56 protein-coding genes and 1 tRNA gene (2 of these 57 cut by a window edge) are annotated in these 55919 nt (G+C 65.0%); 22 read left to right on the top strand and 35 right to left on the bottom strand.

Annotation, left to right across the window (positions count from 1 at the left end):
* The 4 genes from G404_RS0103305 to G404_RS0103290 all read right to left on the bottom strand — a co-directional run.
* A protein-coding gene (locus G404_RS0103305; RefSeq protein ID WP_028639831.1) for a cytochrome c oxidase subunit 3 crosses the window boundary here: on the bottom strand, positions 1-629 show its 5' portion. The gene continues 196 nt to the left of window position 1, outside the view; the window shows 629 of its 825 coding nt (coding positions 1-629); it begins with the start codon at positions 627-629; its stop codon lies beyond the left edge, outside the window.
* Positions 630-759: 130 nt separating this feature from the next.
* A complete protein-coding gene (locus tag G404_RS0103300; RefSeq protein ID WP_028639830.1) occupies positions 760-1323 on the bottom strand; it encodes a cytochrome c oxidase assembly protein in 564 nt (187 codons plus the stop codon).
* A gap of 2 nt (positions 1324-1325) precedes the next feature.
* Positions 1326-1520, bottom strand: a complete 195-nt coding sequence (locus G404_RS0103295; protein ID WP_028639829.1) for a hypothetical protein — start codon at positions 1518-1520, stop codon at positions 1326-1328.
* A gap of 4 nt (positions 1521-1524) precedes the next feature.
* Positions 1525-2451 (bottom strand): heme o synthase, encoded by a 927-nt coding sequence (locus tag G404_RS0103290; protein ID WP_028639828.1) that lies wholly within the window; start codon positions 2449-2451, stop codon positions 1525-1527.
* Positions 2452-2604: 153 nt separating this feature from the next.
* On the opposite strand from G404_RS0103290, the gene G404_RS0103285 reads away from it, so the two are divergent.
* Complete coding sequence (locus G404_RS0103285) at positions 2605-3108, top strand: thioredoxin family protein (RefSeq protein WP_051280154.1); 504 nt, start codon at positions 2605-2607, stop codon at positions 3106-3108.
* A gap of 16 nt (positions 3109-3124) precedes the next feature.
* Here the strand turns inward: G404_RS0103285 and G404_RS0103280 are convergent, their stop codons facing one another.
* The 3 genes from G404_RS0103280 to coxB all read right to left on the bottom strand — a co-directional run bounded on the left by G404_RS0103280 (position 3125) and on the right by coxB (position 6955).
* Positions 3125-4090 (bottom strand): alpha/beta fold hydrolase, encoded by a 966-nt coding sequence (locus G404_RS0103280; RefSeq protein WP_028639826.1) that lies wholly within the window; start codon positions 4088-4090, stop codon positions 3125-3127.
* Between the two features lie 120 nt (positions 4091-4210).
* A complete protein-coding gene (gene ctaD / locus G404_RS0103275; RefSeq protein WP_028639825.1) occupies positions 4211-5896 on the bottom strand; it encodes a cytochrome c oxidase subunit I in 1686 nt (561 codons plus the stop codon).
* A gap of 45 nt (positions 5897-5941) precedes the next feature.
* Entirely contained in the window at positions 5942-6955 is a 1014-nt protein-coding gene (coxB, locus tag G404_RS0103270; RefSeq protein WP_051280093.1) for a cytochrome c oxidase subunit II, read from the bottom strand.
* Between the two features lie 302 nt (positions 6956-7257).
* Here coxB and pyrE point away from each other — a divergent pair, with 302 nt between their 5' ends.
* Genes pyrE through G404_RS0103225 form a run of 9 tightly spaced genes read left to right on the top strand, consistent with a single transcriptional unit; the run spans position 7258 to position 13478 of the window.
* The gene (pyrE, locus tag G404_RS0103265) at positions 7258-7845 is read left to right on the top strand and encodes an orotate phosphoribosyltransferase (RefSeq protein WP_028639823.1); all 588 of its coding nucleotides are present in this window, start codon (positions 7258-7260) and stop codon (positions 7843-7845) included.
* A complete protein-coding gene (locus G404_RS0103260; RefSeq protein ID WP_028639822.1) occupies positions 7842-8588 on the top strand; it encodes a pyridoxine 5'-phosphate synthase in 747 nt (248 codons plus the stop codon). Before pyrE ends, G404_RS0103260 begins: the two co-directional genes overlap by 4 nt.
* Positions 8585-8998, top strand: a complete 414-nt coding sequence (gene acpS, locus G404_RS0103255) for a holo-ACP synthase (protein WP_028639821.1) — start codon at positions 8585-8587, stop codon at positions 8996-8998. The genes G404_RS0103260 and acpS overlap by 4 nt, the downstream gene beginning before the upstream one ends.
* The gene (gene lepB, locus G404_RS17880) at positions 8995-9870 is read left to right on the top strand and encodes a signal peptidase I (RefSeq protein ID WP_084600982.1); all 876 of its coding nucleotides are present in this window, start codon (positions 8995-8997) and stop codon (positions 9868-9870) included. The genes acpS and lepB overlap by 4 nt, the downstream gene beginning before the upstream one ends.
* On the top strand, positions 9828-10967 hold the full coding sequence (locus G404_RS0103245) for an AI-2E family transporter (RefSeq protein WP_051280091.1): 1140 nt from the start codon (positions 9828-9830) through the stop codon (positions 10965-10967). The genes lepB and G404_RS0103245 overlap by 43 nt, the downstream gene beginning before the upstream one ends.
* A complete protein-coding gene (locus tag G404_RS0103240) occupies positions 10964-12091 on the top strand; it encodes a DUF3089 domain-containing protein (RefSeq protein WP_245584370.1) in 1128 nt (375 codons plus the stop codon). The genes G404_RS0103245 and G404_RS0103240 overlap by 4 nt, the downstream gene beginning before the upstream one ends.
* Positions 12088-12555, top strand: coding sequence for a Holliday junction resolvase RuvX (gene ruvX / locus G404_RS0103235; protein WP_028639818.1), 468 nt, complete (start codon positions 12088-12090; stop codon positions 12553-12555). Before G404_RS0103240 ends, ruvX begins: the two co-directional genes overlap by 4 nt.
* Positions 12556-12594: 39 nt before the next feature.
* Positions 12595-13080, top strand: coding sequence for a PaaI family thioesterase (locus tag G404_RS0103230; RefSeq protein ID WP_028639817.1), 486 nt, complete (start codon positions 12595-12597; stop codon positions 13078-13080).
* Positions 13077-13478, top strand: coding sequence for a PaaI family thioesterase (locus G404_RS0103225; RefSeq protein WP_245584368.1), 402 nt, complete (start codon positions 13077-13079; stop codon positions 13476-13478). The genes G404_RS0103230 and G404_RS0103225 overlap by 4 nt, the downstream gene beginning before the upstream one ends.
* A 46-nt stretch (positions 13479-13524) precedes the next feature.
* On the opposite strand, the gene G404_RS0103220 is transcribed toward G404_RS0103225, so the two are convergent.
* From G404_RS0103220 to argH, 4 genes are read right to left on the bottom strand one after another with little or no spacing between them, the layout of a single operon-like run.
* Positions 13525-14298: a precorrin-2 dehydrogenase/sirohydrochlorin ferrochelatase family protein gene (locus G404_RS0103220; RefSeq protein WP_028639815.1), complete on the bottom strand. Its 774-nt coding sequence runs from the start codon at positions 14296-14298 to the stop codon at positions 13525-13527.
* Positions 14295-15554 carry a diaminopimelate decarboxylase gene (lysA, locus tag G404_RS0103215; RefSeq protein ID WP_028639814.1) on the bottom strand — a complete coding sequence of 420 codons (1260 nt, stop codon included), beginning with the start codon at positions 15552-15554 and terminating at the stop codon, positions 14295-14297. Before lysA ends, G404_RS0103220 begins: the two co-directional genes overlap by 4 nt.
* A 21-nt stretch (positions 15555-15575) precedes the next feature.
* On the bottom strand, positions 15576-15827 hold the full coding sequence (locus G404_RS0103210) for a hypothetical protein (RefSeq protein ID WP_028639813.1): 252 nt from the start codon (positions 15825-15827) through the stop codon (positions 15576-15578).
* Between the two features lie 2 nt (positions 15828-15829).
* Positions 15830-17206, bottom strand: coding sequence for an argininosuccinate lyase (gene argH, locus G404_RS0103205; RefSeq protein ID WP_051280089.1), 1377 nt, complete (start codon positions 17204-17206; stop codon positions 15830-15832).
* Between the two features lie 46 nt (positions 17207-17252).
* On the opposite strand from argH, the gene G404_RS0103200 reads away from it, so the two are divergent.
* The 6 genes from G404_RS0103200 to G404_RS0103175 all read left to right on the top strand — a co-directional run bounded on the left by G404_RS0103200 (position 17253) and on the right by G404_RS0103175 (position 24073).
* Complete coding sequence (locus G404_RS0103200) at positions 17253-17810, top strand: TlpA family protein disulfide reductase (RefSeq protein ID WP_245584367.1); 558 nt, start codon at positions 17253-17255, stop codon at positions 17808-17810.
* 102 nt (positions 17811-17912) lie between these two features.
* Positions 17913-18740, top strand: a complete 828-nt coding sequence (locus G404_RS0103195; RefSeq protein WP_245584366.1) for a thioesterase family protein — start codon at positions 17913-17915, stop codon at positions 18738-18740.
* A gap of 24 nt (positions 18741-18764) precedes the next feature.
* The gene (locus G404_RS0103190; protein ID WP_028639809.1) at positions 18765-20012 is read left to right on the top strand and encodes a serine hydrolase domain-containing protein; all 1248 of its coding nucleotides are present in this window, start codon (positions 18765-18767) and stop codon (positions 20010-20012) included.
* A gap of 19 nt (positions 20013-20031) precedes the next feature.
* A complete protein-coding gene (locus G404_RS0103185; protein WP_028639808.1) occupies positions 20032-21288 on the top strand; it encodes a 3-hydroxyacyl-CoA dehydrogenase in 1257 nt (418 codons plus the stop codon).
* Between the two features lies 1 nt (position 21289).
* Positions 21290-22870: a class I adenylate-forming enzyme family protein gene (locus tag G404_RS0103180; RefSeq protein WP_245584365.1), complete on the top strand. Its 1581-nt coding sequence runs from the start codon at positions 21290-21292 to the stop codon at positions 22868-22870.
* 27 nt (positions 22871-22897) lie between these two features.
* Positions 22898-24073: an acetyl-CoA C-acyltransferase gene (locus tag G404_RS0103175; RefSeq protein ID WP_028639806.1), complete on the top strand. Its 1176-nt coding sequence runs from the start codon at positions 22898-22900 to the stop codon at positions 24071-24073.
* Positions 24074-24151: 78 nt separating this feature from the next.
* Here the strand turns inward: G404_RS0103175 and G404_RS0103170 are convergent, their stop codons facing one another.
* Together G404_RS0103170 and der are read right to left on the bottom strand one after the other, a co-directional pair.
* Positions 24152-24550 carry a DUF983 domain-containing protein gene (locus G404_RS0103170; protein ID WP_036520202.1) on the bottom strand — a complete coding sequence of 133 codons (399 nt, stop codon included), beginning with the start codon at positions 24548-24550 and terminating at the stop codon, positions 24152-24154.
* Positions 24550-25941 carry a ribosome biogenesis GTPase Der gene (gene der, locus G404_RS0103165; protein WP_028639804.1) on the bottom strand — a complete coding sequence of 464 codons (1392 nt, stop codon included), beginning with the start codon at positions 25939-25941 and terminating at the stop codon, positions 24550-24552. The genes G404_RS0103170 and der overlap by 1 nt, the downstream gene beginning before the upstream one ends.
* A gap of 195 nt (positions 25942-26136) precedes the next feature.
* Between der and G404_RS0103160 the strand changes: the two genes are divergently transcribed.
* Positions 26137-26943 (top strand): CHAP domain-containing protein, encoded by an 807-nt coding sequence (locus tag G404_RS0103160; RefSeq protein WP_028639803.1) that lies wholly within the window; start codon positions 26137-26139, stop codon positions 26941-26943.
* Here the strand turns inward: G404_RS0103160 and G404_RS0103155 are convergent, their stop codons facing one another.
* The 13 genes from G404_RS0103155 to G404_RS17875 all read right to left on the bottom strand — a co-directional run bounded on the left by G404_RS0103155 (position 26944) and on the right by G404_RS17875 (position 41012).
* Entirely contained in the window at positions 26944-29193 is a 2250-nt protein-coding gene (locus G404_RS0103155) for a xanthine dehydrogenase family protein molybdopterin-binding subunit (RefSeq protein WP_028639802.1), read from the bottom strand.
* Positions 29190-29654 (bottom strand): (2Fe-2S)-binding protein, encoded by a 465-nt coding sequence (locus G404_RS0103150; protein ID WP_156906172.1) that lies wholly within the window; start codon positions 29652-29654, stop codon positions 29190-29192. Before G404_RS0103150 ends, G404_RS0103155 begins: the two co-directional genes overlap by 4 nt.
* 57 nt (positions 29655-29711) lie before the next feature.
* Complete coding sequence (locus G404_RS0103145; protein WP_028639800.1) at positions 29712-30260, bottom strand: pseudouridine synthase; 549 nt, start codon at positions 30258-30260, stop codon at positions 29712-29714.
* Positions 30248-30625, bottom strand: coding sequence for a reverse transcriptase-like protein (locus G404_RS0103140; RefSeq protein ID WP_028639799.1), 378 nt, complete (start codon positions 30623-30625; stop codon positions 30248-30250). Before G404_RS0103140 ends, G404_RS0103145 begins: the two co-directional genes overlap by 13 nt.
* 21 nt (positions 30626-30646) lie before the next feature.
* Entirely contained in the window at positions 30647-31528 is an 882-nt protein-coding gene (gene mmsB, locus G404_RS0103135; RefSeq protein ID WP_028639798.1) for a 3-hydroxyisobutyrate dehydrogenase, read from the bottom strand.
* A 51-nt stretch (positions 31529-31579) separates the two neighbouring features.
* Positions 31580-32362 (bottom strand): enoyl-CoA hydratase-related protein, encoded by a 783-nt coding sequence (locus G404_RS0103130; protein WP_028639797.1) that lies wholly within the window; start codon positions 32360-32362, stop codon positions 31580-31582.
* Entirely contained in the window at positions 32359-33405 is a 1047-nt protein-coding gene (locus G404_RS0103125; protein ID WP_028639796.1) for an enoyl-CoA hydratase/isomerase family protein, read from the bottom strand. Before G404_RS0103125 ends, G404_RS0103130 begins: the two co-directional genes overlap by 4 nt.
* Positions 33402-34544, bottom strand: coding sequence for an acyl-CoA dehydrogenase family protein (locus G404_RS0103120; RefSeq protein WP_028639795.1), 1143 nt, complete (start codon positions 34542-34544; stop codon positions 33402-33404). The genes G404_RS0103125 and G404_RS0103120 overlap by 4 nt, the downstream gene beginning before the upstream one ends.
* 69 nt (positions 34545-34613) lie before the next feature.
* Positions 34614-36107, bottom strand: coding sequence for an L-piperidine-6-carboxylate dehydrogenase (amaB, locus tag G404_RS0103115; protein ID WP_028639794.1), 1494 nt, complete (start codon positions 36105-36107; stop codon positions 34614-34616).
* A 21-nt stretch (positions 36108-36128) separates the two neighbouring features.
* Positions 36129-37085, bottom strand: a complete 957-nt coding sequence (locus G404_RS0103110; protein WP_028639793.1) for an acyl-CoA dehydrogenase family protein — start codon at positions 37083-37085, stop codon at positions 36129-36131.
* Between the two features lie 10 nt (positions 37086-37095).
* Positions 37096-38241 carry an acyl-CoA dehydrogenase family protein gene (locus G404_RS0103105; protein WP_028639792.1) on the bottom strand — a complete coding sequence of 382 codons (1146 nt, stop codon included), beginning with the start codon at positions 38239-38241 and terminating at the stop codon, positions 37096-37098.
* Between the two features lie 78 nt (positions 38242-38319).
* On the bottom strand, positions 38320-39777 hold the full coding sequence (locus tag G404_RS0103100) for a patatin-like phospholipase family protein (RefSeq protein WP_245584364.1): 1458 nt from the start codon (positions 39775-39777) through the stop codon (positions 38320-38322).
* Positions 39774-41012 carry a hypothetical protein gene (locus tag G404_RS17875; RefSeq protein WP_156906171.1) on the bottom strand — a complete coding sequence of 413 codons (1239 nt, stop codon included), beginning with the start codon at positions 41010-41012 and terminating at the stop codon, positions 39774-39776. The genes G404_RS0103100 and G404_RS17875 overlap by 4 nt, the downstream gene beginning before the upstream one ends.
* Positions 41013-41339: 327 nt before the next feature.
* Here G404_RS17875 and G404_RS0103090 point away from each other — a divergent pair, with 327 nt between their 5' ends.
* The 4 genes from G404_RS0103090 to G404_RS17870 all read left to right on the top strand — a co-directional run bounded on the left by G404_RS0103090 (position 41340) and on the right by G404_RS17870 (position 43144).
* Positions 41340-41804: a nuclear transport factor 2 family protein gene (locus G404_RS0103090; protein WP_028639790.1), complete on the top strand. Its 465-nt coding sequence runs from the start codon at positions 41340-41342 to the stop codon at positions 41802-41804.
* Positions 41805-41920: 116 nt separating this feature from the next.
* Positions 41921-41997, top strand: a tRNA-Pro gene (locus tag G404_RS0103085).
* Positions 41998-42109: 112 nt separating this feature from the next.
* The gene (locus G404_RS0103080; RefSeq protein WP_051280087.1) at positions 42110-42502 is read left to right on the top strand and encodes a hypothetical protein; all 393 of its coding nucleotides are present in this window, start codon (positions 42110-42112) and stop codon (positions 42500-42502) included.
* Positions 42503-42661: 159 nt separating this feature from the next.
* The gene (locus tag G404_RS17870; RefSeq protein ID WP_051280084.1) at positions 42662-43144 is read left to right on the top strand and encodes a DUF4402 domain-containing protein; all 483 of its coding nucleotides are present in this window, start codon (positions 42662-42664) and stop codon (positions 43142-43144) included.
* An 86-nt stretch (positions 43145-43230) separates the two neighbouring features.
* Here G404_RS17870 and G404_RS0103070 read toward each other — a convergent pair whose 3' ends face one another.
* From G404_RS0103070 to G404_RS0103045, 6 genes are all read right to left on the bottom strand, one after another.
* The gene (locus G404_RS0103070; protein WP_028639788.1) at positions 43231-44853 is read right to left on the bottom strand and encodes an L-lactate permease; all 1623 of its coding nucleotides are present in this window, start codon (positions 44851-44853) and stop codon (positions 43231-43233) included.
* A gap of 65 nt (positions 44854-44918) precedes the next feature.
* On the bottom strand, positions 44919-47084 hold the full coding sequence (locus G404_RS0103065) for a malate synthase G (protein ID WP_028639787.1): 2166 nt from the start codon (positions 47082-47084) through the stop codon (positions 44919-44921).
* A gap of 11 nt (positions 47085-47095) precedes the next feature.
* Positions 47096-47518 (bottom strand): GlcG/HbpS family heme-binding protein, encoded by a 423-nt coding sequence (locus G404_RS0103060; RefSeq protein ID WP_028639786.1) that lies wholly within the window; start codon positions 47516-47518, stop codon positions 47096-47098.
* Between the two features lie 25 nt (positions 47519-47543).
* Positions 47544-48830 (bottom strand): glycolate oxidase subunit GlcF, encoded by a 1287-nt coding sequence (gene glcF / locus G404_RS0103055; RefSeq protein WP_028639785.1) that lies wholly within the window; start codon positions 48828-48830, stop codon positions 47544-47546.
* Position 48831: 1 nt separating this feature from the next.
* A complete protein-coding gene (locus tag G404_RS0103050; RefSeq protein ID WP_051280082.1) occupies positions 48832-49992 on the bottom strand; it encodes an FAD-binding protein in 1161 nt (386 codons plus the stop codon).
* On the bottom strand, positions 49992-51479 hold the full coding sequence (locus G404_RS0103045) for an FAD-linked oxidase C-terminal domain-containing protein (RefSeq protein ID WP_036520192.1): 1488 nt from the start codon (positions 51477-51479) through the stop codon (positions 49992-49994). Before G404_RS0103045 ends, G404_RS0103050 begins: the two co-directional genes overlap by 1 nt.
* Positions 51480-51589: 110 nt before the next feature.
* On the opposite strand from G404_RS0103045, the gene G404_RS0103040 reads away from it, so the two are divergent.
* Complete coding sequence (locus G404_RS0103040) at positions 51590-52504, top strand: LysR family transcriptional regulator (RefSeq protein WP_028639782.1); 915 nt, start codon at positions 51590-51592, stop codon at positions 52502-52504.
* A gap of 1064 nt (positions 52505-53568) precedes the next feature.
* Here G404_RS0103040 and G404_RS0103030 read toward each other — a convergent pair.
* The 3 genes from G404_RS0103030 to G404_RS0103020 form a co-directional block, all read right to left on the bottom strand.
* Positions 53569-54201 carry a tyrosine-type recombinase/integrase gene (locus tag G404_RS0103030; RefSeq protein WP_028639780.1) on the bottom strand — a complete coding sequence of 211 codons (633 nt, stop codon included), beginning with the start codon at positions 54199-54201 and terminating at the stop codon, positions 53569-53571.
* Between the two features lie 380 nt (positions 54202-54581).
* Complete coding sequence (gene cynS / locus G404_RS0103025; protein ID WP_245584363.1) at positions 54582-55037, bottom strand: cyanase; 456 nt, start codon at positions 55035-55037, stop codon at positions 54582-54584.
* A gap of 10 nt (positions 55038-55047) precedes the next feature.
* On the bottom strand, positions 55048-55919 hold the 3' portion of the coding sequence (locus G404_RS0103020) for an SAM-dependent methyltransferase (RefSeq protein ID WP_036520189.1). 166 nt of this gene lie beyond the right edge of the window; 872 of the gene's 1038 nt are visible here — the last part of the coding sequence; its start codon lies off the right edge, out of view; the stop codon is at positions 55048-55050.

Raw genomic sequence — 55919 nt, 5'->3', positions numbered from 1 at the left:
AACCCGGTCGCCATGTAGAACACCGAACCATAGGTGTTCTTGCCAAAGCCGAACGGTGCATGGGCGTATTCATACGCCTGGATCGAGGTGAACAGCAGGCCCAGCAGGATCGTCGCCCACAGGCCCCGCTTCATGTCGGTGCGGTTGCCGTGGATCAGCGCATGGTGCGCCCAGGTCAGCGTCGTTCCCGAACACAGCAGGATCAGCGTGTTCAGCAACGGCAGATCGAACGCGTTCATCACCGATTCGATCGCCTTGGGCGGCCACTGGCCCCCGATCACTTCGGCTGCGATCTTTGACGGGAACAGCGAAAAATCGAAAAACGCCCAGAACCAGCCGACAAAGAACATCACTTCGGATGCGATGAACAGGATCATGCCATAACGCTGGTGCAACTGCACGACGGGGGTGTGGTGCCCCTCGTGCGCTTCCTTGATGACGTTGCGCCACCAGGAAAAGAACGTCAGCCCCACGCCGAGCACGCCGGCAGACACCACGGCCAGGCCATTGGGCATCTTGTGCATCCAGAACACCAGCCCGGTGAACATGGTCAGCGCCGACATCGCACCGACAAACGGCCAGATATCGGGCGGCAGAATGTGATAATCGTGATTCTTGGCGCCGGCCATGATCGTCCTATTCCCCAAAAAGATCAGTATTTTCGAACCCGAGCCCCGGCCCACGTCCGATTTGCCCGGTGCTTAGCGGCTCCATTCCCGCCGGACAAGGCCCGAAAATCCCACCGCGGCGTCCTTTTGTTCACCCGTTGGGGTTGGCGGCAACCATGAAGGTGTAGGACAGGGTGATTTCGTCGATGTCGTTGGTGTTGGCATCCTTCAACATCGCCGGATCGACATAATAGACCACCGGCATGTGCACTTCCTGCCCGGGCTCGAGCCGCTGGTTGTTGAAGCAGAAGCACTGGATCTTGTGGAAATAGGCCCCGGTCTGTTCGGGTGTCACATTGAACACCGCGCGGCCGACGATGGCATGATTGCTGATGTTCTTGGCATAGAACATGGCGATCTTGCGTTCACCGACGTGACCGTCCTGCGTCACCTGTTCGGGGCGAAAGATCCATTTCATGCCCGGTGCGACATTGGCATCAAACCGGATGGTAATCATCCGCCCGGTCGCGCGCACATGCTGCGCCTGTTCCGCGGTGGCGCGCTGGGTGGTGCCGTTGAAACCGGTCGCCTGGCAGAACATGCGATACAGCGGCGACGAGGCATAGCCCAGCCCCAGCATCGCCAGCGCCACGCCGCCGGTGATCATCGCCACCTTGTAATTGGCATTCATCCGGCCGCGAGGGTTGGTCGCCATGGTCACCGGGCCTGCTGCGACAGGCCTGCGGCAGGGGATTCATGGTGCCGCGCATCGGACGCGCCTTTGATCTTCACGATGGTGATCGCAAAGAACAGCATGGCCAGCGCCACCAGCACCACGCCAAGCGCGCGCGAACGCGATTTCTGGCGGGCGCGAAACGCGGCGAGTTCGGCAGGGGTCAAAGGTTGGGACATCGCATCAAAATCCTAGACCGGTGGCGGCATGATCAACCACCAGCATGGCGAACAGAACAAACAGATAGAGGATGGAATACGCAAACAGCCGCTTTTCCGGCTTCATCGTATCGCCCTCGGCCAAGGGGCGGCGCAGTCCCACACGGGCCGACAGCCACACAAACACCAGCCCCAGCGCCACGGCCGAAAGACCATAGACCTTCCCGGTATAACCCAGCCACCACGGCACCACGGTCAGTGGCAGCAGCAGCACGGCATAGCCCAGGATCTGGTGCCGCGTCGAGCGTTCGCCCGCAACCACCGGCATCATCGGGATACCGACTTTGGCGTAATCGATCTGCACGAACAGCGCGAGTGCCCAGAAGTGCGGGGGCGTCCAGACAAAAATGATCAGAAACAACAGGATCGGCATCAAGGTCACGTCATGCGTTACCGCGATCCAGCCGATCATCGGCGGAAACGCCCCGGCCCCGCCGCCGATCACGATGTTCTGCGGGGTGCGCGGCTTCAACCAGACCGTGTAGATCCAGGCGTAATAAAAGATCGAAAACGCCAGGATCACTGCGGGCAGCAGGCCATTGGCCAGCCCCATGATCATCACCGAAGCGCCCGACAGGCCAAACCCGAAATCGCGCGCCGACGATCGCTGGACGCGCCCCGCAGGCACCGGACGATGCTGCGTGCGCTTCATCCCCGCATCAAGGTCGGCTTCCCACCACTGGTTCAGCGCAGCTGCGCCGCCGGCGCCGACCGCGATGCACAAGATGGCGGTAAACCCCAGCACCGGATTGATATGCCCGGGCGCCGCCAACAGGCCGCACAGACCGGTAAAGATGACCAGCGTCATCACGCGCGGTTTGGTCAGCGCGAAGAAATCGCGCCATTCGGCGGCCATCGAGGGCAGCGGAGCGGTTACAGGTGCAGGGGACATCACGAGGGCGCCTATAAGACCCCTTTACGCGCAGGGAAAGCGAAAGCAGTGTGCAAACACGGCTGGTAATGGCCCACTTTCGGGCTATGATTTATCCCAACCATATCGATGGAGTTTGTTTCGATGCCTCATGTCCCCCGCGCGTTCGGCCCGATGGCCGCACTGGCCGCCACCTTTGCCCTGCTGGGCGCGCCCGCGCAGGCCGCCGTGCCGGCCCCGCAAGTGGGCATCGCCAGCTTTGACCAGCTGGCAAAGCCGCTGCCCCTGCCCTATGACACGACCGCCGATGCCGATCGCGCCGTAACCGAGGCGCGGCAGCGCGCGATTGCCCGGCACAAGCTGCTGCTGATCGATCTGGGTGGAAACTGGTGCCTCGATTGCCGGATTCTGGCCGGGACGATCGAAACGCCCAGGCTCAAGGCGTGGGTCGAAGCGCATTACGAAGTCGTCACCGTCGACGTCGGCCGGTTCGACAAGAACGGCCAGATCGCCGAACGCTATGGCATCAAAGGCCGGCTGCAGGGCGTGCCGTCGGTGCTGGTCGTGGAACCGCGCAGCAACCGCCTGATCAACCAGGGGCACACTGCGGCATTGGCCGATGCCCGCAGCATGTCACCCCAGGCGCTGGCCGACTGGCTGGCCGGCTGGGTCAGCTGATCCGCGCGACGGGCTGTTACGGCAGACGTGACAGCCAGTCGAGCAACAGCCGATTGACCTCGGCCGGTCGTTCCTGCTGGGTCCAGTGGCCACAGCCGTCCAGCATGTGCCCTTCGACACCCGGTGCAAAACGACGCATCATCGATACCGGATCGGTAACCTGGCCAAACAATGTGCTGGCCGGGTCGCGCGTGCCGCCGATATACAGCACCGGGCCATCGAGCGTGCGCCCCGCGTGGGGCGCCAGCCACGCAAAATCGGCCTCGTGGTTGCGATAGCGGTTTAGCGGACCGCGCAGGCCCGAGGCGGCAAATTCCGAAGTGTAGAAATCCAGATCCGCTTCGCTCAGCCAGCCGGGCAGCTGCGCGGGTGCTTTCAAACCGTCAAGCAGGCGCGCATCGGCGGGTTTGACCGGCCAGGCATCGGCGGGCGCCTCCCCCCCGATCGATGTCAGGAACAGCGTCAGGAAACGCCGCAATTGCGGCTCCAGCTCGGCCTCGGCACGCCCGGGCTGCTGAAAGTATTCCTGATAGAAGAACAGGCCTTTGCTGGTGAACTTTTCGCGGAACACCTCGGTAAAGGGGCGCGAGGGCGCGCCGCTGAACGGCACCGACAAGCCGGCGACGGCGCGAAACTGGTCGGGATGGACAAATGCCGAATTCCACACGATCGGCGCGCCCCAGTCGTGCCCTACCAGGATCGCGGGCGCATCGGGCGACAGCGCCGCCTTCAACCCCACCAGATCGCCGACGATATGCTCCATCGCATAGGCCGACACGTCGAGCGGCCTGTCCGACCCGCCGTAACCGCGCACGTCGATCGCCGCGACGGTATAGCCGGCCGCCGCCACCGGGCCGATCTGATGCCGCCAGGAATACCAGCTTTCGGGAAAGCCATGGACCATGATCACCAGCGGCCCGCTGCCCTGCAACGCCACGCGCAAGGCGATTTCACCGACATCGATCCGCCGCATCTGGGGCATCGCGCTCTCCCGCCTGATTGATTTAAGCGGTCATTTAACGCGGGACCGACAGCCTCGCAAATGCAAAACACCCCGGCGTTGCGGCCGGGGTGTCTGGTTGTGTGTGCTTTGATCGATCGATCAGTGCGCGGCGGCGCCGTCGATCACCGGCAGGGTTTCGAACTGGTGGAACGGCGGCGGCGAGGACAGCGTCCATTCCAGCGTCGTGGCACCTTCGCCCCAGTAATTGCCTTCGGCCTTGCGACCGAACAGCAGCGCGTAACCGATGTTGACAAAGAAAATCAGGATGCTGACCGACATGACCATATAGCCATAAGTCGCAACCGTATTCCAATGTTCGAATGCCGGCGCATAGTCGGGATAGCGGCGCGGCATGCCGTTCATCCCGAGGAAGTGCATCGGGAAGAAAATCAGGTTCACGCCAACGAAGAACACCGCAAACTGCAGGTGCGACAGGAATTCGCTGTGCCAGCGGCCGCTCATCTTCGGGAACCAGTAGAAGAACCCGGCAAACAGCGAGGTGACCGCGCCCAGAGACAGCACGTAGTGGAAGTGTGCCACCACGTAATAGGTATCCTGAAGGTTGTCATCGATGCCGCCATTGGCCAGGACCACACCGGTGACCCCGCCGACGGTGAACAGGAAGATGAACCCGATCGCCCAGACCATCGGCGATTTGAACGAGATCGAACCGCCCCACATCGTCGCGATCCACGAAAAGATCTTGATGCCGGTGGGCACCGCGATGACCATGGTCGCAGCGGTGAAGTACATCTTGGTGTCGACGTCGAGCCCGGTGGTGTACATGTGGTGTGCCCACACGATGAAGCCCACCACCCCGATTGCAACCATGGCATAAGCCATGCCGAGATAGCCGAACACCGGCTTTTTCGAGAAGGTCGAGATGATCTGGCTGATGATGCCGAAACCGGGCAGGATCATGATGTAGACTTCGGGGTGACCGAAGAACCAGAACAGATGCTGGTACAGCACCGGATCACCGCCGCCCGACGCATCGAAGAAGGTCGTGCCGAAGTTGCGATCGGTGATCAGCATGGTGATCGCCGCGGCCAGCACCGGCAGCGCCAGCAGCAGCAGGAACGCGGTAACCAGCATCGACCAGACAAACAGCGGCATCTTGTGCAGGGTCATGCCCGGCGCACGCATGTTGAGAATGGTGGTGATGAAGTTGATCGCGCCCAGGATCGAGCCGGCGCCTGCAAGGTGCAGCGAAAAGATCGCGAAATCGACCGCCGGCCCGGGTGAGCCCGACGTCGACAGCGGGGCATAGACCGTCCAGCCGGTGCCCGCACCGTTGCCCACGCCGCCCGGCACAAAGGCCGAGAACATCAGCGACAGAAAGCCCGAAACCGTCAGCCAGAACGACACGTTGTTCATGCGCGGAAAGGCCATGTCGGGCGCGCCGATCATCAGCGGCACAAACCAGTTGCCAAACCCGCCGATCAGCGCGGGCATGACCATGAAGAACACCATGATCAGGCCGTGCGCGGTGATCAGCACGTTCCACAAGTGGAGCTGCTGGTCAAAGCTGGGGTTCTTTTCGCCGAGGAACGCGGCAACCTTGCCCAGGTACTGGATGCCGGGATGCGCCAGTTCGGCGCGCATGATGCCCGACACCGCACCACCGATCACACCGGCAAAGATCGCGAAGATCAGATACAGCGTGCCGATGTCCTTGTGGTTGGTGGACATGAACCACCGAGCAAAAAAGCTCGGCTTGTGGTCGTGCGCATCATCGTGATGATGCGCATCGAAACCTTCGTGGTCAGCAGGAATAGTGGCCATGAAAAAGCAGCCCTTGATCGTAAAATGGGTGTCAGACGTCAGGCGTTACGCGCCGGTCTTGGCGGGTGCGGCAGCGGCAGTCTTCGGCGCGGCCGAGGCGGGCGCCCCGACAGTGCCGCCCTGGGCCTTCACCCAGGCTTCGAATTTGGCGCGGGGCAATGCTTCGACCACGATCGGCATATAGCCGTGGCGGACGCCGCACAGTTCCGAGCACTGCCCGTAATAGACGCCCGGCGCATCGATATGCATCACGCGTTCATTGATGCGGCCAGGGATCGCGTCGAGCTTGAACCACAGCGAAGGCACCGAGAACGAGTGAATCACGTCCGACCCGGTGGTCTGGATGCGAATGTCCTCGCCCGCCGGGACGACCATGCGGTTGTCCACGCCCAGTTGCGGCTGTTCGCCGCGCTTGATCGCTTCGTCGTTGGGCAGGATGTTCGAGATGACTTCGAACCCGCCATTGTCGGGATAGCCATAACCCCAGTACCACTGGTACCCGGTCACCTTGACGGTCACCGCACCCTTGGCCGGCGCCTTGTACTGGTGCGCCAGCAGGCGGATCGACGGCACCGCGATGACCACCAGGATCAACACCGGCACCAGCGTCCAGACCACTTCGATCATCGTGTTGTGGCTGGTCTTTGATGCAACCGGATTGGCGCGGCGGTTGAACCGCGCCATCACGACCAGCAGCAGGATCAGAACGAACAGCGTCACGGCGGTGATCACCGGCATCAGCAGCGCGTCGTGCATCAACAGCGCTTCGTGACCGATCGGCGAATACTGGTCCTGAAATCCGATGGCGCCGGCAGTCGGCTGCCCTTTGCCCGCAACCGGACGCATCGGCACATAGGCATCGGCCGCAGGCGCCGCCACCTTGGCATCGGCCGCCGGTGCCTTGGCAACGGTTGCAGCGGGCGCTGCTGCAGCGCTGGCCGCGGCAGCCGGCGCAGCCGTCTGCGCCAGCAACGTGGCCGGGGCAAAGGCCAGCGCCGCAGCGGCCAGGCCGCCGGCGAAAGTCTTTGTCACGGCACGGGAAATTTCGGCAATGCTCATCGTCGAACTATCCGTTCCCTCTTGGCGCCGGCGCTTCGACTGCACGGCGCACCCCATAACTTGCGTGAATCTGCAAACACCGGGCCTATACGCGCGGAAGTCAGGTCCCTCAAGCACCGTTGCGCCCATTTTTTACACCCTTGTGGGCAGTACGCAGTCGGGTATCGCCAATGCCCTCAGGAACTTGGGCCACAGGCGCAAAAAGGCTTGCCCCGGCCGCGCTGGCGCGCCATTTGCCACAGCATTGCCAAACAGCGTCCGCCTGCCGGCAGGGCGCATGCACCCACCATTCGGACCCAACCATGCAAGACAGCGAAATCCTTTCCGAATTCCGTGCCAGCGGGGCCCTGCTCGAAGGGCATTTCCTGCTTTCATCTGGCCGCCACAGTGCGCATTACCTGCAGTGCGCGCGCGTGCTGATGGATCCGATGCGCGCAACGCGGCTGGCTTCGGCGCTGGCGGCCACGTTCCCGCGCGAGCTGCGCCAGCAGATCCAGAAGGTGATCTCGCCGGCGATGGGCGGGGTGATCATCGGGCATGAAATGGGTCGCGCACTGGGGGTCGAGGCCATGTTCGTCGAACGTCCGACCGGCACGTTCGAACTGCGTCGCGGCTTTGCCCTGGCGCCGGGCGAGCGCGTGCTGCTGGTCGAAGATGTGGTGACCACCGGCCTGTCGAGCCGCGAGGCCATTCGCGCGGTCGAGGCGGCTGGCGGGGTGGTGATCGCTGCGGCGTCGCTGGTTGACCGGTCGGCGGGCGAGGCCGATCTGGGCGTGCCGTTCCACCCGCTGATCACGCTGAATTTCCCGACGTATGCCCCCGAAGACGTGCCCGAAGACCTGGCCACGACGCCGGCGATCAAGCCGGGCAGCCGGGCTGTGGCCGCATGACGGGTGCGGCGGCCAGCGCGCCGCGCCTGCGGCTGGGGGTCAATATCGATCATGTTGCCACGGTGCGCAACGCGCGCGGCGGCGATCATCCCGATCCGGTGCGCGCGGCCGAAATCGTTGCCTCGGTGGGTGGTGACGGCATTACCGCGCATTTGCGCGAAGATCGCCGCCATATCCGCGACGAAGATATTGCCCGGATCCAGGCTGCGACCAGCCTGCCGCTGAATTTTGAGATGGCCGCGACCGATGAAATGGTCGCGATTGCGCTGCGCCATCGTCCGCATGCCGCGTGCATCGTGCCCGAACGGCGCGAGGAACGCACCACCGAAGGCGGGCTCGATGCAGCCGGACAACACAACCGGCTGGCCCCGGCAATCGCGCGCCTGTCCGATGCAGGCATTCGCGTCAGCCTGTTCATCGCGCCCGAACCGCGCCAGATCGAGGCGGCGTTGCGGCTGGGCGCGCCCGTGGTCGAATTGCACACCGGCGAATATGCCCATGCCACGGGTGAAGCGCGCGCGATCGAGCTGAAACGTATTGCCGACATGGCCGCACTGGCCGCACGCAATGGCATCGAACCGCACGCGGGCCACGGCCTGACCTATGACAATGTCCAGGCGATTGCCGCGATCCCGCAACTGGCCGAACTGAACATCGGGCATTACCTGATCGGCGAGGCGATTTTTACCGGCCTGGCCGACGCGGTGCGGCGGATGCGCGATCTGATGGACGCGGCGCGATGATCATCGGGCTGGGATCGGACTTGTGCAATATCGAGCGGATCCAGGCATCACTCGACCGGTTCGGGGCACGTTTTGAAGCCCGGGTGTTCACGGCCGCCGAACAGGCCAAGGCGGCACGTCGACCACTGACCCGCGCCGGGACCCTGGCCAAGCGGTTCGCCGCCAAGGAAGCCTTTTCCAAGGCGGTCGGCACCGGCTTTCGCGCAGGCGTGTTCATGAAGGATATCGGCGTGATCAACGCCGCGTCGGGCGCGCCGACTCTGGCGCTGACCGGTGGCGCCGCCGCGCGGCTGGCGGCGATCACGCCGCCCGATCATACCGCCGTTGTGCACCTGACCCTGACCGACGATCACCCCTGGGCGCAGGCCTTTGTGGTCATCGAAGCGCGCCCGATCGTGGCACCGGCATGATCCACGACGAAACCCCGCCCGAACCGGCGCCGCACGTTGCCCCCACCCCCGCCCCGACCGAGCCCAACTGGCTGATCGAAGTGCGCGGGCTTGTGATGATGCTGGCCGCGGTGATCCTGTTTCACAGCCTGGTGGCCAAGCCGTTTTATATTCCGTCGATTTCGATGATGCCCAATCTGCTGGTGGGTGACCGGCTGGTGGTGTCGAAATATCCCTATGGCTGGTCTTGGGTGTCGGCGTCGTTCCACATTCTGCCGCGATCGCAGGTGCGCCTGTTTCCGGCCACGCCCGCATATGGCGATATCGTCATCGTGGTGCCGCCGGCCAGCGACGAGGACTATATCAAACGCGTGGTCGCACTGCCCGGGGACCGCATTGCCGTGGTGGGCGGGCAGATCGTGCTGAACGGCAGACGCATACCCCAGGTGCCGCAGGCGCCGCTGCTGCTGCCGGTCGATCCCAACCAGCCGTGCGATCCCGATGATTTTCCCGGCCTGCGCATCCGTGCCGCCGATGGCCGCAAATATTGCGAATTGCCGATCTTTCGCGAAACCCTGCCCAACGGCGCGACCTACCGCATCATCGACCACCGCGACCAGCCGCTCGACAACTATCCCGAAACCCGGGTGCCCGAAGGCCATGTCTTTCTGATGGGGGACAACCGCGACCATTCGGCCGACAGCCGCGCCCCGGTCGAGGAAAAGGGCCTGGGCGGCCCGGTGCCGCTGTCGAGCGTGGGCGGACGTGCTGAATTCGTGACATTTTCGCTCGACGGCAGCGAAGGCTGGAACCCGGTCAGCTGGTGGAAAGCCTTGCGACCCGATCGATCATGGACCAGACTGCGCCCGATGATGGCGCATCGAGGACAATGATGAGCGACCACGACGATCCGGAAACGCATCTCCAGACGGCGGGCCCCACCGACATCCGCGACGGATTGATCCGCACCGAGGCCAAGCGCGCGCTGGTCTGGGTCTGCGTGGTCGCGCTGGTGGCACTGGCGGCCTATCTGGCGCAGCCTTTGCTCGTCATCTTTGGCGGCATCGTGTTTGCCGCGATGATCGATGGCGGGCAACGACTGATCGCGCGGGTGGTGCCGTCAGTGCCGCGTGGCATCCGCATCACGCTGGTGTTGCTGGGCGCGGTCGGGTTCCTGGTGTGGCTGGTGCTGTTTGCCGGCAACCAGATTGCATCGCAGGCCGCAGCGTTGCCGCATCTGGTCCAGACCGAGGCGGTGCGGTTAAGCGATCTGGCCCGGACCAAGGGCCTGTTGCCGCAGACTGTCGATGTGCCCGGGCTGATCGGCCGCGTGGCCGAACAAGTGGCGGGCGGGGTCGGCATGCTGACGCGTGCGCTGGGTGGTTTGTTCGGCGGGTTGACCACGGCGTTCCTGATCCTGATCCTGGGCATCTATTTCGCAGCCGAGCCCGATCTGTACCAGCGCGGCGTGGCGTGGCTGTTGCCCGCGCAGACCCGCGACGACTGGCGCGGCACCGCACAGGCGATGGGGCAATCGTTGCGCCGGCTGCTGTTCGGGCGATTGCTGGGCATGGCATCCGAAGGGATCGCAACCTGGCTGCTGCTGCAGATCTGGGGTGTGCCGATGGCGGCGCTGCTGGGCCTGCTGACCGGATTGCTGGCGTTTCTGCCCAATATCGGCGCGCCGATTTCGGGCAGCCTGATGATCCTGGTGGGATTTTCGGGCGGGGTTCACACCGGGGTCTACTGCATCGTGGTCTATGCGCTGGTGCAGATCATCGATGGCAATGTGGTGGTGCCGATGGTGGCCAAACGAACCGCCGATCTGGCCCCGGCGCTGGTGCTTGGCGCGCAGCTGATCTTTGGCGTGTTGTTCGGCCTGCTTGGGCTGATCCTGGCCGATCCGATGGTGGCAATGGTCAAGATCGCGCTGGAACGCCAGGCGCAGCGCAACGATGACGGCACCGATCCCAGCGCAGGACCGGGATGACCCGCATGCGGCGCATGCTGGCCGGGTTCGGCCTGTTGATGGTTCTGCTGATTGCGATACAGGCTGCTGCGGTCCACTGGGCGGGACCGATGATCGAAACCTGGCGCATGGCACCGCGCACCGCCTATGCCGCGTTGCCGCCACTCGCCCCTGGCACGTATGATCAGCCCGCCATGTGGCTTGCCCGCCCCGATCTGCCCACCGATCCGGCGCGCCTGTTGCCCCCTGGGCAAGGCCATGAACGCAGGGGCGGCGCCTATGTGTTCTTTGTCCACCCCACCACGTTCATGGGGCGGACCCACTGGAACGCCCCGCTGGACCACGCCGATTCGCAGATGCGCGCGCGCCTGTCGGTGCGATCGATGGCCAGCGTGTTCAATGACGAAGCCGCGATCTATGCCCCGCGCTATCGCCAGGCCGCCATGGGCACGTTCATGGTCGATCGGCCCGAATCCGCACAGGCGCTGGCCCAGGCCCAAGGCGACGTGCGCGCAGCCTTTGCCCATTTCCTGCAGGCAATTCCGCGCGGCGCACCGATCGTGCTGGCAGGCGACAGCCAGGGCGCGCTGATCGTGCTGCACCTGTTGCACGATGCCGTGCGCGGCACGCCGGTCGCAGCGCGGATCACCGCGGTCTATCTGGGTGGATGGCCGGTGTCTGTGGCACACGATTTGCCGATGACGGGGATGCCGGCCTGCAGCCGTGCCGATCAAAGCGGCTGCGTGATGGCCTGGATGACCTTTGCCGATCCCGCCGATCCGCGCCAGGTCAGAACGATGGCGTCGCATTATCCGGCGCTTGACGGACACCATGCCGACGATGCACCGCTGTGTACCAATCCGCTGACCGCAGGATCGGCACCGGGCGCATCGGGCAATGCCAACCGGGGCAGCCTGGCGATCGGCGATGAGAACCGCGGGCCGGCTTTGGTCGTGCCATCGGTCGGCGCACGGTGCGATGCGGCCAGCGGTGTGTTGCTGATGTCCAACCCGCCCCATCTGGGCGATCAGGTCCTGCCCGGAAACAATTACACCATGTACGACTTCGCGCTGTTCTGGCGCAATCTGCGCGCCGACATCGCCGGGCGCGAAGCGGCGTGGCAGCGGGAGCACAGCCTGTCATGATCTGCACCAATGCCGCCGCCTATCGCGAGGCGCTGCCCCAGGGCGGGGTGCTGATGGGGCTTGATCCGGGCACCAAGACCATCGGCCTTGCGCTGTGTGACGCCGGCTGGCGCTTTGCCAGCCCGACCAGGACGATCACGCGGCGCAAATTTCGCGATGACAAGGCCGAGATTGCCGCGCTGATTGCGGCGCGCGCCGTGCGCGGGCTGGTGATCGGCCTGCCCATCAACATGGATGGCAGCGACAGCCCGCGGGCCCAGGCGGCGCGCGCGATGGCGCGCAATCTGGCCGATTTCGACCTGCCGATCCTGATGTGGGACGAACGCTGGTCAACCGTTGCCGCCGAACGCGCAATGATCGACCAGGACATGAGCCGCGCGCGCCGCGCCGAACGGATCGACGCGCATGCCGCCGCGCTGATCCTGCAGGGCGCGATCGATGCGCTGGCCGGGGCGATGTTCTGAAGGGTTGCATTGCGCCACTGGTCCATGCAGGACACGCCCATGGACAGCCCCGAGGACACTTCGACCCCGCTTGACAGGTTTGTCCAGGCCGCCGGTTTCAACCCGCGCGACTGGACCGCGCATTTGAATGCCCATGGCCACAGCGGGTTTATCGGCATGCGCTATCACGGTCATGGCACCGACTGGATCGAACTGGCGTTTGACTGGCGTGAAGAACTGGTGGGTGATCCCGAAACCGGCGTGCTGGCGTCGGGGCCGATCATCAGCCTGCTCGACAATGCTACATCGATGTCGGTGTGGACGCGGATGGGCCGGTTCTGTCCGCAGGTCACGCTCGATCTGCGGATCGATTACACCCGCGCCGCGGCCCCGCGCAAACCGATCATCGCGCGCGCCGAATGCTATCAGGTGCGCCGGTCGATGGCATTTGTGCGCGGCATTGCCCACGATGGCGATATCACCGATCCGGTGGCGCATGCGGCCGGCATCTTCATGCTGGTCGACGGCCAGGAGTGGGTGAAATGAAAAGCACCGAACTGCCCCCTTATGCCCGTGCCATGGGCATGGAATTTGCCGGTCACGACAACGGCAGCCCGGTGATCGCCATGGTCTGGTCGGCGCGCGCGATGGGGCGCCCCGGCTTCATGCACGGCGGCGCGATCGGCGGCGTTCTGGAAATGGCCGGGTTTACCGCGCTTGAGGCCGAGCTTGAGCGGCAGGGCATCGACATGCGGATCAAGCCGATCAACATCAGCACCGAATATCTGCGCGGCGGGTTGCCCGAAACGATCTATGCACGTGGCGAAGTGGTGCGCGCAGGCCGCCGCGTTGCCAATGTGCGGATCGAGGCCTGGCAATCCGACCGCAGTCGCCCGGTGGCCAGCTGCTGGATGAATTTCCAGCTTTCGCCGAAAAAGGCCTAGGCGGCCTTTGGTCGAGCCGTGGCGCTGCGCAATGTGTCCATGCCGCCTAGATTTTCAGTTCGAGCACAAGGCCCTCGGGCACCGGTTCGCCAGGCGCCAGCCGCTGCGCATCGGCGCGGGCGCGCGCCAGAATGGCAGGCGGCACACCCGGGTCGATAATCAGCGCATCGGCATGGCCCAGCAGCCGCGCCTGGCGCAAGGTCAGGTCTTCGGGATCGGTGCTGGTCAGATGGATCACGTGGCGCCCGATGGCATTGGGCACCGCACCGTCGATCCAGCGCGCCACCGCATCCCGATCGTGTTCGCGCATCGGATCGAGCGCGCCGCCCGGGGCCAGCGCCGCATCGAGCCCGCGCCGCCGCATGGCACCATCGGGCCAGCGCGCGCGCAAGGCAGCGCGCGCCGCATACAGCGCATCGGCCAGCGCGCCCAGTTTCTGCGGCAACAGCGCGTCGATCCGCAACCGCAACGCCTTGGCCAGCCCGGCACTGGCGCCTGCGGTGCCGACCGCAATCACCACCGGCGCCCGATCGATCAGCGATGGTGTCGTGAAATCGCACAAGTCGGGACGGTCGACCACATTGACCAGCAGCCCGGCACAACGCGCGCGCAAGGCATCGGCCTGCAACGCGGTTTCATCGTCATGCGCGATAAATGCGATCCTTGCGCCCTGGTCGATGCCGAGCGCCAGATCATCGATCACGCAGCCACCCGCGCGCTCGACCAGCCGCGCCTTGGCCGCCGCCGCCTCGCCGTGCCCCAGCACCACCACCGGTTGCCCGGCCAGACGGTGAAACAGCGGCAGCGCGGGCAGCGTCACACCAGGAAATCCGGCACGCGTTCGGCGGCCAGGATGGCCGAGGGTGCGATGCGGTCGGCCACCACCGCCCAGCGTTCGCCGTCGACCATCACTTCGGGCACCATCGCGCGCGAATTGTAGGTGTTGGCCATCGTCGCGCCATAGGCGCCCGCGGTCCGGAACACCGCCAGATCGCCGCGTGCCACGGTGTCGATGGTGCGCGCCATGGCGAACGTATCGCTCGATTCGCAGATGGGTCCGACGATATTGGCAGTCATCTGTTCGCCCGACGGCACCACCGCGGCAAAATCGTGCCACGCGTCATACAAGGCGGGCCGCGCCAGATCGTTCATCGCCGCATCGACCACCACCCAGGGGTGGCCCGCGCCTTCCTTCACCCGCACCACCCGCGTGACCAGCACGCCGGTGTTTCCGGTGATCACCCGGCCCGGTTCGAACATCAGCGTCACGCCCCAGCCGGCGGTGACGCGCGCCACCATCGCGGCGTATTCGGCCGGCTGGGGGAACACCTCGCCGGCCTTGTAAGGCACGCCCACCCCGCCGCCGAGATCGACATGCGTGATCGTCTGTCCGGCGGCACGGATGGCGCGCAGCAGCGTGCCGACTTTGGCAAAGGCTGCTTCCAGGGGGTCGAGCCGCGACAACTGGCTGCCGATATGCAGCGCAAGGCCGCGCATGGCCAGACCCGGCTCGGCGGCCAGCCGGGCATAGATCGCAGCCGCACGGTCAAACGGCACGCCGAACTTGTTGTCGGCCTTGCCGGTGGAAATCTTGCCGTGCGTGCCCGCATCGACATCGGGATTGATGCGCAGGACGCACGGTGCCGTACGGCCCTGCGTGCGCGCGATTTCGGCCAGTTCCAAGCCTTCTTCGGCGCTTTCCAGATTGAACTGCCCGATGCCCACATCGAGCGCGCGGATCAGTTCGGCACTGGTCTTGCCCACGCCTGAAAACACGATGGTGTCGGGCGCCATGCCCGCGGCCAGCGCGCGTTCGAGTTCGCCGCCCGACACCACATCGGCGCCATACCCTTCGGCGGCCAGGACCTTGAGCACGGCCAGATTGGGATTGGATTTGACCGCAAAGGCGATCTTTGCGCCGGGCAGAATGGCCAGCGCATCGCGGAACACGCGGGCATGGCGCGTGAGCGTTTCGCGCGAATAGACATAGACCGGCGTACCCACGGCATCGGCAATCCGCGACAGGGGCACGGCTTCGGCATGCAGCACGCCGTCGCGATAATCAAAATGGTCCATGAAGCGCTTTCTATCCCAAACTCAATTTTCCGGCGGCAGGTCGAACGGATCGTCGGCGCGTTCCTCGGACCGCACACGCACATCGACACTGCGCTCGGGCCGGGCCAGAACCGGGGGCTTGAGCATCTGTTCGGCGTTTGGCTTGTACCCGGTTCCATAAGGTGCAGGCGGCAGGCTGTGCCCGGCAAGCGGCTTCAGATCGCGCCGATTGCCGCAACCGGCCACGGCCAGCGCCGACAGCGCCACCAGGATCAAAGTCGAACGACACGCCATGGTCAGCTCTCCATTTGCAGTGCGGCCTGCGCCTCGGCCACGCGCAAGGCCACTTGTGCAGTGGCCGTGCCGCCGTGGCTGGCGCGCGCGGCCACCGATGCTTCGACCGACAGCGCGGCATAGACGCGCGCATCGATGCGCGGATCGATCGCCTGCAAGTCGCCCAGCGGCAACTGATCCAGCGCGATGCCCCGACTTTCGGCCAATCGCACCGCGGTGCCGGTGATGTGGTGCGCCTCGCGGAACGGAATATCGGCCTGCCGCACCAGCCAATCCGCCAGATCGGTGGCCGTGGCATAGCCCAGTTCGGCCGCCGCGCGCATGCGCTGATCGCGGAACCGCGCCTCGGCCACCATGCCGGTCATCGCCGCGATCGACAGCGCCAGCAGCGATGCCGCCTCGAACACCGGCGGTTTGTCGTCCTGCATGTCCTTGGAATAGGCCAGCGGCAGGCCTTTCATCGTGATCATCAGCGATGTCAGGCTGCCGACGATTCGTCCCGAATGGCCGCGCACCAGTTCGGCGGCATCGGGGTTCTTCTTCTGCGGCATGATCGAGCTGCCGGTCGACAGGCTGTCGGGCAGCACGACAAAGCCGAACGGCTGGCTGGCCCAGATGATGAATTCTTCAGCCAGCCGCGACAGGTGCAGCGAAATCTGTGCCGCCGCCATCAGGAAATCGAGCGCAAAATCACGGTCCGACACCGAATCGAGGCTGTTGGCGGTGGGCCGGTCAAACCCCAGTGCCGCAGCCGTGGCCGCGCGATCGATCGGAAACCCGGTGCCCGCCAGCGCTGCGGCACCCAGCGGACATTCGTTCATCCGCGCACGTGCAGCGGCCAGCCGCGACCGGTCGCGGCGGATCATCTCGTAATAGGCCATCAGATGATGGCCCAGCGTGACCGGCTGCGCGGTCTGCAGATGGGTAAAGCCGGGCATGATCGACGCGGTGTGTTCGTCCGCGCGGGTCACCAGCGCCACCTGGAACGCGTGCAGGCCGGCGTCGGTCTGATCAAGGCAATCGCGCACCCACAGGCGGAAATCGGTGGCAACCTGGTCGTTGCGGCTGCGCGCGGTGTGCAGGCGCCCGGCCACCGGCCCGATCAGTTCGGCCAGCCGGCTTTCGGTGGTCATGTGGATGTCTTCCAGATCCCAGTCTTCGGGCACGCCCGTGGCTGCGTATTCGGCAGCAACCTGATCGAGCCCGGCTGAAATTGTCGCCGCGTCGGCCGCTGACACGATGCCTTGCGCGCCAAGCATCGCCACATGCGCCTTTGACGCGGCGATGTCTTGCCCCCACAGTGCCTTGTCGAAGGGGATCGAGGCATTTATCTCGCGCATGATCGCCGAAGGGCCGGCCGCGAACCGCCCGCCCCACATCTGGTTGGAGCCTGATTTGCCGCTCATTGCCCGTCGTCTGCCCTTGGTGGTTGGTTTGGCCGCGCTGGCCCTGTCGGGTTGCGATAGAGACGCGCGCGCCCCGGCGCAACCGCCCAGCACCGCCGCAGCCCCGTCCGCACCCGCAGCCGACGGCTTTGCGGGCAAGATCGACACCAGTCACAAGGGTTCGGCGATGCCGACGATGACTGTCACCGACCCGTCGGGGGCAAAGCTTGGCATCGCCAGCCTGAAGGGCAAGCCTGTCCTGATCAATCTGTGGGCCACCTGGTGCGCGCCTTGCGTCAAGGAAATGCCCACTCTAGATGCGCTTGCCGCGCGGCAGGCCGGGCACCTGGCGGTGGTCACGGTGTCGCAGGATTCGGGATCGCCGCAAAAAGTGGCGGCCACGCTGTCGAGCCACCATTTCGATCATCTGCACCCCTGGCTCGACCCCGAAAACACGCTGGCATTCTTTTACAATGCCGGCGATCTGCCGACCAGCGTGCTGTATGATGCACAGGGCCGCGAAGTCTGGCGCATGGCGGGGGCGCATGATTGGTCCGCCACAGACAGCGATGCGCTGATCGCCCCCGCGATGCCGTAGGGGAAAGTGCAAAACCCGTGCAAACCCGCGTGTTTCACGCGCCGAGGTTTGTGCGCAAAGCCCCTTTCCGTGCGCCGTGCAATCCCCTAACCACCCGGTTAAATGGAGTCGGAATTGGACAGCACGATGCAGCAGGACACGGTCGAAGGGGCGCTGACGCTGCCGCAACTGGCCGACCGGCTGGTGCGCGATGGCGACCGTTTTCAACTGCACGGAGCCGCCGGTTGGATGCAGGGCCGCACGATGTATGGCGGGGCATCAAGCTATATCGCCTATCTTTGCGCGATCCGCAGCTTTCCCGATCTGCCGCCATTGCGCGCCGCGCAAATCGGTTTCATCGGCCCGGTGGGCGAAGATATCGAGGCCCGCGCCACGATGCTGCGCACCGGCAAAAGCGTCAGCCATGTCGAAACCACGCTGTGGTGCGATGGCGCGCTGGCGCATCGCGCAACCTGGCTGTTTGGCCGTGCGCGCGATGGCAACGGGTCCAGGGCTGCCGACCGGCTTGACCGGATGATTGCACCCGAACAGGCCGAACCGGTCGCGGCCCTGCCCCGATCGCCGGCGTTCATCCATCGCCTGGACTTGCGCCGTGCCGGTCCGCGCGGCGGCGACGGGCAGATTGCGGTGCGCCGCTGGGTGCGTCTGAAAGAGCGCGATGGCCTTGACCCCTATGCCGAACTGGTCGCGATCGGCGACACGCTGCCGCCCGGATCGATGCGCGCCATGGAACGCCCCGGCCCGCTCAGTTCGATCAACTGGTCGCTGACGCTGCTGGGCGAAAACCCCACCACCCGCGATGGCTGGTGGCTGCTGGAAACCGCATCGAACCATATGGCCGATGGCTTTTCGAGCGAGACCCTGCGCATGTGGAACACCGATGGCACCGAAGTGATGCGCGGCCTGCAATCGGTGGCGATTTTCGGTTAAGACAAGCCATAAGAGGACCCTGGAATGAAGCTGGCGAACCCTGCCGATCATGGTTTTGATCCCGCGCGGCTGGACCGCGTGGCGGCGTTTGTCGAACGCGATTATATCGGCACCGGGCGGTTTCCCGGCGCCGATATCATGGTCGCGCGCGACGGGGTGCCGGTGTGGCGCGCGACAATGGGCCGGATGCGCGCCGATGGCACGCCCTGGTCACCCGATGCGATCTGCCGCATTGCCTCGATGACCAAGCCGATCGTGTCGATCGCGTTCATGATGCTGGTCGAACAGGGGCTGGTCGCGCTTGATGATCCGGTGACCAAAGTCGTGCCCGAATTTGCCGATCTCAGGATCTATGCCGGTGGTGGCGGCGAAGCGCCGTTTGTGCCCGGCCCACGCGCGCGGCCGATGCGCATGGTCGATCTGCTGAGCCACCGATCGGGCCTGACCTATGGCATCCAGAACCGCAACAACCTCGATGCCGCCTATCGCAAGGGGCGGCTCGACGGCCATGCCAGCCTGGCGGGCAATGACGCCTTTATCGAAGCATTGGCCAAATTGCCGCTGGCGTTTCAGCCCGGGGATGCCTGGGCCTATTCGGTGTCGGTCGATGTGCTGGGGGTGATTGTCAGCCGGCTGTCGGGGCAAAGCCTTGGCGCATTTCTGAAAACCCACCTGTTCGATCCGCTCGGCATGGTCGATACCGGCTTTTCCTGCCCCGCCGACAAGGGACACCGGCTGACCGATGCGTGGTGGGCACCGGCGCCCGGCCAGCCGTTGCAGGTGCTGGACCCGGCGGAAAACTCGGCCACGTTGCGCGAACCACGCTTTGAAAGCGGCGGTGGCGGCCTGGTTTCGACGCTGGCCGATTATCACCGGTTCTGCCGCGCGCTGGTCGGCGGTGGCGGCGCCGATGGCGTGCATCTGGTCAGCCCCGCAACGCTGCGGCTGATGACTGCCAACCACCTGCGCCTGCCCGATGACGCACCCGCTGATCTGCCGCAGATCGCGCAAGGCCTGTTCAGCGACCCGAAGCAGGCGGGCACCGGCTTTGGCCTGGGCTTTGCGGTGACCACCGATCCGGTGCGCAACCTGACGCCCGGCAACGCGGGCGAATTTTTCTGGAGCGGGATCTATTCGACCAAGTTCTTTGTCGATCCGGCCGAGGGCCTGTCGATGGTGTTCATGACCCAGGTCGGCCCATCGGTGGTGTTTCCGATCCGCGAACAGCTCAAGACGCTCATTTACGCCGCGCTGATCGACAGCCGCGCCTGAAACCCGAAAGGAACACGTCATGTCCGACCCGATCCAAGGCGCCCGCGATCATATCGACGCCGCCCGCCATGCCGCTGCAAAAATCGATGACATTCCGGCAGACACCGCGCTTCTCCCGATCAACCAGGTCGGCGTGATCGGCGCCGGCACGATGGGTGGCGGGATCACGATGAATTTCCTGACCGCCGGCATTCCGGTAACGATCGTCGAAACCAGCCAGGAGGCACTGGATCGCGGCGTCGCGACGATCCGCCGCAATTACGAGGCGACGGTCAAGCGCGGCAAGATGGATGCGGCACTGGCCGAACAGGCCATCAGCCTGCTGACCCCGACGCTTGATTTCGACGCGCTGGCGGCTGCCGATCTGGTGATCGAGGCGGTCTATGAAAGCATGGACGTCAAACAAGAGGTGTTCGGGCGGCTGGACGCCATTGCCAAGCCCGGCGCGATCCTGGCCAGCAACACCAGCTATCTTGATATCGATGCGATCGGGGCGATCACCAAGCGCCCTGCATCGGTGCTGGGCATGCATTTCTTTTCACCCGCCAATGTCATGAAACTGCTCGAAGTGGTGCGTGGCAAAGCCACCGGCGCCGCCGAACTGGCCACCGTGATGGCGCTGTCGGTCAGGATCGGCAAAATTCCGGTGGTGTCGGGCGTGTGCCACGGCTTCATCGGCAACCGCATGCTGAGCCCGCGTCAGGCCGCCGCCCACGCGCTGATCATGGAAGGCGCCAATTACTGGGACGTGGACGAAGCGCTGCTTGAATTCGGTTTTCCCATGGGGCCGTGGCAGATGGCCGATCTGGCCGGTGTCGACATCGGCTGGCACCGCGATCCTGCGCGTATCGAAAGCTTGCGCGATGCGCTGTGCGCGGTGGGTCGCTGGGGACAGAAGACCAAAAAAGGCTTTTACGACTACGACGACAACCGTCAGCGCACGCCGTCGGACGAGGTCAAGGCGATCATTGCCCGGTTCGCCGCCAAAGAGGGCAAGCCGCAACGCGCAATCGGCAAGGATGAAATCCGCGAGCGCCTGCTGTACCCGATGGTCAGCGAAGGCGCACTGATCCTGGCCGAAGGCATTGCCCAGCGCGCAGGCGATATCGATACCGTCTGGCTGAACGGCTACGGCTGGCCGGCATGGACCGGCGGTCCGATGTACTGGGCCGACCATATCGGCCTGAACACCGTGGTCGATGGTCTGACCCGTCATGGTCAGCCGGTGGCCCCGTTGCTGGCGGCCAAGGCTGCGGCCGGCGAAACCTTCAACTGAGATGGACGGCGGCCCGATCAGCGTGGCGGACGTGGTGGCGGCAGATTTCCTGCCGCTGCCCGCGATTCTGGCCGCCCACGCCGCCCGCCGGGGCCGGGCCATCGCACTGGCCGACGAACACCGCCAGGTGACCTGGGCCGAGCTGGGCGACCGGACCGAGCGTTTCGCGGCCGGGTTGCAGGCCGCCGGGATCGCGCAGACCGAGCCGGTGGCGATCGCCGCAACCAATTCGGTCGAGGCGGCGCTGGCGTTCACCGGGATCTTGCGCGCAGGCGCCGCTGCCGCGTTGCTGACCAGCAGTGCTGCGGGCGACACCGTGCTGGCCATGCTGGCCGACAGCACCGCGCGCGTGCTGTTCCTCGACAAGGCGATGGCCGACAAGCTGGCCGATCTGCCGTTTCCGGCAGACGTGACCCGCATCGCACTGGATGACAGCGATGCCGGGATCGCGCTGTCGGACTGGCTGCCGCCTGCCGGCACCCGCGCCGCGCCGGTGACGATCGCGCCGCACCACCCGTTCAACATCATCTATTCCTCGGGCACCACCGGCACACCCAAGGGGATCGTGCAAAGCCACCAGATGCGCCACGAATATGCCCGGCGCACCTTGGCCGGCGGGTATGGCGACGACACTTGCGTGATCTGTTCGACCCCGCTTTATTCCAACACCACGCTGGTCAGCTTTTTCCCGGCGCTGGCGGGTGGCGGCAAAGTCGTGCTGATGGCCAGGTTCGACGCGCAGCGGTTCCTCGAACTGTCGCAGGCCGAACGCGTGACCCATGCCATGCTGGTGCCGGTGCAATACCGCCGCATCATGGAACTGCCCACGTTCGACCAATTCGACCTGTCGTCCTATGTGATGAAATCCAGCACATCCGCCCCGTTTCCCGCCTGGCTCAAGGCCGATGTGCTCAAACGCTGGCCCGGCGGTCTGCTCGAGGCCTATGGCATGACCGAAGGCGGCGCCTCGGCGATCCTGGTGGCGCACGAATTTCCCGACAAGCTGCATACCGTGGGCCGGCCCTCGCCCGGGCACATCATGAAGATCATCGATGAAGACGGCCACGAAGTGGCACAAGGCGAAACGGGCGAGATCGTCGGCCATTCGCCGGTGATGATGAACGGCTATCACCGCCAGGATGCCAAGACCCGCGAAGTGGAATGGCACGACGACGAAGGACGCCGCTATATCCGCCACGGCGATGTCGGGCGGTTTGACGAAGACGGCTTCCTGATCCTGATGGACCGGTCGAAAGACATGATCATTTCGGGCGGGTTCAACATTTTTCCCACCGATCTTGAGGCGCAACTGACCTGCCAGAGCGCGGTGCGCGAAGCCGCGGTGATCGGGGTGCCGTCGGACACATGGGGTGAAACCCCGCTGGCCGTTGTCGTGCTGGCCGATCCCGCCGCCGATCCGCAGGCGATTTTGGCGCAGGCCAACAGCCATCTGGGCAAGACGCAGCGGATCAGCGCAATCGCGGTGGTCGATGAACTGCCGCGCAGCGCGATCGGCAAAGTGCTGAAGCGGACCCTGCGCGACCGTTTTGGCGGCAACCCGGTAACCCACGCCTTTTCCTGATTTTACAAAACGAGAGGATTTTCCATTATGCGTGATGCAGTCATCGTATCGGTCGCCCGCACCCCGATCGGCCGTGCCTACAAGGGCGCGTTCAATGCCACCGGCGGGGCCACGCTGGGCGCACATTCGTTGCGCGCCGCGGTAGAACGCGCCGGGATCGAAGGCGGCGAAGTCGACGACGTGGTGTGGGGCGCGGCGCTGCAACAGGGCGCACAAGCCGGCAATATCGCACGCCAGGTGGCGCTGCGTGCGGGGCTGCCGGTTACGGTTTCGGGCCAGTCGATGGATCGCCAGTGCTCGTCGGGCCTGATGACAATCGCCACCGCGTCAAAGCAGGTGATCTTTGACCGCATGGACGTGGTCGCCGCCGGCGGACAGGAACTGATCAGCGTGGTCCAGACCAAGGACATGCGCGTGCAGCCCGATCCCGAGCTTTATGCGATGCACAAGGCGATCTACATGCCGATGCTGCAGACCGCCGAGGTGGTCGGCGCGCGCTATGGCATCGGCCGCGACGCCTGCGATGCCTATGCGTTCCAGTCGCAACAGCGCACCGCCGCCGCGCAGGCCGCCAACCTGTTCGCCGATGAAATCGTGCCCGTCACCGCCACGATGGGCGTTGCCGACAAGGCCACGGGTGCGGTGACCATGCACGAAGTGACCCTGACCAAGGACGAGGGCAACCGTCCCGAAACCACGCTCGAAGGCCTCAATTCGCTCAAGAGCGTGCTGCCCGACGGGATTGTGACCGCGGGCAACGCCAGCCAGCTGTCCGACGGTTCGGCCGCCGTGGTCATCATGGAGGCCGCAACCGCCGCGAAAAAGGGTCTGACCCCGCTGGGGCGCTATGTCGGCATGGCCGTGGCCGGTACCGAGCCCGATGAAATGGGCATCGGCCCGGTCTATGCCATTCCCAAGCTGCTTGGCCGGTTCGGCCTGACTGTCGCCGACATCGGCCTGTGGGAACTGAACGAGGCCTTTGCCGTGCAGGTGCTCTATTGCCGCGATCGTCTGGGCATTCCCGACGCGCTGCTCAATGTGAACGGCGGCTCGATCTCGATCGGTCACCCTTATGGCATGACCGGTGCACGCTGTTCGATCCACGCGCTGCTCGAAGGCAAGCGTCGCGGTGCGAAATACGCCGTGGTGACGATGTGCGTCGGCGGCGGCATGGGTGCCGCGGGCCTGTTCGAGATCTTCTGATCCTGGCAATCGCCTTTCGCGGGATCGGCAGGTCCCGCGAAAGGCGCCAGTCCGCGGGCTGCGAGGCCGGGCCGGCGGTTATTCTGCCCCGGCCTCGACCTTGCCCGGTCTTGGCGCAAAACCGGCCATGCCCAGCCACCATTGCAGCGCGATGATCCCGCCTTTGGCGGGTTGCAGCAGGGCCATCAGCATCGGCATGGCGATAAGCAGCGCGATGGCCACCAGCACCCATGTCGGCAGAGTGGCCGAACTGCCCAGCAGGATCATGATCGGTGCCATGACATGCGCGGTGACAATGATCGCGACATAAGGCGGAAAATCATCCGCAGCATGCACCGACCAGTCCTGTGCGCACAGCGGGCAGCGGGCAACCGGCTTCAGAAATCGCGCAAACAGGTGGGCCCCGCCGCAACGCGGACATGTGCCTGCAATCCCGCGGGCCATCGCGGCCCACAAAGTGCGCGGCAGGTCGGGCATCACTTGGCTTTGTCGGCAAACGGGTTCTTGGCGCTGCGCAGCGTCAGGCGGATCGGTACCGCGTCAAACCCGAGTTCACGACGGATGCCGTTGACCAGATAGCGGCGATAGCTTTCGGGCAACTGGTCAAGCCGCGTGCCGAACAGGATAAAGCCCGGCGGGCGGGTCTTGGCCTGCGTGATATAGCGCAGCTTGATCCGGCGGCCACCGGGTGCGGGCGGCGGATTGGCCGACAGCGCCGAATCGAACCAGCGATTGAGTGCGGCGGTCGGCACGCGCTTGCTCCACGCATCGCGCAGTTCGAACGCGGCGGCGATCATCGCGTCGAGCCCCTTGCCGGTGCGCGCCGATACCGCGATCAACGGCACCCCGCGCACTTGCGCCAGGCCGTCTTCCAACGCGGTGCGCACGCCGTTGAACAGCCCGCTGGGATCTTCGGCAATATCCCACTTGTTGATCGCAATGATCAGCGCGCGGCCTTCTTCAAGCACGAGCGAGGCGATCTTCAGATCCTGATGTTCCAGCCCGCGCGTGGCATCAAGCAGCAGCACGACGACTTCGGCAAAATCGACCGCGTGGCGCGCATCGGCCACCGCCAGTTTTTCCAGTTTGTCGACCACCAGCGCCTTTTTGCGCATTCCGGCGGTGTCGATCAGGCGCACCGGCCGTGCATCGCCGTTGGCGGGGTCGTGCCAGGTCCAGTCGATCGCGATCGAATCACGGGTAATTCCCGCCTCTGGCCCGGTCAGCAGCCGGTCCTGGCCCAGAATGCGGTTGATCAGGGTCGATTTTCCCGCGTTCGGGCGGCCGACAATCGCCAGCTTGAGCACGCTTTGCGGGTCGTACTCGGGCTCGTCTTCGTCGTGCTCTGCGGCGTCGTCGGGTTCACCCACCAGCGGCAGCAGCGCCTGGAACAGATCGCTCAGCCCCTCGCCATGTTCGGCCGACAGCGCGATCGGCTCGCCAAAGCCCAACGCAAACGCTTCGAACACGCCATCATCGCCCGCACGGCCCTCGGCCTTGTTGGCGACCAGAATCACCGGCACCGAGGATTCGTGCAGGTGGCGCCCGATTTCTTCGTCCAGCAGGGTCAGCCCGGCGCGCGAATCGATCACGAACAGCGCCACGTGCGCGCCGGCCAGCGCAGCCTCGGTCTGCATGCGCATGCGGCCGGGCAACGTGGCAGGATCGTCGTCCTCCCATCCGGCGGTGTCGACAATGGTGAATGCCAGGCCCAGCAGATCCGCATCGCCGAGTCGGCGGTCGCGCGTCACCCCGGGCTGATCGTCGACCAGCGCGAGCTTCTTGCCCACCAGCCGGTTGAACAGTGTGGATTTGCCGACATTGGGACGGCCGATGATGACAACGTGGGGTTTTTGGGGGGCAGACATGCGCGCCGCCGTGCCGGTTTGTCGGCAGAAAGGCAAGCAAATGCGATTGTCCAAGCCGCTTACCACATCCGCTTACACAGCATTAACCCTGTCCCAACGCAGCGCTTTAACCAGCGCTGGTCCAAATGGACGACCATGCAGGGATGGACCGTAGACAAGGCCGGCCGTTGGGTACGGGCCAATTGGGGATGGAGCGTGGCCGTTGCGCTGGCGCTGCTCACCCAGATTGCCCCCACGGCAACACAGGCCCGTCCGGCGGGAATTGTGCCCAATATTGATGCCAGCGACGACAGCGATGATGCCGACGCCTTGCCCTATCGCCAATGCGTGCCGTTTGCGCGCGAGGCGTCGGGGATCCAGCTGTACGGCGATGCGCACACCTGGTGGGACCAGGCCGACGGCAAATATGCCCGTGGTCGTCAGCCCAAAGTGGGCGCGGTGATGAGCTTTCGCCCGCATGGTCCGATGACGCTTGGGCATGTGGCCATGGTCAGCCGGATCATCGACGAACGCACCGTGTTGCTGCGCCATGCCAACTGGTCGCCGATCGACGGACGGCGCGGCAATGTCGAACTGGACGTGCGTGCAGTCGATGTGTCGCCTGCCAACGACTGGAGCGAAGTGCGCGTGTGGTATGCCCCGATCGGTGATCTGGGCACCACCCGCTGGCCGGTGAACGGCTTTATCTACAAGCAGAAGCCACGCAATGGCGACGAGATGCTGGCGCCGCGCGCGGTCATTCTCGCCTCTGCCGAAGTGCCGCGGATGACGCGGCTGGCAGCATCTGCACCGGTGGCGCACCGGATCGACGCCAATTTTCTGAAAGGGATCGAGTCTGCGTCTGTTGCGCCTGAGCGCAACATGCTGGTGGCGCGGCCCCAGACGCGCGTTGCCGCTGCCGCGCCGGCGCCCGCGCCAGCCCGGCTGGCCAGCGCCCCGTCATTGCGCGACGATCCGATCGGCCGGATCATCGCGACCCACATGAAACGCGCCAGCCGCTGATCACGCGTTAACGGTCTGTCCGGCCAGCGGCATCGCACGCACGCGTTTGCCGGTCAACCGCGACACCGCATTGGCCACCGCCGGCGGCACTGCCGGCAGGCCCGGTTCGCCGATCCCGCCCATCTTTTCGCCGCTTTCGACGATTCGCGTGTGCACGCGCGCCATGCGATCGGGACGCAACACCTGATAGCCATCGAAATTGCGCGCCACCGGCACACCGTCCCTGTAAACTGCCGTTTCGACCAGCAACTGGCTCAGCGCCAGGGCCGAGGCGCCCGTGACCTGCGCGGCAACAATCGCCGGATTGACCACCGTGCCCGGATCGATCGCCTGCCAGATGTCGTGCACTTTCACCTCGCCGCCTTCGATCGACACCTCGGCAATCGCAGCGGTTTCGGATCCGAACGGCGATGCCATGGCCACCCCACGCGCGCGGCGCGATCCATCGGGCGCCACATAGGGCCCGGCCTTCCACCCGCCCGAGGCTTCGGCAACAGCCTTGAGCAACGTCGACAGGCGGCGGTTGTCGGCAAGCAGATGCAGCCGCAGGTCATAGGGGTCCTTGCCCCCCTTGTCGGCGATTTCGTCCAGAAAGCATTCATAGAAAAAATCGTTCATCGAATGCCCGACCGAGCGCCAATAACCCAGCGCCATCGGCGATTTGACATAGCGTTGCGCGATATGACGGTGGGGAATGGCATATTGCTTGCCCGTTACCCCCTCCAGCGCGGCGGCATCGAGCTTGTCCCCGCGCCTGTTGGCCTGGCCTTCGCCGGGACCTTCGCACGCGCTGAACGCCTCGATCGCGACCGGCAGGCCCGCGGCATCAAGCCCGGCGCGGAACTGGACCACCGCCATCGGGCGCAGGGTGTCGCGCAGGAATTCCTCTTCGCGTGTCCAGATCACTTTCACCGGGCGGCCCACCGCCTTGGCCAGGGCGATTGCCTGCGGATACGGGCTGGCCCCGGCATATTTGAAATGGCGCCCGAAAAACCCGCCGATCATCGGCGAATGGAGCGCAATGTTTTCAGCCGTCAGGCCGGTGCGCTGGGCAATATCGGCCACGAACAGATCCGGCGCCTGGTTGGCCAACCATACGTCCAGCGTTCCATCGGCGTTGAATCGCGCCAGCGCGGATGGTGGTTCCAGCTGCGCATGGTTGAGAAACTGGCTTTGATATGTGGCGCGGATCACGCTGGCCGCGGTGGTCATGGCGTGGGCGGCATCGCCCACATGTTCGGCGACATCACCCGGACCATCGGCCGCGGCGAGCCGTGCGGCAAACCCCTCGGTCGAAAAATCCGCCGGCATCGCGCGGATCGCCGCAGGGTCGGCCGGTTCGCGCCAATTCACCCGCGCCGCTTCGACCGCGCGGCGGGCATGCCAAAACCGTTCGGCCACCACCGCGACACACCCCGGCAGCAGATGCACCGAGTGAACCCCCGGCATCGCCCTGATCGCATCGGCGTTGCCGATACTGTCCGGCTCCATCCCAAAGCGCGGCGCGTGCTGGACCGCGGCATGGACCATGCCCGGCACTTTGGCATCGATCGCATAGGCGGCCTTGCCGGTCGATTTGGCGCGCACATCCAGCCGCGCCACCGACTTGCCGATCCAGCGGAACTGCGCCTTGTCCTTCAGCACCACGGTTTCGGGCGCGGGCACCGGCAGATCGAGCGCCGTTTTTGCCAGTTCGCCATAGGCCAGGCTTCGATGCGATGCGGCGTGGATCACATGGCCCGGCGCGGTGGTCAATTCGCCCACGGGTACGCCCCACTGCAGCGCGGCCGCCTGCACCAGCATCGCGCGGGCACTGGCGCCAAGCCGGCGCATCGTGGCATAGCTTGACCGGACCGAATTGCTGCCCCCGGTGATACGACGCCCGGCGCCCGTGCCCATGACCTTGTAATCGGGTCCGGGGCTGGCATTTTCCACCACGAACGTGGCTGGATCGGCATCCAGCTCTTCGCCGACGATCTGCGCCATGGCGGTAAAGATGCCCTGGCCGCCTTCGACAAATGGGCTTTGCAGGCGTATCGTGCCGTCTGCGCGGATTTCCAGGAACGCGGCAACGCGTGTGCCCGGCGTCACCACCGCACCTTCGGCGCGTGCCTGGCCGATCGGCAGGCCAAAGCCCAGCACGAACGCGCCTGCCGAGGCCCCGGCAGCGGCCATCAGGAACCGGCGGCGCGAGATATTGACCGGTGCGCCCGTGTCCAGCGCCAGGTCGTGCGACAGATCGGTGATCATGCCGCGTGCTCCGCGCTGCCCGCCAGATCGTGCACCGCGGCACGGATGGTGGTGTAGGTGCCGCAACGGCACAGATTGATCATGGCCGCGTTGATATCGTCATCGGTGGGATGCGCCTTGGCCTTGATCAGCGACGTTGCCGCCATGACCTGGCCCGACTGGCAATAGCCGCATTGCGGCACCTGATGCCGCACCCACGCCTCGACCACGCGCCGACCCACCGGGTCCTGTTCGATGCCTTCGATCGTGGTGATGGCCTTGTCCGCCACGGATTCGACGGGTGTCACGCATGACCGCGTCACCACCCCGTCGATCATCACCGAACATGCCCCGCACTGCGCGATGCCACAGCCGTATTTGGTGCCGGTCATGCCCAGATTGTCACGGATCACCCACAACAACGGGGTTTCGCCTTCGGCATCGATGGTATGCAGCGTGCCGTTCACATGCAGCTTGATCATGGGTGAATCTCCGCTGGGCGTATTTTCGGGCAAAACTGCGCCGGGCCGCCGCGAAGGTCAACGCCCTTGCAGCGCAAGCTCGCGCCATTCGCCCGCGGGAATGCCCGCAAGCGTCCAGTCGCCGATTTGCCAGCGCACCAGCCGCAGGCAGGGCAGGCCAACGGCTGCGGTCATGCGGCGCACCTGGCGGTTGCGGCCTTCGCGGATGGTCAGGCTGATCCAGCAATCGGGCACCGTCTTGCGCACCCGCACCGGCGGATCGCGCGGCCACAAGTCGGGCGGCGCCAGAGCTTCAGCCTCGGCCGGCAGGGTCATCCCGTCCTTCAGCATGACCCCGCGCCGCAATTGCGCCAGTTGGGCCTCGGTCGCAGTGCCTTCGACCTGCACCCAGTAGGTTTTGGGCAATTTGAAACGCGGATCGGCGATCTGCGCCTGCAACCGTCCATCATCGGTCAACAGCAACAGCCCCTCGCTGTCGCGATCGAGCCGCCCTGCCGGATAGACCCCCGGCACCGCGACATGCGCCGCCAAAGTCGGACGATCACCCTCGTCGGTGAATTGCGACAGCACGCCCCAGGGTTTGTTGAACGCAATCAGGCGGGCCATGCGCCATCCTTGTCGAGCACAATTCCGGCCAGATTGTGCGACCGCGCGACATGGCGCACCCGCACCCGGTCAAAGCCTGCGACGGCCGCGTGGAATTGCGCCAGATAGCCATGAAACCGGCGCGGCACCCGCCGCGCCGTGCCCCGTGCCTGCCCCACCACCAGCGCCGAATCGCCCAGCAGGACGACGTCGGACAGCCCCAGTTGCCGCGCCACCGCGACCGCATCGAGCAGCGCCAGCCATTCGGCATCGCTGTTGTCGCCGCGGGGGTGATCGCCCCGCTGCAAGGTGCGCCCGCCCGCCACGACAGCGGTGCGGATGACCCCCGGATTGGGACGGCACCCGCCATCGAACCAGATTTTCATGGCCGCGCGCCGAACCCCGGGTCAGGTGCGCAAGGTTTTGATGATCGCGGAAAAATCGAGACCCGCATGGCCCGATGCGGCAAAGGCCTCGTACAATTGCGCCGCACGGTGGCCCATCGGCACGTCGGCACCGGCGTCCTTGGCCGCGGCCATCGCCAGCCGCAGATCCTTGAGCATCAGCGCCGTGGTGAACCCGCCCTGGTAATCGTTGTCGGCAGGGGTCTTGGGCCCCACGCCCGGCACCGGGCAATAGCTGGTCATCGACCAGCACTGGCCCGACGCCTTTGACGCGATGTCATAAAAGGTCTGCAGGTCCAGCCCCAGCTTTTCGGCCATGGCAAAGGCTTCGCTGGTGGCGATCATCGAGGCGCCAAGCAGCATGTTGTTGCAGATCTTGGCCGCCTGGCCGGCGCCTGCGCCGCCGGCGTGGATCACCGTGGCGCCCATCGCCGAAAGGACCGGTTTTGCAGCAGCGAATGCAGCTTCGGTGCCGCCCACCATAAAGGTCAAGGTGCCGGCGTTGGCCGCTCCGATCCCGCCCGACACCGGTGCGTCGACAATCGCATAGCCCTGCGATGCGGCCAGCATCATGACCTCGGTCGCGGTCGACACATCGATGGTCGAACAATCGATCAGCAAGGCCGATTTTGGCGTCCATTTCAGCACGTCGTTGGCAAACACGCTGCGCACGATCTTGCCATCGGGCAGCATCGTCACCACCGCATCGACCCCGTCGAGCGCGGCGTTGATGCTGGTGTGCGTGCCGCATCCGGCCAGCTTTGCCCGGCCCAGCGCCGCGGGGTCGAGATCGTAGGCTTCGACCTTGAACCCCTTGGCCACCAGATTGGCGGCCATGCCGCCGCCCATGTTGCCCAGCCCGATAAAGGCGATGCGCTTGGCCATGTCGTGATCCTTTTGTTCGCTGTGATACCGACCCTTGTGGGACGATCCGCCTTATTTCCCGATGAACACACCGGGACGTTTTTCGATAAACGCCGCCATGCCTTCAGCCCTGTCATGCGTGCCGGTCAGCACCTGGAACAGCCGACGTTCGAACAGCAGACCCTGATCGAGCGTGGTTTCGAACGCGGCGTTGACCATTTCCTTGTTGGCGATCGCCGCCAGCGGGGGCATCGCGGCGATCGCTGCGGCGGTCTTCAGCGCATCGTCCAGCAGATCGGCCAACGGCACGACGCGCGCGACCAGCCCCGACCGTTCGGCCTCGTGCGCGTCCATCATCCGCCCGGTCAGGCACATCTCCATCGCCTTGGCCTTGCCGATCGCACGCGTCAGGCGTTGCGACCCGCCCATGCCCGGCGCCACGCCCAGCTTGATTTCGGGCTGGCCGAATTTGGCGTTTTCAGACGCGATGATGAAATCGGCCATCATCGCCAGTTCGCACCCGCCGCCCAGCGCAAAGCCGTTGACCGCAGCAATCCACGGTTTGCGTGTGGTCTTGACCAGGTGGCTGGTCCAGCGCGCGAAGAAATCCAGCGCGTAGAAATCCGCCGTCGGCTTGTCGGCCATTTCCTTGATGTCGGCGCCGGCGGCAAAGGCCTTTTCGCCCGCGCCGGTCAAGACCGCGCAGCGTTGCGACGGATCGCCCTCGAACGCGGCGAACGCGGCGATCAGATCCTCGAGCACCACGCTGTTCAACGCGTTGAGCGATTGCGGTCGGTTGAGCGTGATCAGCGTGACGGGCCCACGCGTTTCGACAAGGATCGTTTCATAGCTCATAGGGGTTTCCATTCCTGATCGGCAGGCAGCGGGGCAAAGATCGCATCGAGCAGTTGGTCGGTAACCGCCTCGGGCGTGGGCGGGTCCCAGCGCGGCGCATGATCCTTGTCGATGATCACCGCGCGCACGCCTTCGGCAAAATCGGGCCGCACCAGCACGCGCGCACCGATGCGGTATTCCATCGCCATGTTGGCGGCAAAGTCGGGGCAACGCAGGCTGTCGCGCAACTGCCGCAACGCGACCTTGCAGGTCTGCGGGCTTTTGGTGTTCAGCGTGGTCAGCGCCGCGGTCGCCCATTCACCGCCGTCTGCGGCCAGCGCGGCCAGGATATCCTCGTACCGGTCCGACGCGAACAGCCGGTCGATGGTTTCGGCCTGCGCGGCAATTTTTGATGGTGGCGGCACCGCCGACAGGCGATGCAGGATTGCCGCGGCCCGATCCGGATCGGCGATCAGCGCGGCCTTCGCCTCGTCCAGCGCGGATTGCGGCAGGTAATGCGTAGCAAGCCCGGCCCACAGGCAATCCGCCCCATCGAGCCGCGCCCCGGTCAGCGCCATATACTGCCCCAGCCGCCCCGCCAGCCGCGACAGATACCAGCCGCCCCCGACATCGGGGAACAGCCCGATTCCGGTTTCGGGCATAGCAAGGCGCGTCGCCTCGGTGGCGATGCGGTATGTGGCCGGGCCGGCAATGCCGACCCCGCCGCCCATGGTGATGCCGTCCATGAACGCCAGCACCGGCTTGGGAAAGGTCAGGATCAGATGGTTGAGCTGGTATTCTTCGTAGAAGAACTGGCGCCCCGACGCGCCCTGATCGTTCAGCGCGGATGCGCGCAGGAATGCAATATCGCCGCCCGCACAAAATCCCCGCCCTTCGCCGTGGTCGATCACCACCGCGTCCACTGCCGGATCGTCGCGCCATGCCAGCAATGCCGCGATCATCGCGCGCACCATCGGCAGGGTCAGCGCATGGATCGCCTTGGGCCGATTGAGCGACAGGTGGCCTATACGGCCGGCAATGCGCGCCAGAATTTCGTCGGTCATTTCAGCAGGTCCCGCCCGACAATCATCCGCATCACTTCATTGGTGCCTTCCAGAATGCGGTGGACGCGCAGATCGCGCCAGAACCGTTCGATCGGATAATCCTTCAGATAGCCATAGCCGCCAAACATCTGCAGCGCGCGATCGACAATCGACGAGCCACTGTCGGTTGCCAGCTTTTTGGCCATCGCCGAAAACCGCGTCTTGTCAGGCGCGTCGGCGCTGACTTTGGCGGCCGCCAGGTACAGCAGCGCACGCGCCGCCTCGAGATCGGTAACCATGTCGGCCAGTTGGAACTGCGTGTTCTGAAATTCGCCAATGGTGCGGCCGAATTGCGACCGTGTCTTCACATAGGCCACCGCTTCATCCAGGCAGCGCTGCGCCCCGCCCAGCGAACAGGCGCCGATATTCAGCCGGCCGCCATCGAGCCCCGCCATGGCGATGGCAAAGCCCTGGCCTTCGTCACCCACGCGGTTGGCCACCGGCACACGCACATTGTCAAAATTGACTTGCGCGGTCGGCGATGCGTTCCAGCCCAGCTTGCGCTCGGGCGCGCCGAACGCCACGCCATCCATGTCGCGCTCGATCACCAGGCACGAAATGCCCCTGGGTCCTGCCTCGCCGGTGCGCACCATCGTCACATAGATGTCGTTGACCCCGCCGCCCGAAATGAACTGCTTGGTGCCCGAAACCACATAATGATCGCCGTCGCGCCGCGCAGTGGTGCGCAAGGCTGCGGCATCAGACCCGCTGCCCGGCTCGGTCAGGCAATAACTGGCCATGATGTCCATGCTGACCAGACGCGGCAGGTACTGTGCCTTGACCTCGGCGCTGCCGAACCGATCGATCATCCACGCCGCCATGTTGTGGATCGAGATGAACGCCGCGGTTGTCGGGCAGCCATAGGACAGCGCCTCGAAAATCAGCGCCGACTCAAGCCGGCCCAGCCCGATCCCGCCCGATTGCTCGCTGACATAGATCGCGGCAAAACCAAGCTCGGCTGCGGCGCGGATCGTCTCGCGCGGGAATTCATGGCCCTCGTCCCACCCGGCTGCAAACGGCGTGATCGCATCGGCGGTAAAGCGCCGCGCCATGTCCTGGATGGCGATCTGGTCTTCGGTCAGGCTGAAAGCAGTGGTCATCGCTGAATTCCTATGCGTTGCGCCCGCCCATGACAAAAGTGCGTGGGTGACGCAATGGATGACACGGTGTCAAAGCGCGAACTGCACACCTTGCGCCAGGGGCAACTGCGCTGAATAGTTCACCGTGCTGGTCTGCCGCCGCATATAGCCCTTCCACGCGTCAGAGCCCGATTCACGCCCGCCGCCGGTTTCCTTTTCGCCGCCGAACGCACCGCCGATTTCCGCGCCCGATGGCCCGATATTGATATTGGCGATGCCGCAGTCCGAACCTGCCGCCGACAGGAATTGTTCCGCCTCGCGCAGGTTCAGCGTGAACAGGCACGATGACAGGCCCTGCGGCACCGCGTTCTGCAAGGCGATGGCCTGATCAAGATCGTCATAGCCCACGACATACAGGATCGGCGCAAAGGTTTCGGTGCGCATCGTCGCGGTTTGATCGGGCATTTCGACCAGCGCCGGCCGCACGTAAACTCCACCTGCGGGCACACCTTCGGTCAGGATGTCGCCGCCTGTCACCAGTCCGCCTTCGGCCTGTGCGCTGGCCAGTGCGGCCTGCATCGCATCGCGCGCGGCACCATCGATCAACGGTCCCACCAGCACGCCGGGTGTGCGCGGATCGCCGATGCGCAGGCTGGCATAGGCGCGCTTGACCCGGCCCAGCAGATCATCGCAGATCGAGCGGTGGACGATCAACCGTCGCAACGAGGTGCAGCGTTGCCCCGCGGTGCCCACTGCCGAAAACAGGATCGCGCGCACCGCCATGTCGAGATCGGCCGAGGGGGCCACGATCATCGCGTTGTTGCCGCCCAGTTCGAGAATTGCACGGCCCCAGCGCGCTGCCACCGCGGGGCCGACGTGCGCGCCCATCCGCGTCGAGCCGGTGGCAGAAATCACCGGCACGCCCGGGGCCTCGACCAGCGCGGCGCCCAGGCCGGCCCCGCCGATCACCAGTTGCGCCAGGCCTTCGGGCGCATCGTCGCCAAACCGGGCCAGCGCACGGTCAAAGATCGCCTGCGTGGCCAGCGCGGTCAGCGGGCTTTTCTCCGAAGGCTTCCAGATGACCGGATTGCCGCAGACCAGCGCCAGCGCAGCGTTCCAGCTCCACACCGCGACGGGAAAATTGAACGCCGAAATGATCCCCACCGGGCCAAGCGGATGCCAGGTTTCGCTCATGCGGTGGCCGGGCCGTTCCGACGCGATGGTCAGGCCGTACAGCTGGCGCGACAGGCCAACCGCGAAATCGCAGATGTCGATCATCTCCTGCACTTCACCCAGCCCTTCGCTGGTGATCTTGCCCACTTCGCGCGTGACCAGCGCGCCCAGCTCGGCCTTGGCAGCGCGCAGCTCTTCGCCAAGCAGGCGCACCAGTTCGCCCCGGCGGGGTGCGGGCACCTGCCGCCAGGCGCCAAACGCGGTCTGCGCGCGGTCGATCACTGCCGGCATCGCCCCAGGCGCGGTTTCAACCACGCGGGCCAGCAGCGCACCGTCGATCGGCGAATGCACCGCCAGGGTGCCTTGTGCATGGTCAAAACGGGCAGGCGTCAGGGCATTGGAATTGGTCATGATAGATCCTGTGGCTGGGCTTCAACCAAAGATCGCTTCGCGCACCCAGTCAACCGTCGTTTGTGCCGATTGCAACCGCGCAGTCCCCAGCACGGCCGCCCAATAGCCCTCGGACCCGTCGGCCAGCCGCCATTCGTGCAGGCGGCGCGTCAGGATCTGCACATCGTATTCGGCGGCAATCCCGATCGCGCCGTGCACCGCATGCGCGCTGGCCGCCAGACGCGCGGCCGCGGCCGAGGCGGTGATCTTGGCACTGGCGGCCAGCGCCACCGGCACGGCCAGGCCGCGGCTGGCACCCTGGCGCGCCGCGATGCGCGCGCCAACCATATCCTGCGCCATGACCGCCAGCATCTGCTGGATCGCCTGCTGCCGCCCGATCGGCTTGCCGAATTGCACGCGCGTGTTGGCATGGGCACAGGCCATATCGGTCAGCCGGGCGCCGGCGCCCGCGATCAGCGCGGCGCGCACCACCGCGGCCACGGGGCGCAAGCCGCCGTCGGGCCGGGCAAAGGCGGGCCCCTGCGCCCGGCCGTGCAGCATCATGGCCGAAGAGCCCTGCACCCCGGTGGCCTGCGGTTCGAGCGCAGCCAGCGGCGACAGCACCAGCGTGCGCCCGTCATCGACCAGCGCATGATCGGCAAACCGCGCACCGCACACCGGCAAAGCCTGCGATGTCACCAGCACGATCGGCCCCCGGGGGGCAGCCCCGCCCAGCAATGCCCGCGCGACCATCGTATCGGCCACCGGCACCGGCAGGCCCTGCGCGCCCAGCGTCTCGATCAGCGGCGCAATGGTTGCCAACGACAGCCCGGCCCCGCCCGCATCCTCGGGCACCAGGGCATCAAGGAAACCCGATTCAGCCAGCGCCTGCCACAGCGCCGCGACCGGCGCGCCGTTTTCCAGCGCGCGCACCGCAGCCATGTCGGCCATATCGTCAAGCAAACGCGCAAACGGCCCTTGCAGTTCGGCATCGTGCATCGTCATCGCCCTATCGCAGCCCCATGCCGCGCGCGATAATCCCGCGCAGGATTTCGCGCGTGCCCCCGCGCAGGGAAAAACTGGGCGCAACATGCGTGACGTACAGCAGCGTGCGATACAGTTCTTCCCCCACCGGCTGGTCGGGGTGCGCGGCCAGATCATCGCCGATCACCTGTGGCAATTCCTGTTCGAAGCCGGTGCCGCGATCCTTGACGATGCTGGCTTCGACCACCGGGCTTTCGCCCGCGGCCAGCCGCGCCGTGCAGGCAATCGACATGGCACGCAGCGTGGCCAGTTCTGCGGTCAGCCGTCCCACCAGCGCGGCACAATCGCTGCGCCCTGCCGCCTGCAGATGCTGCACCCAGGCATCGAGCAGAACCACGCTCGAATAGATGCGTTCCGGGCCGGATCGTTCGAACGCCAGTTCGGCGCCGACCTGTTGCCACCCCTGGCCTTCGCCGCCGACCAGCGCATCGTGGCCAAGTGCGACATTGTCGAAAAACACCTCGGCAAAGTGCGCATCGCCGGTCAGATCGACAATCGGCCGGATGGTCACCCCCGGCGCCTTGAGATCGATGATGATCTGCGACAGCCCGGCATGGCGATCGTCCGGGGTGCCCGATGTGCGCACGAGCGCGATCATGTAATCCGAATGCAGCGAATTGGTGGTCCAGATCTTCTGGCCCTTGACCACCCAGCCGGTGGCGGTGCGGTCGGCGCGGGTGCGCACGCTGGCCAGATCCGATCCCGATCCGGGCTCGCTCATCCCGATACAGAACAGCGCTTCGCCCCGGCAGATGCGCGGGATATAGAATTGCCGCTGCGCCTCGGTGCCATAGGCGTGGATCAGCGGCGCCGATTGCCGGTCGGCGATCCAGTGTGCTGCCACCGGCGCGCCCGCGCTCAACAGTTCCTCGACCACCACAAACCGCGCAAACGGCCCGCGTTCGTGCCCGCCATAGGCCCGCGGCAGGGTCAGGCCCAAAAGCCCGGCCTTGCCCAGCGCCCGGCTGAAGCTTGCGTCAAACCCCTGCCATGACCGCGCGCGCCGGTCTGCCGGCAATGCCGCCACGTGCCGCGCCACCAGATCGCGCACCACGGGCCGCAGATCTTCATCCTGTTGCGGCAATTGCGCCAGTGTCAGCGTGTCAAACATCGGTGATCCCCGTGCGATGTGGTTCAATCGCACGATTAAACCACATCGCAAACTGCGCAAGGGCCACTGCCCGGATTGTCAGTGATGGCGCGTGCTGCGCAGATTCCATTGCGCCAGGTTGCCGCGCGTGCGCCCGTAATCAAGCAGGCATGCCATATAGCCGGGATGGAACTGCAACGGGTTTTGCAGTGCCTTGTCCCTGTCGCGCCACCAGCCGCATGTCTGTCCGGCATAGACATGCTGGTCGGGCGGCTCGCCCGGGGTCCCATCGGGATAGACCACGTTCTGGTTGGAAATATAGGCCATGCTCAGCGATCGCGCCGAGGCCTCCACCCGGCCCACCGACAGCTGATAGACCTGCGTTTCCAAAAGGTCCTCAACCGTGCGCTCGGCAAGCGTCAGCGCGCTCCATTTGCTGGCGGGATGGTTCGGATCCTTGTCGGTCGAATGCCAGTAGTTTGTCGCCAGCGACGTGTTGACCACCAGTGTCACGTCGGCATCATCATCGGTATCGGGCAAAAACACCCCAAATCGCGCGCCGCCATCGATGAACAAATGCTCGCGGCTGGCCACTTCGACCGGCTTGCCATCGTCGTCGAATTCGCGAAACCGCAAAGTCACGGGCATGGCGCCGATCGGCACCGATGACGATGCCAGCAACGCCGAAACGTAGGTTTCGCGCACTTTGGTCATGCGATCGGTGCTGTGCCCGCCTGCAAAAGCCTCAAGCGCCAGTTCGGTCATGTCGAGCGCGTAGCCATAGCCATCGTCGACATCGGCCACCCCCACCAGCAGCACCCGCCCGAGACAGGCCTGGGCGGCGACCTGGGCGATCGTGCCTTCGGTGATCATGCGCGTCAGCCGGTCGCGCAACGGGGTCAGCCGGGCGCGCGTGCCCTGGGTGACCACGCTGATACCACCCAGCGGAGCCGGTTTCAGGATGTCGCCTTCGCGGCTGATGCTGTAGGCCAGCGCCAGATCCTCGAGATTGCTGCGCTTTTCCGCCAGCGGCGGTTCCTGGTCCGCGCCGGGCAGGGCGCGCAGGCTGGGCGATTGGCGGTCGACCCATTCGTACGTGCGGTCACCTGCGACGGGCTGGCGCGCCAGAAACACGAATGTTGCCTGCAACGACCCGGTGCTGACGCCTGTCACCACCTCGGGTTCGGGGGGCAACTGGTGCTTGTCCTGCAACCCCAGGAACAGCCCGGCCCCGAATGCGCCGTCCTCGCTGCCGCCCGACAGCACGATCGAGGGGCCCGATGCATGCGGCGCGCGCGCCTTTTGCGCCTGTTCGTGCCCCACCAGCACATCGCAAGTCGCGCGGTTTTGCTCCTGATTGCGCGCACGTGCGTATGCCACCAGCCGCGCCACCGCAGACGGCACCGGCGCTGCGTGCGCCGCGGTGCCCTGCTGGTTGAGATTGGCCGGGATCCGTTTGGCGGAAATCGCGATATTGCCCACCAGTGCCGGGCGCGACTGGGTGCATGCTGCCAACAGGCCCAGCAGCACCGGCGCAAGGAACAGGCGCGCGCTCACGCCGCTTTGACCAGGGCGAGTGCAGGTGCGGTGTCGGGGCCCTGACCCGTGCTGTTCCAGACTTCGACCAGAAACTGGGTGAAGGGATCCTGCGCGATGACCGCAAAGGCATTGCGCAGACCGGCCGGCGGGATCGCCGGTCGCGCGGTCTGATCGGGCGCGGTGGCGGTCCGCAGCGATGCCGTTTGCAGCAATTGATGGCTGGATCCGTCGGGGTCTGTTTCCGCCTCCAGATCGTCGCAGAATTTCCTGATCTCGATCGCGCCGCGCAGACCGATGCCCGCCAGCTGATGCGCGTTGTCATCAAGGTAGACCCACGCGATCGCCTGGCTTTGCACCACGATCACCGCATTGAACGACAGATTGGTGCGCATCGAGATTTGCACCGGGTCGCAATAGGCCAGTTGTGCAATCGTCAGGATATCGCCGTCGGCCAGGCGATCGGCGGTTGGCGGGTCGATCCCGTCGAGTTTGCCCACCTGGTCCTTCAGATGATCGGGGCCGGTTTCCAGCCCCAGCTTGTTGGTGGTGATGCGTTTGAGCAGGACTTGCACTTGCGCCAGGGGAAAGGCGCCGAAGGCAAATGCCAGAAACGGTCCTGACCCGAACGGCGCGATCGACATCACCGCATAGCCCAACGGCACCGCCACAACCAGCCGCAGCGCCGCCGAAAGCACCGCCTGCGGCGGCAGATTGTAGCGCGTGGCGCCATCGAACAGGCTGGACACGACCCAAGCATAGGCGCCGGCAATTGCCGCCATGGCCGGGTCCGGCAATCCGGGTATCGGCGTGGTGATCGTGACGATCGAAGCAATCGACTGACCGCCTGTGCCATTTTCGATCGGCAGTTGACTGACCGCGGTCAATGCTTCGAGCAGCATCAGCGTAAAGGTGATGATGACCAGCAGGATGATCGGAACCGTCAGCCGATATCGCCCGTACCGGTGGTTGTACATTGCTTCGAACAGGTCATCGATATCGGCGTCTTGCGGGATTTCAAAACCGAAATTGTTCCAATAGGCCTGCTTTGCCGCGCGGTTCAGGCTGCTGAAAATATCGGTTTTCTTGATCCCCCAACCCCGCCGGATAAACGCAAGAACCGGATGGCAGCACAGATACGTCAGCACCAGCGCGGCAAACACCGCAAGCGCATAGGCAAACCGTGTCGTCTTTTTGCCATCGAATACAAGATCGGGCGCTTGCGCCGATTGCGGCACGGCCGTTGGTGTCTGCACAACCACAACCTGTGGGCTGTTTTGAGCGACGGCGGCAGCAATTGGCTGTTTTGCGGGCGCATCGATACAATATGCCGCCCCGGGCATTATCAACAAAAACGCCGCAAAAATAAGCATTTTCTGTTTCATGATCGCCCCCGATCAGCGCGAATTGATTCGGCGACTGACAGAATATTCCGCAGCGGGCGCTTGTCGAGCAAAATGACTGGTTAATTGCCGGCCTTGGCACCGTTCAGCATTTGCAGCTTTGCATCGGGTCGATACCACCTTTTCAAGCCGGACGTGCTGGTGCAGACGGCGCACAGCAACCCGATCGAAAGCCGACCCATGACGCGTCCACCCCTGCCGCCGTTCACCGCCGAAACCGCAGCGATCAAGGCACGCGCGGCCGAAGATGCCTGGAACGGCCGCGATCCTGCGCGGGTGGCGCTGGCCTATACGCCCGACAGCCAGTGGCGCAACCGCGCCGAATTCATCACCGGCCGCGATGCGATCGAGGCATTCCTGGTGCGCAAATGGGCGCGCGAGCTGGATTACCGTCTGATCAAGGACGTCTGGGCCCACGCGGAAAACCGCATCGCGGTGCGCTTTGCCTATGAATACCGCGACGACAGCGGCACCTGGTTTCGCGCCTATGGCAACGAAAACTGGCAGTTCGACGCCAATGGCCTGATGGAACGGCGCATCGCCAGCATCAACGAGCACCCGATCGAAGACGCCGCACGCAAATTTCACTGGCCGCTTGGCCGCCGCCCCGACGATCACCCCGGGCTGGGCGATCTGGGTCTGTAGCGGAACAGCAGGATCGCTCTGCCACCATGGCAAAAGTCGCTACGGGCAACATTCTGGTCCAAGGCGATATTCGCGCTTGCCTAAGCCCCGCACCAAACCTAGGGGCGTGCATGTGTCGGGGAGTAGCGCAGCCTGGTAGCGCATCTGGTTTGGGACCAGAGGGTCGCAAGTTCGAATCTTGTCTCCCCGACCACATATCGCTGGCTCATGGTAAAGCACGCCAGGCGCGCCAAGCCCTGCAATCAACTGGCATCTGTCCTGCCGCGCGATTGTTGCCGGCGGTCGATATTTTGAGGGGAACCACAGTGAACCGCATTGTCCCGGCGATTGCGTTTGCACTGTTGGCTACGGCCCCGGCATTTGCGCAGACCGACGATCATGGCGCCGCCCGTCTGAACGGGGACTGGACGCTCGACCTTCGCCCCAGCAGCGACGCCCCCGCCTATATCAAGACAATGACGCTCGACATCACGCCACAAGGCGTTGTCCGCGGCGAATTCTACGATCACATGATCGAGGACGGCCGCGCCTTCGATGCCAAGGGACGCACCTGCTTTGCGTTTCACACCTCCGACAACAGTGGCCCCTACCAGACGTCAGGTTGCCTTGCTGGCGACCGGATCGAAGGGCAAAGCTGGTCCGAAGGCCGGCATTTTCTGCTGACCTGGACAGCAACGCGCAGCGCTGCAAAAAAGTGACCTGGCCCACCTGACCAGCACCGTCAGTTCGCTACGCAAAAATACTTATGAAAAATTAACCAAGTCGGTTTACCAAACAGCATCCAATCCGACTTGCCCCACCGGCAAGTGATCGCGGATGTTTGACTTGGAACCTTGTGCATGCGGCGTTGCGTGGTCATGGCAGGATTGCTGGGTATTTTGCCCGGTCAGGCCATGGCGGCAAGCGGCCAGCACGCGAGCGCGGCAGGCGCCGCATCGAGCACGGTGATTGTTCCGATCACGCTGACCCACAGCGCGGGCGGGGTGTTGAACTTCGGCACGATGACAGTCGGCCCGGGCGGGGGCAATGTCATCGTTACCACCACCGGCACGGGTGTGGCGGTCGGCGCGGTAACGCTGATTTCGAGCGGGGCGGTATCCGCAGACCAGTTCACCGTAACCGGTGATGCCAACCGCAATTTTTCGGTCACCACGGGTGCCGGCTACGTCACGGCCGGATCATCGAGCATGCTGTTTGCCACGTCGCCGTCATCGGGCCAAGCCACGCTTAGCGCGAGCGGCGCGGGCACGTTCAGTGTGGGCGGATCGCTGTCGGTCGGCAGCGGCATAGCGCCCGGAGTTTACCACGGCACGTATACCGTGACAGTCACCTACGACTGACGCGGCCTGGCGCGAACCGTGGCGCAGGGGCGATGGCGCCCCGCGCCACCACGCCGGGCGTGATGGCGCGGGGCGCGATCAGCGGCCTAATGCGCCGCCGGCAGCACCGGGATCATCCAGGTCAGCACATATTGCTGCAGCACGATCAGCACACTCAGGATCGCGGTCAGGACAAAGCTGTGCAGGAAGGTGCGGGCAAAAACCTTGCCCTCCTGGCCCGACATGCCCACCACCGACACGCCTGTGGTGATGTTCTGCGGCGAAATCATCTTGCCCATCACGCCACCCGACGAATTGGCCGCGGCAAACAGCACCGGATTGAGATTCAACTGCTTGGCGGCGACCACCTGCAGATTGCCGAACAGCGCATTGCCCGAACTGTCGCTGCCCGACAGCATCACCGCGATCCACCCCAGGAACGGCGACAGGAACACAAACAACGCGCCGGTGGCGGCAACGCCGGCACCCAGGCTGTAGGCCAGGCCCGAATAGTTCATCAGATAGGCCAGGCCCATCACGAACATGACGGTCATGATCGCCATCCACGTCTGCCGCGCGGTGCGCACCGCACAGCGGACAAAGGCGGCGGGCGACAGGCCGACCAGCAGGGTCGTCACAAGGCAGGCAACCAGGATCGCGGTGCCGGTGGCCAGCGGCTGGAATGCCCATACCGCCTCATAAGGCTTGCCATGGTACAGCGTGATCGAAATCGCCTTGTCCAGGCCGGGCCAGGCGATCTTTTTCTGGCCGATCGCGGCAATCTTGTTGTCGGTCCAGATAATCACCGTGGCGGTCACCACGATCCACGGCAGCCAACCTTTCCACGGCGCAACGGTGCTGTTGCCGGCAACAGCGGTCAGCGCTTCGTCCCGGATGGCAAATTCCGGATCGTGGGCAGGCGTCCATACCTTGAGGAACAGCAACGTGACGATCAGCGAACCCATCGATGCGAACACATCGGTCAGCGAATAATCGAGATAGTTCGACGAATAGAACTGCGCCACGGCAAAGCTGCCGCCTGCCACCAGCAGCACCGGCCACAGCGCCTTGACCGAACGCCACCCGCCATAGACCGCGATCACGTAGAAGGGCAGGATCAGCGCGATGAACGGCAATTGCCGGCCGATCATCATGCCCAGTTGCGCCGCGGGCAGCGATGTCACCGAGCCCAGCACGGTAACCGGAATGCCCAGCGCCCCGAACGCCACCGGCGCGGTATCGAACATCAGCACGAACACCAGCGCATCGAGCGGCTTCATCCCGACCATGATCAGCATCGCGCTGGTGATCGCCACCGGTGTGCCAAATCCCGACACGCCTTCAAGCAGTGCCCCAAAGCAGAACCCGATCACCACCAGCACCACGCGCCGGTCGTTGGGCACATTGAGGATCAGCCATCGCCGCAGCGCCTCGAAATAGCCCGATTCGACCGAAATATTGTACAACAACAGCGCCGCCACCACGGTCCACATCACCGGCCACGCGGCAAAGACCGCGCCGTTGGCAATGGCATCAAGCGCCAGGCCCACCGGCATCTGCCAGGCGGTAACCGCCACCAGCAGCCCGACCACCAGCCCCGCCAGCGCCGCCTGCCAGGCCGGCCGGCGCAACACGCCCAGCAGGATCAGCACGGTCAATACGGGTAAAGTGGCAATGATGAAGGACAGCCCCAGGCTGCCCCCCACCGGTGTAACTAGTTGTGCAAACATTGTCGGCTACCCTCTCGTCATACGCGGCATGTTGTTGTTCTTATGCCGCACCCCACCGCGTGATCTCAGATTGCAACGGCTGCGCGCAGCTTTGCCCGGGCGCGGAACTTGTGCAACAGCGGCTCGGTATAGCCGCTGGGCTGTTCCACCCCTTCGAACACCAGCGCGCGCGCCGCCTGATAGGCCAGGCTGGTATCGGCATGGCCGGCCATCGGCTGATACACCGCATCGTCTGCGTTCTGCGCATCCACTTTGACCGCCATCCGTGCCAGCGCCGCATCGACATCATCGGCCGAACACACCCCGTGGACCAGCCAGTTGGCCATATGCTGCGACGATATGCGCAAAGTGGCGCGGTCTTCCATAAGACCAATGTCGTGGATATCGGGCACTTTCGAGCAACCGATGCCCTGGTCGACCCAGCGCACGACATAGCCCAGGATGCCCTGGGCATTGTTGTCGAGTTCGTCGCGAATGTCCTGGTCCGACCAGTTCCGGCCTTGGGCCAGCGGAATGGTCAGCAGTTGCGCAAGCGCCGGCACAGGCTCTGCCGCCAGCGCCTGCTGCACGGCAAACACATCGACCATGTGATAATGCATCGCATGCAACGTGGCGGCGGTCGGGCTGGGCACCCAGGCGGTGTTGGCGCCCGATCGGGGGTGGCCGATTTTCTGGTCGAGCATGTCGGCCATGCGATCGGGCGCGGCCCACATCCCCTTGCCGATCTGTGCGCGGCCCGACAGGCCGCAGGCCAGACCGATCCGCACATTGCGATCTTCATAGGCCTTGATCCAGGCGCTGTCCTTCATCGCGGCCTTGCGCACCATCGGCCCGGCCTGCATCGAGGTGTGCATTTCATCGCCGGTGCGATCGAGGAAGCCGGTGTTGATGAACACCAGGCGCCCCTGCACTTGCGCAATGCACGCCGCCAGATTGGCCGACGTACGACGTTCCTCGTCCATCAAACCGATCTTGATCGTGTGCCGGTCAAGCGTCAGCAGATCTTCGACCGCATCGAACAGATCGTTGGCAAAGGCGGCTTCGTCGGGCCCGTGCATCTTGGGTTTGACGATATAGATCGACCCCGCCTGCCCGTCCTTTGACCGGCTGTTGCGCAACGCGCCGGTGCCCCTGATGTCGTGCATCCCGATCAGCCCGGTGACAATCGCATCAAGGATGCCTTCGGGCGCTTCGCTGCCATCGGCCAGCAGCACCGCAGGCGTCGTCATCAGGTGGCCGACATTGCGCGCAAACAGCAGAGCACGGCCATGCAGCGCCAGCGCGGTGCCATCGGGCGCGGTGTAGTGACGATCGCCATTGAGCGTGCGCGTCATGGCGCGGCCACCCTTGTCGAACGTGTCCGACAGATTGCCCAGCATCAGGCCCAGCCAGTTGGCATAGGCAGCGACTTTGTCGTCGGCATCGACTGCCGCAACCGAATCCTCGAAATCGACAATCGTCGACAGCGCGGATTCAAGCACGATATCGGCAATCCCCGCGGCATCGGTCGACCCGATGGCCGAGCCGCGATCGATCACCAGTTCGATATGCAGACCATTGTGGCGCAGCAGGATCGCCTCGGGCGCTGCGGCGTCGCCGCGCCACCCGGCCAGCGCCGCGGGGTCGGCCAACGCCGGCACGAGCGCGCCGGCTGCGATCGTATAGCCTGCAACATCGGCATGGCTGCCCGATGCCAGCGGCACCGCGGAATCAAGAAACCGGCGCCCGCGCGCCACGACCTGGGCCCCGCGCTGGGCGTCATACCCTTTGCCCTGCGCCTTGCCCGGCAGCGCATCGGTGCCATACAGGGCATCGTACAGGCTGCCCCAGCGGGCGTTGGCGGCATTCAGCACAAACCGCGCGTTCAGCACCGGCACGACGAGCTGCGGCCCGGCCATCCGCGCGACTTCGGCATCGACCTGATCGGACGTGATCGCAAACGGGGCAGGCTCGGGCACCAGATACCCGATATCATGCAGAAACGCGGTATAGGCCGCCATGTCGATCGGCGCGCCGCGATGCGCCACGTGCCAGGCATCGATCTGCGCCTGCAAAGTGTCGCGAAATGCCAGAAGCCGGGCGTTTTCGGGCGCAAACTGGGCAAAGATTTCGGCCGCGCCGTCCCAGAATGCCGCCGCCGTGATCCCCGTGCCGGGCAAGGCGCGGGTTTCGATGAACTGCACCAGCGTGTCGGCAACCTTGATGCCGGATTTTTCAACATACTGCGTCATCACAGGACCTTTCACGCGTTGAGGCCGGCGGCGGCAATGCCGGCCAGCGCACACAATTCATCGTTGTCCGAGGTATCGCCCGAAATCCCGACACCGCCGATCGCGATGCCCGCACCATCGCGCACGATCACGCCGCCGGCGACGGGGACCAGGCCATACGGCGCCAAGGGCGCGACGCTGCCGATGAAATGCGGGCGATCGACCGCCATTTCGCCCAGCGTGCGCGACGATACGCCCATGGCCACGGCGCCCGCCGCCTTGCCCTGCGCCACCGCCGGGCGGATCGCGGGCGAGGCATCGCTGCGCTGCAAGGCGATCAGGCTGCCGCCGGCATCGACCACGGCCACGGTCAGCGGCTTGAACCCGGCGTCGCGGGCTTTGGCCAGGGCACCGGCGACGATCGCATTGGCCTGTTCGAGTGTGAGCACCGACATCAAAAACCTTTCCTGAAAACGAAAATCAAAGCTGTGCGGGGCGCGGGCCGCCATGCGCCCAGTCGATCAGTTCGATGGTGTGGACGACAGGCGTCTGCGTCCGCTGGCCGATCTGCACCGCGCAGCCGACATTGCCCGCCGCGATCACATCGGCGCCAAGCCGTTCGATATGGGCAACCTTGCGCTGGCCGATCCGGTCGGCAAGTTCGGGCTGAAGGATATTGTAGACCCCGGCCGAACCACAGCACAGGTGCGCCTCGGCGGGGGTGACCACGTCATACCCGGCCTCGATCAGCAGGCGTTTGGGCACTTCGGTCACCTTCTGGCCGTGCTGCAACGAACAGGCCGCGTGATAGGCAACGCGCAACGGTGCGCCCGTTCTGGCCGGGGGTGCGGGCAGCGCGATCTGGCCCAGAAATTCGCTGATATCGCGGGCCAGTGCCGAAAAATGCGCGGCGCGCGCGGCATAGGCGGGATCATCGCGCAACAGGTGGCCATAATCCTTGACCGACGTGCCGCAGCCCGACGTGGTGATCAGGATGGCAGCAACAGGGCCCTGGCATTCGGCGCCGGTCCAGGCATCGATATTGCGGCGCGCGGCGGCCAGTGCGGCGTCCTTGTGCCCCATGTGGTGCACCAGCGCGCCACAGCAGCCTTCGCCTTTGGCCAGGACGACATCGTATCCGGCGCGCGCCAGCACGCGCAAGGTCGCCGCACGGATGGCCGGTTTCAGCACCGGTTCGGCACAGCCCTGCAACAGGATCACGCGGCCCGCGGGCACCTGCACGGGCATCGGCGCAGGCGCCTGGGCCACGGCGTCGCGCGCCGGGATCAGCGCCAGCATCGCCCCCAGCGGCGGCGATATCCTGCCCAGCAGCCCGGCCAGCGGCCGCGCCATGCGCCCCAGCGCGATGGCTGCGCGAAACCGCGCCGGATAGGGCAGCACGCGCGCCAGCACCCAGCGCAGCATCCGGTCGGGCAACGGCCGGGTGTAGGTATCGGTGATATAGCTGCGCGCATGATCGACCAGGTGCATATAGTTTACACCCGACGGGCAGGTGGTCATGCATGACAGGCACGACAGGCAGCGATCGATATGCTTGACAACTTCGGCGCTGGGCTTGCGCGCGTTTTCCAGCATGTCCTTGATCAGATAGATCCGCCCGCGCGGGCTGTCGAGTTCATCGCCCAGCAGCACATACGTCGGGCATGTCGCGGTGCAGAACCCGCAATGCACGCATTTGCGGATCACCCCTTCGGCGACGGCGGTATCGGGATCGGCCAGCGCCGCCGGAGAAAATTGCGTCTGCATCTTATGAATCCCCGAACCGGCCGGTTTCGAACACGCCATCGGGATCAAACGCGCGCCGCACCCGGGCCTCAAGCGCCGCCACCGCAGGGGCCTGGGGATGGCGCGCGGGGATCCGGCCGCGCGTGGCGGCATCGGCGCGCACCAGATCGGCATGACCGCCCGCCGCCTCGACCAACGACCGCAGCGCGCCATCGGCCCGCGTGCCAACCCACAACAGCCCGCCCGCCCAATCCATCAGCCAGCGCGCGCCGGTCAATTCCAGCGCCTCGATCAGGCCGGGCGCATGGCCCGCGGGCACGATCACGCGCCACAACAGCGGCGCATCGGCCAGCGCGGCCAGATCGCGAAAGCCCTGCCAGAAGGCCGTGGCCGCATCCGCATCCAGCGCACCCAACACTCCGGTATCAGCCAGCAGGCCTTCGAGCAGCGCGCGCCGCGCCGCCACCGACGCGGCAAACCCCTCCAGCCGCAGCGCGGTCCGGCGCGCGATCGGATCGTGCGCCGCGGCCGCAACCGCGCCTTGCGAACCCAGCGCCCTGCTCATCGCCAGGACCGCCGCGGCGGGGTTCAGCCCGTCGATCACCAGCGTCTGCTGCATTTCGGCGCGCGGCAGCGTCTTTACGTGCAGTTCGGTCAGCGCGAACATCCGCCCCCAGCTGCCGCAGGCGATCTTGGGCAGATCGTAGCCGGTGACATTCTTGGTAACCCTGGCGCCTGCGACAAACGCTTCGCCCCGCCCGGACACCGCCGCAAACCCCAGCAGGTGATCGCGCGCCTGCCCGCGCGACAGGCGGCGCGATCCGGCCACGCCCGCTGCGATCACCCCGCCGATCGTCGCCGCGCCCCCGGCACATCCGTGGATCGGGCCATGATCGAACGGTTCGAACGCCAGCATCTGCCCGTGTGCGGCAAGCAGCGTTTCCACCTCGGCCAGCGGCGTGCCGGGGCGCACGGTCAGCACCAGTTCGGCCGGATCATAATCGACGATCCCTGCAAAGCCGCGCATGTCGACCCGCGTCACCGGACCGGTCGGCACCGCCCCGAACGCAGCCTTGCTGCCCCCGCCGCACAGCGCCAGCCGGGTCGCGCCGGCGCGCGCGGCCGCGACCAGCGCGACAAGGTCCGCAGCATCGCGCGGGCAGGCCATGGTGACAGACGCCATCAAAACCTCGGCAGATCGGGAAAGGCGGTCTGGCCGTGATGCACGTGCACCCGGCCCTGTTCGGCACAGCGGTGCAGCAGCGGAAACACTTTGCCCGGGTTGAGCAGGCCATCGGGATCGAACGCGGCCTTCAGGCTGCGCTGTTGCGCCAGTTCGCCATCGGTGAACATTGCGGGCATCAGATCGCGCTTTTCCACGCCCACGCCGTGTTCACCGGTCAGCACGCCGCCCACTTCGACACACAGCCGCAGGATATCCGCGCCAAACGCTTCGGCCTGTTCCAGCTGGCCCGCAATATTGGCGTCATACATGATCAGCGGGTGCAGATTGCCGTCGCCGGCGTGAAACACATTGGCCACGCCCAGCCCGTATTGCGCCGACAGATCGGCCATCCGCCGCAGCACGTGCGCCAGCTGGCGGCGCGGGATCGTGCCATCCATGCAATAATAATCGGGCGACAGGCGCCCCACGGCCGGAAACGCCGCCTTGCGCCCGGCCCAGAAATTCAGCCGGTCGGCCTCGGTTTCCGATATGCGGCAGCTGGTGCAGCCAAAGCCCTGGGTGATCGCGCGCACCGCATCGATCAGGTGATCGCATTCGGCCTGCGGCCCGTCGAGTTCGATGATCAGCAGCGCCTCGGCATCAAGCGGATAGCCGGCGTGCACAAACGCCTCGGCCGCGTGCGTTGCCGCCTTGTCCATCATTTCCATGCCCGCCGGAATGATCCCTGCGGCAATGATGGCCGCCACCGCCTGGCCCGCCGCCTCAACCCCGGCAAACCCGATCAGCAGCGCGCGCGCGGTTTCGGGGCGCGGCAGGATCGCCACGGTCACCTCGGTCACCACGCCCAGCAGCCCTTCGGACCCGACCACCAGGCCCAGCAGATCAAGCCCCGCCGCCTCGAACGTGGCCCCGCCCAGCCGCACCACTTCGCCGTCGATCAGGACCATTTCCACGCCCAGCACGTTGTTGGTGGTCAGGCCGTATTTCAGGCAGTGCACACCGCCTGAATTTTCCGCGACATTGCCACCGATCGAACAGGCGATCTGGCTCGACGGATCGGGCGCGTAATAAAATCCTGCATCCTCGACCGCGCGCGTGATCGCCAGGTTGGTGACCCCGGGCTGGGTCACCACGATACGATCCTGATAATCGATCGACAGAATGCGGTTGAACCGCCCCATGCCCAGCAGCACCGCATCGGCCAGCGGCAGCGCCCCGCCCGACAGCGATGTGCCCGATCCGCGCGGCACGACCTTGATGCCCTGTTGGTGGCACCAGCGCAGGATCTGCGCCACTTGCGCGGTGGTCTGCGGCAGCACGGTCAGCAACGGCGGCTGGCGATAGGCGGTCAGCCCGTCGGATTCGTAAACGCGCAGCGCATCGGGATCATCGATCACGCCATCGGGCACGATGGCCCGCAAGGCCCGCGCGATCGCGGCGCGGCGGGCCACGACCTGGTGATCGACGGGGGGCATGGCAAGCATGGCACAGTCTCCGAAGGCCCGACACGCAAAGCCCGTGCACGGTACTAGACAAGCGCGGGACCACTCGGTAGCGGGAAAAAATAACATTCACTCTTTCTTGAAAAGAACGAATGACCGACGCGATCGACTATGATCTGTTTGCCCGCATCGCCGAACTGGGCAGCATTTCCGCAGCCGCCGCGCGGCTGGGCATATCGCCACCGATGGCGTCAAAGCGCCTGGCCCGGCTTGAGGCGCGGCTGGGCACCAGGCTGATCAACCGATCGACCCGGCGCATCGCCCTGACCGCCGCAGGGCAGCAATTTCGCGATGATGCCGTGGCCATCCTGAACGCGATCCACAGCGCAGAGGCGCGGGCCGCGGGCACGACGCAGACCCTGTCGGGCCCGTTGCGGGTTTCGGCACCCACGTCGTTTGGCCGGATGCACATCGCGCCCTATCTCAAACCGTTTCTGGATGTGCATCCGCAGATCGAATTCACGCTCGATCTGGCCGACAGCTTTGTCGATGTGCTGGCCGACGGGATCGATGTGGCGGTGCGGATCGCCGGCACCGTGCCCGCTGCGCTGCATTCCACCGTGCTGGCCCCCAATCGCCGCATCCTGTGCGCAGCACCCGCCTATCTCGCGCACCACGGCGCGCCACAAAGCCTGCGCGATCTGCACCATCACAAATTGCTGGCCGCCCAGGGCCAGTCACCCTGGCGCCTGGCGGGGCCCGAGGGCCGCGTGACATTCGACGTGAAATCGGCGGTGCAGACCAATTCGAGCGAAGTCGTGCGCGAACTGGCGCTGACCGGCCTTGGCATCGCGCTGCGATCGTTGTGGGATGTAACCGCCGATCTGGCCAGCGGCCGGCTGGTGCAAGTGCTGAACAGCCACCAGGGCCTGCCCGATGTGCACATCCACGCCGTCCATCTGCGCAGCCCCGCCCAACCCCGCCGCGTGACCGCGTTCATCGACCACCTGCGCGCCCTGTATCAGCCAATCCCGCCGTGGGAACGGCCGATTGAGCCCTCGTCCTGAAAGGCGCAGAGGCTCAGCCAGCATGCCCAAGTTCCGCACAGGAAGCCGCAGCACCGCATAGGTTTTACGCAAGCACCGAACGCCAGGGAATGGGCGAAACCTGCCCTTTCATTCGATCAATTCCATGACGGAGATTGGGCCGACACCTGAAGGGCAGGAATTCGCAGCGATCGGAAAAAAGCTGTCCTGCGAGTTGCGCCCCAATTGCAGAAATCCAGCCTGCCGTTATAATTATGCTGCGGATGCCCTGGCGGAGCTCATCATGATAGACGGCGAGAGTCGGATTTGGCGCGGCCCAAAGCACAAGGCGCTATACTTTTTTGCGATCACAGCGTTGTTTGCGATATCCATTGGGTTACTCGTGCGCGGCTTATTGTAGGCAAATCTGCTTCGGGGCGGCCCATTGGCCGACTCCGGCAGGAGCAACCGTTGGCGGTAGCTGATCTGAATGACCGGGTCTGGTTGTTAGCGGCCGAACGCTCATCGCGTTTTCGAACGGCGGCCATTGCAAAGTCGAAACCATAAACCTGCCAGTCCGCAAACCTCCACTTTCCGACATAGCGACGCCTGCGGTCGTTCCCTGACTGCTGACCAGCGACTTCGGCTTGATTTTGGCCAAGACCCGACATTCAGCTAACGCCCCAATTGCAGAAATCCAGCCTGCCGTTATAATTATGCTGCGGATGCCCTGGCGGAGCTCATCATGATAGACGGCGAGAGTCGGATTTGGCGCGGCCCAAAGCACAAGGCGCTATACTTTTTTGCGATCACAGCGTTGTTTGCGATATCCATTGGGTTACTCGTGCGCGGCTTATTGTAGGCAAATCTGCTTCGGGGCGGCCCATTGGCCGACTCCGGCAGGAGCAACCGTTGGCGGTAGCTGATCTGAATGACCGGGTCTGGTTGTTAGCGGCCGAACGCTCATCGCGTTTTCGAACGGCGGCCATTGCAAAGTCGAAACCATAAACCTGCCAGTCCGCAAACCTCCAATTTTTGCCGATTGCACGGCTTTCGGCTTTCTCCATGTGCGGCCATCGGGTGAAGCCCGACAGCCGCATTGATCGTCAAATTTCGGTGCGCTCGGCGAGGATGAGTGCGTCCTCTATGTCGACACCCAGATAGCGGACAGTGTTCTCGATCTTGGTGTGGCCGAGCAGGATTTGCACCGCGCGCAGGTTGCCCGTCGCCCGATAGATCATCGCTGCCTTGGTGCGGCGCATCGAATGCGTGCCATAGTCCTCGCGCCGCAAACCGATGGCCGTGACCCACTCGTCCACGAGCCGGGCATATTGGCGAGTGCTCATCGGTCGGCAACGATCCAGACGACTCGGGAACACAAAATCGTGGGCGGTCCCACCGCGACGATTCAGCCATGAAGCAAGGCTGCCCCTAACGTCGCTTGTCAGCTCGAATTGCACTGGCCGACCAGTCTTCTGCTGGATTACGATAGCTCGGGTCCGGATATCAGGGCCAGCCACAAGGTCGCCGATCTTGAGTTTCACGAGATCGCAGCCACGCAACTTGCTGTCGATCGCCAGGTCGAAAAGCGCGCGATCGCGAAGCCGCTCCTCGCGGTCGAGGTAGAAGCGGATTGCCCAAATCTGCTTCTGCGTGAGCGGGCGCTTCGTGCCAACCATTTTTCCAGCATTCCATGCCACACGGTTTTGCATGGCCGGGTCTAAGTGCGAATAGGTCATCGTCATTCTCCTTGGCCGTCATTGGCCAATGAGAAAGGACGGAGCATACCGGCAATGCCGACACCGCTGCGGTGCATCCGGCATGGCCGCTTTCAGGTAATGCGTTCATCGCTGCTAATGACCGAGATTGGGGCGCATAGTTGCCGATACCCCAAAGACTGGAATTCGGTGCAACCTGCCAGCTGCCAATTTGCGCCCGCACGTTGCCGAAGGCAGCCTTGCCCCGGATTTCGTCCGGGACGGCGAGGGATTTTTCTTGGCCTGCGGGCGTTTGCTGCCAGGCGGGTTGCGATTTCCGCATGGACCCAAGCTGCCGGCAACGCCAAGCCGGATTTTGCTCGCGCGGCCTCGCACGATCGCACATGCCGTTATCGGGCGCTTCAGTATTGTTTGTAAGGCAGGAACTTGCCCGACATGGCGATGGCCACGCGGTCGCCGGCCGGGTCGGGTTCGCGGGTCAGGTCCATGCGGAAATCGATCGCGCTCATGATGCCGTCGCCGAATTCCTCGTGGATCAGCGCCTTGAACGTGGTGCCATAGACCGCGACCAGTTCGTAAAAGCGATAGATCAGCGGGTCGGTCGGCACCGCATCGGGCAGCGATCCGCGATAGGGCGCCTGTTGCAGCAGCTTGATCTCGAAGTCGGTCAGGCCAAGTTCGGCGCCGATCGCGTGTGCGGCCGCGGCGGGCAAGGCCTGCTGGCCCATCAGCGCGGCGGTCACGAATTCCTTGGACAGGCCATTGGCGAGCGCGGCCAGGCCCGCCCAGGTCAGATCGCGCTCGATCTTGGTCCGCACGATTTTTTCGGTCAGTTCGGCACGCATCGCAATCGTCATTGGCCAGATCCTAAATTGCAGGCGCCAGGCGATAATGGCTGACCCCCCATTCGCTGCCGCCAGCGTGGCCGAACAGGCCCTCTGTGGCAAGATAGAACAACCGCCAGCGCCGCCGCCAGCGCGCGGCATCCGCGCCATAGACCTCGTGCAGCACCGTGTCGATTTCGGCGCGATTGGCATCGAACAGCGTCAGCCAGTCGCGCGCGGTGCGCGCATAATGTTTGCCCGACCAGCGCCATTGCGCCTCAACCCGGAACAGATCGGGAAACTGCGCGATCAGGCCGTGGCTGGGCATGATCCCGCCGGTAAAGAAATGCTGCGCGATCCAGTCGGTGCGGTCGGCGGTGTCAAACCGATAGGGCTGTGACTTGTGGGTAAAGACGTGGACAAACAGCCGGCCTTCGGGGGCCAGCCAGTAGCGCACGCGTGCCAGCAATGCCTGCCAGTTGGACATGTGTTCGAACATTTCGACCGACACCACGCGGTCGAACACCGCCTGCGGGCAGAACGTGTTCATGTCGGCGGTGATCACTGTCAGATTGGTCAGGCCGCGCGCCGCGGCCTGCGCCTCGATATGGCGGCGTTGCGGCGCGGAATTGGACACCGCGGTGATCCGCGCCCCGGGAAACCGTTCGGCCATGAACAGGCTGAGCGAGCCCCAGCCGCAACCCAGTTCCAGAATGCGCTGTCCATCGGCCAGATCGGCATGGGCCACGGTTTCTTGCAGCGCCAGGATCTCGGCCTGGTCCAGTATTTCGGTGCCGGTGGGATACAGACAACACGAATATTTGCGCCGCGCCCCCAGCGACAGTTCGAAAAAGCGGGGCGGCAGTTCATAGTGCTGCGCGTTGGCCGCGTCGGTGTGTTCGGCAATGGCAAAGG

It is taken from the genome of Novosphingobium acidiphilum DSM 19966, from assembly GCF_000429005.1.
GTDB classification, from domain to species: domain Bacteria; phylum Pseudomonadota; class Alphaproteobacteria; order Sphingomonadales; family Sphingomonadaceae; genus Novosphingobium; species Novosphingobium acidiphilum.
Note: the sequence above shows the minus strand (reverse complement) of the source record. Positions and strands in the feature narration are given on the sequence as shown.

What these genes read in the sequence shown, in the direction of transcription:
- glcF (WP_028639785.1), bottom strand. Translation starts at nt 48,830, where the DNA reads ATGCAGACGCAATTTTCTCCGGCGGCGCTGGCCGATCCCGATACCGCC.
- G404_RS0103150 (WP_156906172.1), bottom strand. Translation starts at nt 29,654, where the DNA reads ATGATCAAGCTGCATGTGAACGGCACGCTGCATACCATCGATGCCGAA.
- lysA (WP_028639814.1), bottom strand. Translation starts at nt 15,554, where the DNA reads ATGGACCATTTTGATTATCGCGACGGCGTGCTGCATGCCGAAGCCGTG.
- G404_RS0103130 (WP_028639797.1), bottom strand. Translation starts at nt 32,362, where the DNA reads ATGAGCTATGAAACGATCCTTGTCGAAACGCGTGGGCCCGTCACGCTG.
- G404_RS0103070 (WP_028639788.1), bottom strand. Translation starts at nt 44,853, where the DNA reads ATGTTTGCACAACTAGTTACACCGGTGGGGGGCAGCCTGGGGCTGTCC.
- G404_RS0103225 (WP_245584368.1), top strand. Translation starts at nt 13,077, where the DNA reads ATGAAAAGCACCGAACTGCCCCCTTATGCCCGTGCCATGGGCATGGAA.
- G404_RS0103300 (WP_028639830.1), bottom strand. Translation starts at nt 1,323, where the DNA reads ATGGCGACCAACCCTCGCGGCCGGATGAATGCCAATTACAAGGTGGCG.
- G404_RS0103170 (WP_036520202.1), bottom strand. Translation starts at nt 24,550, where the DNA reads ATGCCCGACCTGCCGCGCACTTTGTGGGCCGCGATGGCCCGCGGGATT.
- G404_RS0103040 (WP_028639782.1), top strand. Translation starts at nt 51,590, where the DNA reads ATGACCGACGCGATCGACTATGATCTGTTTGCCCGCATCGCCGAACTG.
- G404_RS0103145 (WP_028639800.1), bottom strand. Translation starts at nt 30,260, where the DNA reads ATGGCCCGCCTGATTGCGTTCAACAAACCCTGGGGCGTGCTGTCGCAA.
- G404_RS0103090 (WP_028639790.1), top strand. Translation starts at nt 41,340, where the DNA reads ATGACGCGTCCACCCCTGCCGCCGTTCACCGCCGAAACCGCAGCGATC.
- argH (WP_051280089.1), bottom strand. Translation starts at nt 17,206, where the DNA reads ATGTGGGGCGGGCGGTTCGCGGCCGGCCCTTCGGCGATCATGCGCGAG.
- amaB (WP_028639794.1), bottom strand. Translation starts at nt 36,107, where the DNA reads ATGACCAATTCCAATGCCCTGACGCCTGCCCGTTTTGACCATGCACAA.
- coxB (WP_051280093.1), bottom strand. Translation starts at nt 6,955, where the DNA reads ATGAGCATTGCCGAAATTTCCCGTGCCGTGACAAAGACTTTCGCCGGC.
- G404_RS0103180 (WP_245584365.1), top strand. Translation starts at nt 21,290, where the DNA reads ATGGACGGCGGCCCGATCAGCGTGGCGGACGTGGTGGCGGCAGATTTC.
- G404_RS0103185 (WP_028639808.1), top strand. Translation starts at nt 20,032, where the DNA reads ATGTCCGACCCGATCCAAGGCGCCCGCGATCATATCGACGCCGCCCGC.
- G404_RS0103295 (WP_028639829.1), bottom strand. Translation starts at nt 1,520, where the DNA reads ATGTCCCAACCTTTGACCCCTGCCGAACTCGCCGCGTTTCGCGCCCGC.
- mmsB (WP_028639798.1), bottom strand. Translation starts at nt 31,528, where the DNA reads ATGGCCAAGCGCATCGCCTTTATCGGGCTGGGCAACATGGGCGGCGGC.
- der (WP_028639804.1), bottom strand. Translation starts at nt 25,941, where the DNA reads ATGTCTGCCCCCCAAAAACCCCACGTTGTCATCATCGGCCGTCCCAAT.
- G404_RS0103175 (WP_028639806.1), top strand. Translation starts at nt 22,898, where the DNA reads ATGCGTGATGCAGTCATCGTATCGGTCGCCCGCACCCCGATCGGCCGT.
- G404_RS0103125 (WP_028639796.1), bottom strand. Translation starts at nt 33,405, where the DNA reads ATGACCGACGAAATTCTGGCGCGCATTGCCGGCCGTATAGGCCACCTG.
- G404_RS0103240 (WP_245584370.1), top strand. Translation starts at nt 10,964, where the DNA reads ATGACCCGCATGCGGCGCATGCTGGCCGGGTTCGGCCTGTTGATGGTT.
- G404_RS0103050 (WP_051280082.1), bottom strand. Translation starts at nt 49,992, where the DNA reads ATGGCGTCTGTCACCATGGCCTGCCCGCGCGATGCTGCGGACCTTGTC.
- G404_RS0103190 (WP_028639809.1), top strand. Translation starts at nt 18,765, where the DNA reads ATGAAGCTGGCGAACCCTGCCGATCATGGTTTTGATCCCGCGCGGCTG.
- G404_RS0103105 (WP_028639792.1), bottom strand. Translation starts at nt 38,241, where the DNA reads ATGTTTGACACGCTGACACTGGCGCAATTGCCGCAACAGGATGAAGAT.
- pyrE (WP_028639823.1), top strand. Translation starts at nt 7,258, where the DNA reads ATGCAAGACAGCGAAATCCTTTCCGAATTCCGTGCCAGCGGGGCCCTG.
- G404_RS0103285 (WP_051280154.1), top strand. Translation starts at nt 2,605, where the DNA reads ATGGCCGCACTGGCCGCCACCTTTGCCCTGCTGGGCGCGCCCGCGCAG.
- cynS (WP_245584363.1), bottom strand. Translation starts at nt 55,037, where the DNA reads ATGACGATTGCGATGCGTGCCGAACTGACCGAAAAAATCGTGCGGACC.
- G404_RS0103045 (WP_036520192.1), bottom strand. Translation starts at nt 51,479, where the DNA reads ATGCTTGCCATGCCCCCCGTCGATCACCAGGTCGTGGCCCGCCGCGCC.
- G404_RS0103280 (WP_028639826.1), bottom strand. Translation starts at nt 4,090, where the DNA reads ATGCCCCAGATGCGGCGGATCGATGTCGGTGAAATCGCCTTGCGCGTG.
- G404_RS0103030 (WP_028639780.1), bottom strand. Translation starts at nt 54,201, where the DNA reads ATGACCTATTCGCACTTAGACCCGGCCATGCAAAACCGTGTGGCATGG.
- G404_RS17870 (WP_051280084.1), top strand. Translation starts at nt 42,662, where the DNA reads ATGGCAGGATTGCTGGGTATTTTGCCCGGTCAGGCCATGGCGGCAAGC.
- G404_RS0103195 (WP_245584366.1), top strand. Translation starts at nt 17,913, where the DNA reads ATGGAGTCGGAATTGGACAGCACGATGCAGCAGGACACGGTCGAAGGG.
- G404_RS0103290 (WP_028639828.1), bottom strand. Translation starts at nt 2,451, where the DNA reads ATGTCCCCTGCACCTGTAACCGCTCCGCTGCCCTCGATGGCCGCCGAA.
- lepB (WP_084600982.1), top strand. Translation starts at nt 8,995, where the DNA reads ATGATCCACGACGAAACCCCGCCCGAACCGGCGCCGCACGTTGCCCCC.
- ctaD (WP_028639825.1), bottom strand. Translation starts at nt 5,896, where the DNA reads ATGGCCACTATTCCTGCTGACCACGAAGGTTTCGATGCGCATCATCAC.
- G404_RS0103210 (WP_028639813.1), bottom strand. Translation starts at nt 15,827, where the DNA reads ATGGCGTGTCGTTCGACTTTGATCCTGGTGGCGCTGTCGGCGCTGGCC.
- G404_RS0103230 (WP_028639817.1), top strand. Translation starts at nt 12,595, where the DNA reads ATGGACAGCCCCGAGGACACTTCGACCCCGCTTGACAGGTTTGTCCAG.
- acpS (WP_028639821.1), top strand. Translation starts at nt 8,585, where the DNA reads ATGATCATCGGGCTGGGATCGGACTTGTGCAATATCGAGCGGATCCAG.
- G404_RS0103140 (WP_028639799.1), bottom strand. Translation starts at nt 30,625, where the DNA reads ATGAAAATCTGGTTCGATGGCGGGTGCCGTCCCAATCCGGGGGTCATC.
- ruvX (WP_028639818.1), top strand. Translation starts at nt 12,088, where the DNA reads ATGATCTGCACCAATGCCGCCGCCTATCGCGAGGCGCTGCCCCAGGGC.
- G404_RS0103245 (WP_051280091.1), top strand. Translation starts at nt 9,828, where the DNA reads ATGGACCAGACTGCGCCCGATGATGGCGCATCGAGGACAATGATGAGC.
- G404_RS0103155 (WP_028639802.1), bottom strand. Translation starts at nt 29,193, where the DNA reads ATGATCACCGATCTGTCGCACGACCTGGCGCTGGACACGGGCGCACCG.
- G404_RS0103065 (WP_028639787.1), bottom strand. Translation starts at nt 47,084, where the DNA reads ATGACGCAGTATGTTGAAAAATCCGGCATCAAGGTTGCCGACACGCTG.
- G404_RS0103260 (WP_028639822.1), top strand. Translation starts at nt 7,842, where the DNA reads ATGACGGGTGCGGCGGCCAGCGCGCCGCGCCTGCGGCTGGGGGTCAAT.
- G404_RS0103110 (WP_028639793.1), bottom strand. Translation starts at nt 37,085, where the DNA reads ATGCACGATGCCGAACTGCAAGGGCCGTTTGCGCGTTTGCTTGACGAT.
- G404_RS0103120 (WP_028639795.1), bottom strand. Translation starts at nt 34,544, where the DNA reads ATGACCACTGCTTTCAGCCTGACCGAAGACCAGATCGCCATCCAGGAC.
- G404_RS0103060 (WP_028639786.1), bottom strand. Translation starts at nt 47,518, where the DNA reads ATGTCGGTGCTCACACTCGAACAGGCCAATGCGATCGTCGCCGGTGCC.